Here is a 57671-nt window from a genome sequence, read left to right on the forward strand (position 1 = left end):
ATGCGATCCTGCTCGTCGGGCGCGTCCATGTGCGGCGGCGTCCAGAACACCGTCTCGCGCAGGCCCGGCTCTTCGCCTTCAGGCAACAGCGCGGGCGCCCAGTGCGGCGCATTGCTCGCGACGCGGCCAAACGGCAGCGCGCGGTCTTCCTTGCCCTTCGCAAAGATGCGGCCGTCTTCGAAACAGATGTCCTCGGGCGCACAACCCGATTGCTTCGCGACGATGCGGGCCACCTTGTCGCGCACACGCATCGCTGCCAGATGCACCGTGCCGGCCACCGCACCGGCAAAACGACTCGAATAGTTACCTGCCGCCACTGACCACGCGTCCTTGTGCGTGTCGAACTCGACGTTGACGACGATGTCGCGCGGATTCAAACCAAGCACATCGGCGACAACCTGCGCGCAGACAGTCATATGCCCCTGCCCCGCCGGCGTCGATGCAATCGTCACGACCACGCCGCCGAGCAGATCGACGCTGACTGTCGCGCTCGCGACGGCGCCGCTCTTCGGGCCGGCTTTTTTGCGCGCCTCGGCGGGCATCACGGTCGTGATGTAGCCCATGTTCGACACAGACGGCTCAACGATCGCCGCAAAGCCGATGCCATACACACGTCCTTCGCGGCGCGCCGCATCGCGACGCGCGACGAGTTCGTCGTAGCCGCCTTCAGCGAGCGAGCGGCGCAGCGCTTCCTGATAGTCGCCAGAATCGAGCAGCGCACCCGCTGCGGCGCGATACGGGAACGCATCGGCGGCGACGAAGTTGCGGCGATACACGTCGAGCACATCGAGCTTCAGTTTGATCGCGATGCGTTGCATCAGACGTTCAAGCGCGAAATACACCTGCGGTCCACCGAAACCGCGGACGAGGCCCGTCGGCGTTTTATTCGTGAGCGCCACGCGGTTGCGCACGACGAGATTCGGAATCGCGTAGGCGCCCGTCAGGCAGCCATGCATCCGGTAGAACGTTGCTGGCTCCGGCGCACGCAGATAGCCGCCGCAGTCCTCGATCTGGTCGTATGAGAGCGCGGTAATGCGGCCGTCGCCCTCAACGGCGGCTTCGAGCGTCGTCAGGCGCGCGGTGGCCGACGTGGCCGCGCTCAGATGCTCGAGGCGATCCTCGACCCATTTCACCGGTGCACCGGCCTTGCGCGACGCAAGGCACATCAACACCACATACGGAAACACCGCCTGCTTCACGCCGAAGCTGCCGCCCGAATCGCGCGGCGCCTTGTGCCGCAGACGATTTGCCGGCACGTTCAGCGCCATCGACATCACCGCATGCAGCGAGAAGGGCCCCATGAAATTCGACGTGACGTCATAACCCTCATCGCCGGACAGATACTCGGCGATCACCACGCCGCATTCGATCGGCGCACACGTGTTGCGCGGATAGTGCGCGTCGATTGTCACGCGATGCGGCGCGCGTTCGAATGCTGCTTCGGGCTCGCCATAGCGATAGTGACGATCGCTGATCACGTTCGTGCCGACCTTCGGATGCAGAACTGGTGCATCGTCGGCGATCGCGTTTTCGATCGACGTCACCGGCGGCAGCGTCTGGTACTCGACCTTGATCAGATCGAGCGCGTCTTCAGCGAGCGCACGCGATTCGGCCAGCACCACGGCAACCGGTTCGCCGACATAGCGCACGCGGTCCATCGCGAGCGCCCACTGCTCCATCGGCGACTTCACGCCGACCACGAACGGCCGCGACCAGCCCGGCAGATCATCACGTGTGAGCACGGCACGCACGCCGGCCAGTTTCAGCGCAGCGTCCGTGTCGATGCTGCGCAGTTCCGCATGGGCGTGCGGCGAGCGCAACACCGCGGCGTGCAGCGTGCCGGGTTTCACGGCGATGTCGTCGCCGTAACGTCCGCGGCCGGTCAGGATCGCCGGATCTTCGACGCGTTCCATCGAGCGGCCCACATGGCGCTGGCGCTGGCGTTCAGCCGACGTTTCGGGCTCGCCAGCGGCGCGTGCATCCGCTACCAGTTCGGCAACTGTATCGCGCTGATTCATTTCACTGCTCCCTGTGCGCGCGTGCCGGTTGCATCGGCGTCGTCGCCCTCGTCGTTGTCGCGTCGGTTGAACTCACTGGCAAGACCGCTCCAGCGGCGCGCAATCTCGCGATGCTCGATGCCGAACAGATCCATGATCCGGCCGACCGTGTGATCGACGATGTCGTCGACGGTTTGAGGGTGCGCATAGAACGCGGGCACCGGCGGCATCACGATCGCGCCCATTTCGGTGGCGAGCGTCATGTTGCGCAAGTGGGCGAGATTGAGCGGCGTTTCGCGCGCGACGAGCACGAGGCGACGACGCTCCTTGAGCATCACGTCCGCGGCGCGCGTCAGCAGGTTGTCGGCGAAACCGTTGGCGACGCTCGCCAGCGTTTTCATCGAGCACGGCGCGATCACCATGCCCGCGGTGAGAAACGAGCCGCTCGCCACCGTCGCGCCGATGTCGCGCACGTTGTGCACTACGTCGGCAAGACCATCGAGGTCCGTACGCGTGAGACCGAGCTCCTGCGCAGCGGTAATGGCGCCCGACGGCGACACGATCAGATGCGTCTCGATCGTGCCGAGCCGGCGCAAGGCCGCCAGCAGTCGCACGCCGATGACTGCCCCACTCGCACCCGAAATGCCGACGACGATCCGTTCACGCGTTTGCGTTGACTGCATGGCCGTGCCTCGCTCAGACCGCGTCGCGCAGCTGGCCGCTGTGCAGGTAGGCATCGAACGCCGCGTTGCTCGTGGCGACGAGCCGGTCGAGATCGACGCTGTCCTGCCCCGGAATCTGTACGCGTGTGAATACATGTGCCGGATAGACGACCGGGCGCGTCGCGTCGAGACCCATCTTGGCGCTGACACCCTGCATGTGCGGCGCCGCATCGTCGGGCTGGCCGACGGTCGTCGACGGATCGAGTGGCGAGCCCTGTGCGCCGGCCACAATCACAAGATCCCGATCCGCCTGGAAGCGCGTGGCGATCGCCCATTCGATTTCGGCGGGATCGTGCACGTCCACATCGGTATCGACGACGACCACCTGCTTGATGTCGTAATGCGTGCCGAACGCGCACAAAATCACGTTTTTCGCTTCGCCTTCGCGCTTCTTGTCGAACTGGACCCACAGGTGATACCGGCACACGCCGCCCACCGACAACTCCACGTCCTTCACGCCCGGATGGCTGCGCTGCAGATGCGCCAGCAATGTTGCTTCGCGCGGAATGGCGCCGAGCAGCAGATGCTCCATTTCAGCCGGAACAATCGTGTGATAGATGGGCTGTTCGCGGTGTGTGACCGCCGTCACGTCGATCACCTCACGCGCTTCGCGCGCGCTGTAGTACTTCGGGAATTCGCCGAACGGACCTTCGGGCTCGCGCACCTTGGGCAGAATGCGGCCCTCGATCACTATTTCCGAAAATGCGGGTACGCGCACGTCGTTCGTCACGCATTTGACAACTGGCAGCGGCGCGCCGTGCAAGGCACCGGCGATCTCCAGTTCGTCCTTGTCGATCGGGGAAATGGCCTGCGACGCCAGCATCGTCAACGGATCGACGCCGATCGCGATCGCCACGTCGAGCGCGTCGCCCGCCGCTTCCGCTGCCTGATAGAACGCCAGCAGATGACGCGGCAACATCAGGATCGCCATGCGGTCCGGGGCGTGCACCTGAATGCGGTTGATCGACACGTTCTGGATGCCGGTCCGCGGATTACGCGCAATCACGAGGCCGGCCGTGATGTAGGGACCGTTGTCGTGCTCGCTGTGTGTCGGGATCGGCAGCAATGCGTGCAGATCGATGCCCTGCGTGCGGATGACCTGCTGGCACGCGGCCTCGTCGCGTGGCAGTTCGTGCCAGGCAACAGGATGCCCGGCCGCATCGCGAAAGCGTTCGAGCAGCGCGGCCTCGGGCACGCCCATCGCTTCGGCGATCCACGCGCGCTTCGACATGAAGCCGCTCACTACCGGAATGGCGTGGCCGCCGGGCTTGAGAAAAATGGCGGCTTGTTCTCCGTCGAGCCGTTTGGCGACTGCCGCGAGTTCGTGTTGGAGTGAAACCGGCTGATCGATCGTCGCGACGCGCCCCGTTGCCGACAGGCGTTCAAGCCAGTGGCGCAGCGTCGGCGCGGTGCTCTGCGGCGCCCATGAGGATTGAGGTGTGCCGCTGCCTGCGGCATCGCGTGAGTTCATTTACGTCTCCATCGGTTCTTGCCGTCGGGCGCCGGAACGAGTCTGTCGGGCGGACATGCAGCAAGTTGGAATGAAGCGTAGCGAGAACGGGTTATAACTTCTAATATTGTTTTTTGATGTCTTTCATCATAATTTTTGATATCAGTGTTAGCCCCGATGACGCCCTTCGTACGCTCGGTTATCAATAGGCAACGCTTCCGGTAAGGGTCTTTCTCAGCTATTTAGATAGCCACGCGGTGTGCTGTTTTCGCCGGCTTTCGTGAGTGACCTGATGGACCGCACAGCGGATATTAACTTTCGTGATGCACCCCGTGGCGCCCCATCTGGACGTCAAATGGACCTCTCATGGACCTGAAGCAGATCCAGTATTTCATCGCGCTGTTCGAGGACGGCTCCGTGACGCGCGCCGCCAAGCGCCTGAACATCGTGCAGCCGGCGCTCAGCATGCAGATCGCCAAGCTCGAGGAAGAACTGCATCAACAACTGTTCGACCGTGGCGGGCACGGCATGGCGCCCACCGCCGCCGGACGGCTGATGTACCGCCTCTTTCTGCCGATCATCCGCGATCTCGCGCATGCGCGTCAGCAAATGGTTCAGCGCGACGAGATCGTAACGGGCCACGTGTCGATCGGGCTGATCGCATCGGTGACGGAAAGCGTGCTCGCTGATTCGCTGTCGCGCTTTCACGCGCGCTATCCGCATGTCGAAGTCACCGTCGCCGACGGCTACACCGCGACCTTCATCGACTGGGTGTCGGGCGGCCAGCTCGACGCCGCGCTGATCAACAAGCCGCGCTCGCGCCTGTCGCTCGACTCGCAGCCGCTCCTCGATGAAGAGATGGTGCTCGTCACCAGCGCCGAACACGGCCCCGAACTGCCGCATGCGATCGAGCTCGCGCAACTACCCGAACTCGAACTCGTGCTGCCCACCAAGCGCCACGGCCTGCGCGGCGTGCTCGATACGGCCGCGCAGCATGAGGACGTGCTGCTTGCGCCGCGCTTCGAAATCGATGTGTTGAGCACGATCGTGAAGCTCGTCGAAAGCACCCGCTTTGCGACGATCCTGCCGCGCATCGCGGTTGAGCGCGCAGTGCGTCGAGGGGCGTTGCGCGCCTATCCGATTCTCGCGCCGCGCATCGTACGCCATATCGTGCGCATCAGTCATCCGCGGCGACCGTTGAGCGCTGCTGCCGAAGCGCTGATCACCATCATCGCCGACGAATTACGTGAAGTGTCGAGCGAATCGGCGCCGACCGATGGCGGCACGCACCGGTTACCCCCTGGCTTGTCATCCTCGAAGGAAGCCTCTGCATGAACGCATTTCACTGGATCGCTGGCGAATGGACCGGCACGCCCGCCGTCGACAGCATCGATCCCGCGACCGGCCTTGCGATCGGCCGCTTCACCGCGACGGCATCGCTGAAGCCGACGCCGCCATTGCCGCAGCCCGATACACAGGAAACTGTAACGGTTCTGGTGCAAATAGGTAAGCGGGTTGAGAAGTTTCATATAGATAGGATTCCTTATCGAGAGAACAGGAACGCATTCCATACGGCGGGCTCAGCGGCATCCTTGAGGCCGAGCTTCGCGAGCTCGAACTGACCACTTGCGAATGCGATGCGTCAATTCGATACCTGAAATTGTGGTCGCGGCGCTCCTGAACCGCTTGAATCCAAGCATTACGTACGTTCTGGACCTGATGTGGCGATGGTCCTGTTCGATCACGTTGTTCAGATATTTTGAGGACCGGACCTTCGTGTCTTCAGGCACCAAACCATCGGCCTTCATCTCGCGCACCGCGCGGTGCGAGGCCGCGTAGCCATCGAGCGTGATGGTCTCAGGCGACTGGCCCTGATGCCTGATAGCCTTGCTGAAAAAGGCTTTGGCCGCAACCACGTCGCGCCTCGCCCTGAGCATGAAGTCCACCGTCTGGCCAGCCCGATCCACCGCCCGGTACAGGTAGACCCACCTGCCGCGAATCTTCAGATAGGTCTCGTCGACACGCCACGAGCGACCCGCAGGCGTAGCAAAACGGTTCCAGCGTTTGACGAATTCGGGCGTATAACGCCTCACCCAGCGCAGGATTGTCGTGTGAGCGAGCGACAAACCCCGTTCGGCCATCATCTCGACCAGATCGCGTAGGCTGAGCTTGTAGCGCAGGTGCCACCGAACACACAGAATGATGATCTCCCGATCAAAATGACGTCCATCGAACAACTCCTTCAGGCTCTTCAGTTTGGTCATCACCGGTTATCAGTTCGTTTTGCTCCAACAACTCTAACCGATTCGCCGATCCTATTTGCACCAGAACCGTTGCGAGCCTCCCCAACTTTTGCGCGCTCTCGACTGAGGCGAAGTGACACTTTCATTGCGCTCGGAGTGGAAGCAAAACTGTCACCTCGACTCCACTTGGCCGCATCGCGCTGTGGTGCGGCCAGTGACAGATTTATTGCGCTCTACGCCATGAGGCGATTCAATGATTGGGATAACTACAAGTTCTGGCGATTCTCATATGCAAGGTGGCGAGATCGGGCGCGCAGAAGCGAAGCCGGATTAGCGGCCATCTGATTTCGGTCAATTTATATGAGCATGCGATCCGGGCACGGGCGCACGCCAGTCAACTGGTATGCAGACGCGGGCAACTCACAATGCTCCGGGGTCCGGAAATACAGGCCGGCGCATGCTGCGTCGGATCTACTGGCCAGCCAGTGAAAAAAACTCGGTGAAGCACAGGCACCGGCCATACCGGCAAGCAGGTCGATCAGTAACGGTCCAGCCGGTTTCCGTCAATCCGCACGCGGTCGCCCGGACGGAGATCGCCGGGTGAGGGCACGTCGAAGGAGCGTGACGATCCGTCATTGAGTTGAACAACGATTCGATACGCGCTCGGGGCCGCATTGCTGTACTGCCGGCCAATCTGATTTCCGGCCACCGCGCCGCCGAGCGCACCCACTACGGTCGCCACGTCGCGGCCATGCCCTCCGCCAAACTGGTTGCCGACCACACCACCGACGACCGCGCCGACCACCGTGCCCATTACACTGCCCGGGCTCACCGCATTGGATGTGGCGAGAGGCTGAATTCCCGAAACAACCCCATACTGAAGTCCGTAACCGGAGCTTGCAGGAGGCGCGTTGCCATAGGCGCTTGCGCTATCGACTGGCTGTGGATAGGTTGGCTGCACATACGCCGGCTGGGCATATGCGGGTTGCGCATAGGCAGGCTGCGCCGGACTCGCACCGTACGGCATGTTTGCGCCAGGAACCACGCATCCACTCAGGGGTAAAGCTGCGCACAGCGCGATGTAAAAGATTGGTTTGGCAATTTGAGTGTTGTACATGATGCTCTCGACATCCTGACGCCGCATGTCAGCGGGCAAAGTTGAAGTTCGGCATGGAGTATAAGGAAGCGTTGCCGAATATTTTCACTGCGCCGCGTAACAGTGTGTAAGTTGTTCCGCCGCCAACGCTCAAGTCAAACGCGTCGCCTTGCTGACTTGTGTAGTTTCTCTGCGACGCGTTCCCGGACGCTTCGCTCGACGGGTGAGCGGCGTCGCGGCGTCACTTTGAGTCGACCGCTTGATGTGTGCCGGGCACTAAGCAAACGGGGGTGCCGGAACACAGCCGCTCGAACGCACTTACGTCCTTCCTCGCGGCCGCAGTTCGAAACGCTGATCAGCACTCGCCTGTTTTCGCATGTCCCGGCGGACAGTGATCGGGCCCATGCCCGTGATGGCGATGACGCTCTTCCCATTCGTCGCGATCCCAGTAGCGGCGTCCGTCGTAGTAACGGTCGCCATGCCAACCCGGAGACACGACGACCACCGCTGCTGTTGGCGTTCACAATTGATGGGAGTGGACAAAAACTGGGGGAGCGCGGCGGTTTGCCCTAAGCTACCTTCGACACCCGTTCAGCGAGGTGACGGATGGATATGCACTGGACGATTTACCTGCAGCGAGACGGTGCCGACGAGAATGTGCCGTTGGCGAGGTTTCAGCGTCCGCTCGAAGGAGCGACCCCGGCTGACTTCGGATTGTCGATGTCTGAGGCAAGAAGCCTGCTTTCCAGTCTTCAACAAGTGGTGGCTCAGGACCAGATCCGCGCCTACGATGCTCGACGCCGCCGCTGCAGACATTGCGGGCGATACCGCCGTATAAAAGACTGGCGCCCTCGGGTGTTTGCGACCGCGTTGGGCAGTGTCAAAGTTCGAGTGCCCCGGGTGATATCGTGCTTGTGCACCCCTGAACCGCTCGACGAGAACGATGACTCAGCGGATCTTCGATTCTCCGAGTGCCCGATAGAAAGTTTGCTACCGGGACGACGTACGCCGGAGCTTGCATACCTGTGTGCGAAGCAAGGTGCTGCCGTTTCCTACCGGTCTGCTGCACGCAATGTCGCCGATCTCACCGGGTTGCAAACTCTGTCTCACGCCACTGTTCGCAAAGAGACGCTCAACTGCGGTGAGCAAATTGAAAACGACCAGTTCTACGTTGGGTGGTTCGCGGGAACCCAACACCGTGGTGGAACGAAGCACCTGCGTCTCGCAATTGACGGCACGGTAGTCACGGCGGTGCCGCTGGAAGAGGTGCGCAGGATCGAAGTTATCGCGGGCCGTGTTGAGTGTGAGGGGATAGCGGCTCGACGATTCGCTCGTGCTCTCCAGCGTCCAAGCCTTACACGCGTGCTTATCGCTGCTGCACTCGACCAGTGTGACTGGGTCCATTCTACTTTGGTCGACGTGGTCACAGATGGTGCCCGGGGTATGCGATCGTTAGTGACTTCAGTGGCGCCTTGCGTCGCACCGCGGATTCTTGACTGGTTTCACATCGGCATGAAACTTCACGCTGTGCGGTCAGCGCTCTGCGCATACACATTTCCTCTCTACCAGCGACCGGTGGTGATGCGGCGATGCGAGCGACTAATAAATCGCGTGCGCGACAAGCTGTGGCGCGGGCGGGGCGACGCGGCAACCGAGATCCTACGTACCCTCATCGCCTCCCTGAATCTTGAGATCGGATCTTTGCCACAGTTCTATGGTCTCGGCGCTGGCACAGCGAGTAGCGCAGCCGCTCGATTATTGACTTTCCTTGTGAACAATCGGAGCGATCTTATCGACTATCAACAAGCACGTATGAACGGCCGTCGGGTATCGTCGGCATCGGCCGAATCGGTCATGAATCATTTGATAAACCGACGGCTCACGAAACGTCAACAAATGCGTTGGTCGTTGAAGGGCGCTCACTACCTACTGCAAACCCGAATAGAACTGCTCGACGGGAGGCTGGAGACGTGTTTCGCCAAGCGCTTCCCTCACTTCAGATCGCCGGAGGTCGCTCGACAATGAGCGCCTTTCCCCCACTTTTTGTTCACTCCCATCGACACGGCTAGCGGCAATTGTGAACACCAACAAAACCCGAGACGGTAACGATCGACAAAAGCGGCGCCAATCTGGCTGCGCTGGAGGCCCTCAATGCCGAGCGCGACACGCCGATCAAGGTCCGCCAGAACAAGTATCTGAATAACCTCATTGAACAGGACCACCGGGCGATCAAGCGCCGTACCCGACCGATGCTGGGATTCAAGAATTTTAGTTGTGCCCGCATCATCCTGTCGGGCATCGAAACGATGCATATGATCAGGAAAGGGCAGATGAAAGCTGATGGCGTCACGCGAACTGCCGCAGAGCAGTTCAATTCACCGGTCATGTAAGGAATCCTTAGCATGGCACCGCTTTCTAGCCTTGCCGGCCTTATTGCGACACAACCAACACACGTTCCCAGCAGTTTTTACGCCGTCGCCCCGTCAACGTAACAGCGCCGTTGACTTCAAGCGACGAAGCGCCCTCGATAGCGAGCGCGCTCCTTTTCGTCGTATGCCTTTTTGTGAACCCCGTGTTTTGTGGATTCGGCGGACGTAGTCAAGTAAGCGGCCCATCGGTGTCGCCAGGCTCGATATGCGGCTGTGCCAACCGGTGCGCATGCCCCTTGCCTGCTATCGCATCCAGAATCAGTTCAGCAATGATTCTGCCGGACGAGTGCCCTGTCGGCTGCACGATGGACGTTACCGTGCGGGGTGACGCGACGTCGGACGGCACACCGTCATAGACAATCAGCGAGATGTCCGTGCCGAGCTGCTTGCCGCTGTCTCTGATCGCGCGAAACGCGCCAACGCCGGCAATGTTGTTGTCCACCAGCAACGCGGTTGGTGGTTCGGCAAGTTCAAGCAGTGCACGCGTCGCTTCGTAAGCGTGCACCCGGTCAAACGCGCCCTCGATCATCAGCGAAGCCTCCGACTGAATCTCCGCCTCGCCTAGCGCGCTCAGAAATCCGGCGCGCCGTTGTGCCGCAAAGCTCATCGTAAGCGGCGCACTGATCAAGGCAATCCTTCTATGGCCGAAGGCAATCAGACGTTGTGCCGCAGCCCGGGCTCCGGCTTCGTTGTCGAAGTCGAACCACCCATAAGGCACAGGGCTGTTCGTCCGTCCATAGGCGATGAACGGAAACTGGCGTGCCTGTAGAAACTGGATGCGTGCATCGTCGATCTGGGTCCGCGCCACGATCAGACCATCCACCAGCTTGTTTTCGACCAGGCGGCGGTACGTTTCGAGTTCCGCATTCGGCCGGGCAGAGACGATGATCAGGTCCAGGTCGCTCTCTCCGAGGCGCTCCGTCATGCCGGCCACCACTTCCCCGAGGCGCGGATCGCCAAGATCGTCCGTCCCAAACGGGTAGATCATGCCCACTGCCTCGGCGCGGCCTGTCGCGAGCCGGCGAGCGGTCGGATCCGCGTGATAGCCCAGCGCGTGCGCCGCCTCGATGACCCGCTGGCGCGTTGCTTCATTGACGTCGTCGTATCCGTTTAGCGCACGGCTAACGGTCGTGCGGGAAAGTCCGAGCGAATCGGACAGCGTTTTCAGACTCACCTTCAAAGTTCCACCCTTGGAATTTCCTGTTTTGCACGTGACCGCCCTTGCAGAGCTGGATTTCCCGGCCCCCGGCCAGTCGCCATGTTACCTCAAGCCCACAAACGCGTTTGACAATCCAAACCGGTTTGAACTAAGATCCAAACCGGTTTGGAAAGATACTGGCTTCGAGAAATTGGAGCCGTTCATCCTGACACGGGCGCGCGAGAGACCATCTTTGGCCCGCTAAAAAACAGTCCGGCGGCCCTGTTGCGGCGAACAATTGCTGCATTCGGCTGCCGGAACGCTCCAGCTTCATCCACCTGAAAGCAAGGGCGGGCGGAGCCGACAAGCGTAGTTCATTTCATTGTTTCGCCGCAGTGAGCTTTCTGTTGTCTCCAGTACCCGGTATCTCGAGATACTGAATCAGATATTTCGGATAGCTAATAAGTCAAATGGCAGCTTTTCCGCTGTTCCGGTGGTTTCGGGCAGCCTTCGTTGCGCACTTACCTTAGGATGTGACACCCGATGAACAGACTCCGATCCTCCCAATCCCTGTCGACTCGTGCCCGCCTGCGTTCCACCGTGGTTTGCGGCTCCCTGCTCGTCACCGCGGCGGCACCCGCGCTGGCTCAGTCGTCGGTGCCGGGTTTTCCTGCGCCGACGCCACACACGCAGCAGGCCTATGACCCGGAAAGCAATTTCACCATGCGCTGGACCCGCGCTGACATCCGTCAGATCAAGGCGCAGTCGCATACGGCAAGCGCGGTGGACAAGAACTCGCTGCCTGCGTCGCTGACCATGCCGGACATTCCGCAGGACTTTCCACTCATCAATTCCAACGTGTGGGTATGGGACACGTGGCCGCTGGCCGATCTGAGTGCGAACCAGTTGAGCTTCAAGGGCTGGGAAATCATCTTCTCGCTGACAGCGGATCCGCACGCAGGCTACACGTTCGACGATCGCCACGTGCATGCACGCATCGCCTTCTTCTATCGCCGCGCGGGCATTCCGGCGTCCCAGCGTCCGGCCAACGGCGGCTGGACATGGGGCGGCCACCTGTTCCCGGACGGTGCGAGCGCCAAGGTATTCGGCAACGCACCGATGACCAACAACGCGGAATGGTCCGGCTCCGCGCGCCTGATCCACGGCGACAATGTGAGCCTCTACTACACGGCGCTGTCGTTCAACCGCTCGGCGCCAGGCGGCTCGGACATCACGCCGCCAATCGCGATCATTTCGCGCGCGGACGGACACATTCACGCAGACGACACGCACGTCTGGTTCACGGGCTTCGACGACCACGAGGCCCTGCTTCAGCCCGACGGGGTGATGTATCAGACGGGTCAGCAGAACGACTACTACTCGTTCCGCGATCCGTTCGTCTTCACCGATCCCGCGCATCCGGGCAAGACCTACATGGTGTTCGAAGGCAACACGGGCGGCCCCCGCGGCGCCCGGACGTGTACCGACGCGGACCTCGGCTATGCAGCCAATGATCCGTACAAGGAGGACCTCAATACGGTGATGAACTCGGGCGCGGTGTACCAGAAGGCGAACGTCGGCCTTGCCATCGCGACCAACCCACAGCTCACCCAGTGGAAATTCCTGCCGCCGCTGTTGTCCGCGAACTGCGTGGACGATCAGACGGAACGCCCGCAGATCTACATGAAGGACGGCAAGTACTACCTCTTCACAATCAGCCACCGCGCGACGATGGCCGCTGGTGTAGACGGGCCGGACGGCGTGTACGGCTTTGTGGGCAACGGCATACGCAGCGACTTCCTGCCCTTGAATGGCGGCAGCGGTCTCGCGCTCGGCAACCCGACCGACTTCGACGCGCCAGTCGGCGCGCCTTACGCGGAAGATCCGAACCAGAATCCGCGCGCGTTCCAGTCTTATTCGCACTACGTCATGCCGGGTGGCCTCGTCGAGTCGTTCATCGACGCCATCGGTTCGCGACGCGGCGGCACCCTGGCGCCGACGGTGAAGATCCGGATCGACGGCGCGTCCACGACCGTGGATCGCACCTATGGCAACGGTGGGCTCGGCGGCTACGGCGATATCCCAGCGACCACGGCCGCGCCAGGCAACGGCCAGGGTCGGTGATCACGGCGCCTCCGGCGGTTTGCGCTTCGGCGCCGCAGCCGGCTGCGGAAATTCCGGCGAATAGGCGGCGCTGACACGGCGAGAGCAGGCAGAAGTGGTCTGCTCTCGCCCAGTCGCAACCGCATCCACCGAATAAACGATGCAACGATGAACCGCTGGATTCCCAACCTGTCTGCCCACCGCGGGCCGGCCTATCTAGCCGTGGCCGACGAAATCGAAACGGCGATTCGTGCTGGACACATCAAGGCGGGCAACAGACTACCCTCGCAACGCCTGCTCGCCGATTTCCTCGGCCTTCATGTGAACACGGTGAACCGCGCGATGCGCGAAACTGCGCGCCGCGGCTTGACGGCCGGCAGCAAACGCAGCGGCACGGTCATTCTCGGGCAACCGGCCTGAGCAGATGATGCTTTCAGCTCGCTGCAAGGAGAAAACAACTCATGCATGACTCGCGACGCCCCTTCCGCCACTCGCGCCTTCTGTCGTCGCTGCTGTGCGCCGCGCTGACGGTTTCAATTACAGAGAACGCTGCGTCGTACCCATTGCCGGCCGCAGGCGATTCAGGTACGCCGCAATGGCGCTCCGCGCTTCACTACACGCCCCAGCGCAACTGGATGAACGATCCCAACGGCCTGGTCTACGACAAGGGCGTCTATCACCTGTTCTATCAGTACAACCCGAATGCAAATGTCTGGGGGGACATGTCGTGGGGACATGCCACCAGCCGCGATCTCCTCCACTGGACCGAGCAACCGGTCGCGATGCGCGCGAATCAGACCGAGGAGATTTTTTCCGGCTCAATCGTCGTCGACACGCACAACACCGCCGGATTGGGACCCGCGAATTCATCGCCACTCGTGGCGCTTTATACGAGCGTGTACAAGACTGGATCCGGACATGCGCCGGGTACCCAGGCTCAGTCGCTCGCGTACAGTCTGGATGAAGGCCAGACATGGCAGCAGTACTCTCGCAATCCGGTGCTGACGCTCAACCCGGAATCGAATAACTTTCGCGATCCTAAGGTTTCGTGGTACGAGCCGGGTGGGTACTGGTTGATGACTACCGTCGTCGCCGACGCGCAAGTGGTCAAAATGTACCGGTCGGACAACCTCATTAACTGGACGTTCCTGAGCGACTTCACGCTTCCGGACATTCCTCATCAAGGGTCATTGTGGGAGATGCCCGATCTCTTCCCGCTTCCTCTCGATGGAGACAGTCACAATCAGAAGTGGGTCATGATCGTCAACGTCAACCCATGGTCGATTGCCGGTGGGTCCGGCGCGATGTATTTCGTCGGCAGTTTCGACGGCAGGACGTTCACGCCGGAGCACGTGCCGCCGGCCGGCTCCGATCCTTCACGATATCAATGGCTCGACCACGGCGCGGACTATTACGCGGCGGGAACCTTCGCCGGCGCGCCGGGCGGCAAAGCCATCACAATCGGCTGGATGAGCAACTGGGACTACGCGGCCCGCATACCGACCGCTCCGTGGAAGGGTGCGATGGCGCTTCCCCGCGTGCTGTCGCTGACGACGGTCGACGGCATGCCGCGACTGACGTTCGAGCCGGTGGAGCAATACGCGTCCCTCGTACGCGAAGGTTCCACGACGCGCATAAAGGAGCGCACGGTTTCGTCCAGCACACAGGAACTCGCGCCGTCCACGCGAGGCACCGTGCAAAACATCGACCTGACAATCACGCCGCGTTCCGCACAGCGTGCCGGCCTCATCGTGCGAGGTTCGGCGAATGGCGCTGCTGGCACCCGCATCTTCTACGACACCAGTAGCCAGACGCTGACGCTCGACCGTTCGAGCTCCGGCGAAACCGGTTTCTCGGATGCGTTCAGCAAACAGCACATCGTCAATCTGCCACTGGAGAACGGGAAGTTGCGCCTCACTATTGTGGCCGACAGGAACTCGGTGGAAGTGTTTGCGGGTGGCGGCGAAATCGTCGTGACGGATCTGATCTTCCCTGCACTCGACGACGATCGCCTGTCCCTTTTCGCCGACAACGGCACGGCGACATTCAGCGATATATCCATTACCGACCTTCCCGATCCGCGCAGCACCCTGCATGCGCGCTAGCAGACGTTCTTCTTGCGAGGTTTAGCCGGTTTCGGCCCAAACTCAGCTTGATGCGGAGTGCCAGCGAAGAATTCTGGAGGGAGGATGGCCTCTCCGGTGAAACACCACCGATAGGTCACCCATACGGCAGCGCTCAAGAAAACAGTTTTGGTGACTCAAATGCCGTTTGGCGCCGACGTCGCGAAGGCGTGGATCGGCTGGTTCGTGCGGGAGCTTTCTTGCCAACCGAAGCGAGGCGCTCATTGAGACCCCTTCGAGCAGTGCCTGGCACAAGTCGGACCGTGTCGTTGACGCTCGCCGCGTTACCGGAGATGGCGCAAAGCAGCGTCACGCTGCACGGTATCGTCGGCACCGGCATCGGTTATCAGAGCAGTACGACGACGCTCGGCTCGACCACGGGCGGGCGGCAGTAAGCGTCGTACCGCCAGTTGCTCGCACCGCACAGCCCGACGATCTGGCTTCCGGCAATGCGCCCATGCTGGGCGCACACGAAAAAGGCCTTATGGACATGCATCCATAAGGCCTTGATTTCTTTGGTTGGGGCGAGAGGATTTGAACCTCCTCCCACCTGCACCCCACGAAAGGAATAAATCGTCCCAAGCTGTAGAGCCTGCCCGGAGTCGAGGCGCTCGGCACTATTCGCCACGGAACAGCATTCCGGAGGGCTCGGTAATTTTGCGTATACACATGCGTAAATCTAACGCAGATCTTGAAATTTTTTATTTCACAATCAAGTACTTAAACATAAAATTCGAGTCCTCTCGTGGCACCGACTGACGTCAAAGACATCAGTCCAGAGCAGGCCCTACGGCAGGGGTTCTACAAAGCTTTTCCCCGCAGTGAAATTCACAGTCTTCGCAAGGAACCTGGCTTTCAACTCCGACGGAAGACACTTACGTTGCCCTGCGTTGGTTCTAGCGTAGGCTTCTCCCAACATTCCCACTGAATAAGGCGCAACACAATCGTTTAAGAATTGTTAGATCGGTTGGTTGAAATTAAAAGACTGGCGGATTGGCGGCGAACCTGGCGCTTTTGGGGGTGCGTCGCGCCGCCGTCAGAATCTCCGCGGCAGGCGCGGCCCACACTTTTCACCTGCCGCTTTCAATCTCCGGCATCGGTGCGAATAGCGCGTCGAGGTCGTCGTCGGAGAACTTGGCGGCGCCGGCGGCGTCTTCGGAGAGAATACTGTCGGCGAGTCCCGCCTTCTGCTCCTGCAACTCCACGATCTTTTCTTCGATGCTGCCCGCGGCAATCAGCTTGTAGACGAATACGGGCTTATCCTGCCCCAGCCGATGGGCGCGGTCGGTCGCCTGATTCTCGGCGGCGGGATTCCACCACGGGTCGTAATGAATCACGGTATCCGCAGCGGTCAGGTTCAGACCCACGCCACCCGCCTTCAGGCTGATCAGGAACAACGGCACGTCACCTTGCTGGAAGCGCTCGACCGGCGTGATGCGGTCCGTCGTGTCGCCAGTCAGAATGACGTAGGGAATCGCGGCTTCCTCGAGCGCGTCGGCAATCAGCGCCAGCATGCCCGTGAACTGCGAGAACAGCAGCACGCGGCGTCCTTCCTCGATCAATTCAGGCAGCATCGAGAGGAGCAAATCTAGCTTGGCCGAACGCGTGACACGTGCGCCCTTTTCGACCCTTTCCGCTTTTTCCACTTTGCTGCGCTTCCCGCCCGGTTCGCCTGGTTCGCCTGGCGCCTCGTCAACCCTGATTTTCCGCACGAGACGCGGATCGCAGCAAACCTGGCGCAGCTTCAGCAACGCATCGAGCACGATAATGTGACTGCGCGCGAGGCCCTGCGCGCTGACCGCCGCGCGCACCCGCTCCTGCATTGCCGTACGCACCGTTTCATATAGATCACGCTGCGCGCCTTCGAGATCGACTGAACAGACGATGGTGGTCTTGGCCGGCAACTCCTTCGCGACCTCGTCCTTACGACGGCGCAGCATGAACGGCCGGATGCGGCGCGCCAGCAGCGCGCGGCGCACGCCGTCACCGTTCTTTTCGATCGGATTGCGCCAGCGTTTGGTGAAGTCTTTCTGGCTGCCGAGAAAGCCCGGCAACAGAAAATCGAACTGCGACCACAGTTCGCCGAGGTGATTCTCCAACGGCGTCCCCGTCAAACACAGCCGATGCCGCGCGCGCAATCCGCGAATCGCCTGCGCGGCTTTGGTGCTGGCATTCTTCACGTACTGCGCCTCGTCGAGGATCAGCAGGTGATAGTCATGCTCGGCGAGCACCTTCTGATCGCGCCACAGCAGCGCGTAAGTCGTAAGAATCAGGTCGTGCTCGCCGATCTGCTCGAAACGCTCCTTGCGCTGCGGGCCGTTCAATATCAGCACTTTCAGGTCGGGCGCGAAGCGGCGCGCTTCCTCGCGCCAGTTGTGCACGAGCGTGGTCGGCACGACGATCAGTGCGGGACGGTCGAGCCGTCCGGCTTCCTTCTCCGCCAGGATATGCGCGAGCGTCTGCACGGTCTTGCCGAGACCCATGTCGTCGGCGAGCACGCCGGCCAGATCGTGTTCGCGCAGGAACTGCATCCAGTTCAGGCCCTGCTGCTGATACGCGCGCAGTTCCGCCTTCAAACCACGCGGTACCGGCACCTCGTGCAAGCCCGGGCCGGCCTGCAGACGCTGCGCCAGTTGGCGAATCGAATCGTCGCCCTGGAATTGCCAGCGGCCCGTGCTGTTCAATGCTTCGAGGCGGCCCGCATCGACGGAGGGCACCCGCAGCGGCGCGCCGTCGGCCAACGTGCCGCCCAGTGCGTCGAACAGATCGACCAGCACGCGCACCACCGGCTTCAGCCGGTCGGCGCGCAAACGCAGGCGTTTGTTTTCTTCGGTCTTCAACTCGATCGGTTCGTCGTCGGCGATGGCTTCAAGCGCGCCGCCGAGCCAGCGCCGGTCGCGCCGGAACAGATCGGCGAGCAGCGGCTCGAGCCGCACATTGCGCTCGCCGATGCGGATGCCCATCTCCAGATCGAACCAGCCGTCGCCCGCCTGCTGCGCGGTGCCGTCGATCGCGTCGATCTCGATGATGTTGTAGCGGAACTCCGGCGCCATCGTCACGCGCCAGCCTTTGCTCACGAGGTCCGGCACAGCGTCGTTGACAAAGGCGGACCAGGATTCGGCATCGGGCAGACCGAGCATTGTGTCCGGCAAAAGCCGCGATGCGTACACGCGACTGGTCGGCACTTTCTGCAGCCCGGTCTTGCGCAGTTCGAGCAAGCGCTTCTTTTCGGCTTCGTAGCGTCGGCGGATATGGATGACGTCGCCGCCCGGCATGGGCACGAGGGTGACGCTGCTATCGACATTGATGCTGACGCCGTCGTAATCGAAGCTGACACCGGCCAGTTCAACGGCCTCTGACTTGCGCTGCCCCGCCTTGGCCGTTGATGGCAGCGCGTGGCTGTTGAGCGTGAGCACCGGCACGGGATCGACGTCGATCACGCGGATCGCGGAGGCGTCGTGCGTGGGCGGCAGCGGCAAATCGGGCGCGATCTCACGCAACACCGAGGCGACGAGCGGCGCTTCGGCGAGCGAGATCGGCGGCATGGCGAGGTAATCGGGCAACTGCTGGAACGGCAGCGACGATTCGACAATGCCCGCTTCATTGGCGACGCCGTCCACGTACCAGATCGGCTCGGTGGGCAGCACCATGGTGGCGTGCGGTTCGGTGCACAGGACAGGCCGCAGGCGTTCGTCCGCCAGCGGCTCCCATTCGATCCGCCCGGGCCGGTCGGCGCCGCGCGACAGCGGCGTCGGCCCCTCGTGACCCGGCGCCGGTTTGAGCTCGAAGAACAGGCGCCCCGTGGCGATCAGCTTTTGCAGCATCTCCGCGCCGCTGGTGCCGCGCAGAATGAACTGGCCGAAATCCTCGCGCGAGCGGCCCAGCCAAAGCCCGCGCAGGATCGACAGGTCTTCGTCGGAGACAAACCTGGGTTGCTTGAGTAAGGCGGCTTCCACATTGCCCCAAGGCTCGTCGACTTCGACAATCGTGCCGTCCGGATTGCAGTGCGCCCGGTACAACACGACTTCGTGGCGCATGTGGAACTTGGACCAGTTCAGCAGGTAGGCCAGCGTTTGGGTACGTGCGGCGGCCGCCTTCTGGGCAACCGCATCGGCGGCTTCGGCTCGCGCGCGAAAACGCTCGAGCCAACTGACCAGTTCGGGGCGCACGCCAGATGGCGGCTGCATCGCTGTTCCGGACGACGCCTGCGGATAACCGGCGGACGAGCGCTCATCGGCGTCGATGTCACTGTCGACGTTGGTGATGTGGTCCATCTCGTCGTGATACTCGAGCTCGGCGAGCAGCAGCGCGGCGACATGCTTGCAATTGCGGCCGACCGGGCAACTGCATTCGCTCTGCGCCCAAGGTCTGCCGCCATCGGTACGAAACCGCACCCGCGTGTGATAGGGCAGCACTCGTGAGCCCTGCACGTAGCCGCTGAGCTTGGCGCCGTCCCATTTCACGTTCGTGACGGCGCCGACTGAGCGCGCCTTGGCGACGGTGTGGTCACCCAGCCATTCCGTAATCCGTTCCCGATCGAAGAAAACTGACGACATCAGGGTCCATTCCTTTTCAAGCCGGCGGGGGCAACTGTGCGCGGACGCAGAAGTGGCGCGGCGGCGATGAATGGCGACTGCCCGCACAGTTTCAGCCCGGCATAGATTGCCCGTGGTAACCGGCCATTTTACGCGTTGCACGCATTTAGCTGTGGAGACGGCTTGGAAGGCGGACTAAGGCGCCGAAAGCGTGGCCCGGGCTAGCACGTAGGCGCAGCGGGCGCGCCGATCAGCGGCCCAGCTTCGGAGGGTCGACGCGATTACCGTTTTCAGCATCCGGCTCGGCGCTGCGTTGTGCAGATGCCCCGACGCTCACTTCCAGCCCCGTTGCCGCGAACACCTGAGCGAGCGCCGGCACCGGGGTTTCGTCGGTGACCAGCAGATCGGCCGCGTCCGGGCCGAAAGCATGTACCAGCGCGCTATGGCCGAATTTCGCATGATCCGCCGCGACCACGCGCCGCTCGGCCTGCGCAAAGGCGGCGAGCGAAAACGCGACGTCGGCGGGCAGTGCGTCCATGAAACGGCCCTGCATGTCAATCGCGGTGACCGAGACGATTGCGTAGCGCACATGGAATTGGCGCAGGAAGGCAAGCACGCTGTCACCGAAGGCGGCGGAGTCGTCGGCGCGCAGTTCGCCACCTGCAATGAACACCCGGTTGCCGTTGCGCGGCGCCAGCACGCGAGCGACTTCGATGGAATTGGTCACTACCGTGAGGCGCGAGCGCGCGGTGAGCGCTTGAGCAATATGAAGGCAGGTCGTGCCGCCCTCGAGGATCAGCGAATCGCCGTCCCGCACGAGTTCGCTGATGCGCGCGCCGATCGCCTGCTTGCCCTCACGACTTGCCACCATGCGCCGCTGGAACGGCGGCTCGTCGAGCCGCTCGGGCAGCATGATGCCGCCATGGACCTTGATAAGCAGGCCGTCGGCGATCAGCGGTTTGATATTGCGGCGGATGGTCTCGTCGGAAACCTCGAAGCGGCCGGCAAGATCGGTGATCGTGCAGGTACGTTCGTCGCGGACGAGTCGCAGGATTTCGGCTTGGCGTTGGGTGGAGAACATAAGGTTCAGGCGATGACTGACGGACGGAGTCTAGCAAAAACGCACACTTAAACGAAGTGAATGTCCACACATTACCAATGAAAACCACATCGAGACTGGCTGTGATCCGTTCTCGTTAATGCAGTTACGCAATGGAAACGACCTTTTAACGCGCGCTACGTAGCGTTTGACCATGACCGTTTTGTGACACAAGTGCTATCCCAGCGAATCCTGGGAATCGTTGCATTCTGTGTTTTTTTGCGGCAAGCTGTGCACAATCACCAAACCAATTCCCACATATGTCCACATCAATCCCCGCCCACGCCCGTGTCGTCATCATCGGAGGCGGCATCATTGGCTGCTCGGTCGCCTATCACCTGACCAAACTGGGCTGGACCGACGTGGTTCTGCTCGAACAGGGTCAGTTGTCGTGTGGCACGACCTGGCACGCGGCCGGCCTCGTCGGCCAACTGCGCGCGCAGGAAAGCATGACCAAACTGATCCGTTACTCGACCGCGCTCTACGCCGAACTCGAAGCCGATACCGGCCTCGCGACCGGCTGGAAGCAATGTGGCTCGCTCTCGGTGGCCCGCACCGCCGAGCGGATGACGCAGCTCAAGCGCACCGCCGCCGTCGCGCGCGCCTACGGCGTGGCGTGCGACGTGATCAGCCCGCAGGAAGCCGGTGAACTCTGGCCGGTGATGCGCACCGACGACCTGCTCGGCGCCGTCTGGTTGCCCGGCGACGGCAAAGCAAATCCCACCGATCTGACCCAGGCCCTCGCCCGCGGCGCCCGCACGCGCGGTGCGCGCATTGTCGAGAACACCCGGATCACGGCGATTCACACGCGCACCGCGCTCGAAGACAAGGCAAACGCCACGACAGGCGCACGCGAAGTCAGCGGCCTCGCGTGGCGCAACAAGGACGGCGAGGAAGGCACGATCGGCGCGGACATCGTCGTGAATTGCGCGGGCCAATGGGCCAAGGCGGTGGGCCGCTTGTGCGACGTGACCGTGCCGCTGCACTCGGCCGAGCACTACTACATCGTTACCGAACGCATTGCCGGCGTGCATCCGGACCTGCCGGTGATGCGCGACCCAGACGGCTTCATCTACTTCAAGGAGGAAGTGGGTGGTCTCGTAATGGGCGGCTTCGAACCGAACGCGAAACCGTGGGGCATGAACGGCATCCCGGATAATTTCGAATTCCAGTTGCTGCCCGACGACTGGGATCAGTTCGAAATCCTGATGGAAAATGCGCTGCAGCGTGTGCCCGCACTCGAAACAGCGCAGGTGAAGCAGTTCTACAACGGCCCGGAATCGTTCACGCCGGACAACAACTTCATGCTCGGCGAAGCACCGGAATTGCGGCGCTTTTTCATCGGCGCGGGTTTCAATTCGATGGGGATCGCATCGGCGGGCGGTGCGGGCATGGCGCTCGCCGAATGGATCGTCGCAGGCGAACCGACGATGGACCTGTGGCCGGTCGACATCCGCCGCTTTGCGCGTTTTAACGGCAACGACACCTGGCTGCATGATCGCGTGAAGGAAACGCTCGGCCTGCACTACGCGATGCCGTGGCCAAATCGCGAACTCGACAGCGCGCGGCCGTTCCGCCGCTCGCCGCTGTATTCGCTGCTGCGCGATGACGGCGCCTGCTTCGGCAGCAAAATGAGCTGGGAGCGCGCCAACTTTTTCGCGCCGACGCCCGCCGAAGCACAGATCGATTACGCGTTCGGCCAGCAAAACTGGCTGCCGTGGAGCGGCGCCGAACATCGCGCGTGTCGCGAAAGCGTCGCGCTATTCGACATGACGTCGTTCTCCAAATTTCTCGTCAAAGGACGCGATGCGGAAAGCGTGCTGCAAGGCATCGTCGCCAATGATGTCGCGGTACCGCCCGGCACCACGGTCTACACCGGCATGCTCAACGAGCGCGGCACTTACGAATCGGATTTCACGCTCACGCGCCTCGCCGACGATCAATACCTGCTGGTCACCGGCACCGCGCAAACCACACGCGATTTCGACACCATCGAAAAAGCGATTCCGCGCGACAAACACTGCACGCTGGTCGACGTCACCGGCCAATACGCCGTGCTTGCCGTAATGGGCCCACGTTCACGCGAGTTGCTGCAAAGCGTGTCGAAGGCGGACTGGAGCAATGAGGCGTTTGCGTTCGGCCAGAGCCGCGAGGTCGATCTCGGTTACGCGACGCTGCGCGCCACCCGCCTCACCTACGTCGGCGAACTGGGTTGGGAACTGTACGTGCCGGTCGAGTTCGCGGTCAGCGTGTACGAAACCTTGCAACAGGCAGGCAAGGCACTCGGCCTCGTCAACGCGGGCTACTACGCGATCGACTCTTTGCGCATCGAGAAAGGCTACCGCGCCTGGGGTCGCGAACTGACGCCGGATACGAATCCGTTCGAGGCGGGTCTGTCATTTGCCTGCAAGCTCGATAAGGACATCCCGTTCCGCGGCCGCGACGCGTTGTTGAAATTGCGCGCCGAGCCGCTGCGCCGCCGCATGGTGGTGCTCACCGCCGACGGCGCCGCCGATCGCATGCTGTGGGGCGGCGAAGCCATTCTGCGTGACGGCAAGCCGGTCGGCTTCGTCAGTTCGGCGGCGTTCGGGCACACGCTCGGCTGTCCGGTGGCGATGGGCTATATCAACAATCCGGACGGCGTCGCCGATGCTGCGTATCTGAACAGCGGTCAATACATGATCGACGTCGCCGGCGATCTGCTGCCGGCGACCGTGCATCCGAAGGCGCCTTATGATCCGCGCTCGGAACGAGTGAAGGGTTAACGCCCGCCGCGCGCCATACTCGAAAACACCCCGTCGCGGCGGATCAAACCATGAAACAACGCCGCCGCGAGATGCAACAGCACCGTGGCGAACAGCGCGAATGCGAGCCATGTATGCAATGCACGCAGTAGCGCGAACAACTCCGTGTTATGCGGCGCGATCGGCGGTAAATGCAGGGGGCCGTATAGCGTGATCGGATATCCCGCCGCGGATAGCATCGCCCAACCGATCAACGGCATCGCCGCCATCAGCGCGTAGAGGATCAGATGCGACAGCCTCGCGACGGTACGCTGCGGCGCGGGCATGTCCGCCGGCAACGGCGGACTGCCGCGCCGGATACGCACGCTCACGCGCAGTATCACCAACAGCAGCAGCGCTATCCCAAGCGGCTTGTGAATCGCGATCAGCGTGGTATGCGCCCGCGACACCGTCGCGACCATTCCCACGCCGATAAACAGCATCGCGATGATCAACGGCGCCATCGTCCAATGCAGGAGTCGCGCGAGCGGACTGAAATGGGTACGCGTCGGTGTCATGAACGCTCTCCGTTCGACTTCGTTTGATGAACCTCGGGACGCAGCGATTCTTCGCGCGTGCGGCGCTTATACGACAGCGCGTACGCAGCCGAGCGCGCGGCGAGCAACGGATCGTTGGAAGGCCGGATACCGGCCGGCAAGATGGTCGGATCAAAATTGACATCGCGACAGGCACCGTCCTCCTGCGACGTCGTGTGATCGATCACCAGCGTGCCGGCATCGATATGCTGACGATCGTCGGGCCATTGCATCGTCGCGTCGTCGATGGGATCGCCGGGCTGCGCGACCGTCAGGATCAGATGCCAGCGCAACGGTCCATTTTGCAGACGCTGATCGAGGTCGGCTTCGAGGAAATTCTTCTCTTCCTTTTGTGCATCGGTGATCGGCGCATACGGCGTTTCAGGCACCATCGCCCAACGCACGGCGCGAGTATTGCCCGCGCTGTCGGTAAACCGGAAAGCGTTGATGCTGTAGTACGCGGCATTCGCCAGACTCGATGATGGCGGATGGGCTTTCACCCATGCCTGAAACGGTTTGGTCTCAGGATTCGCGGCATAAAACGCCTTCAGCTTTGCAGGGTCCGGTTTGCCGGTCGCGGCATCGGGTTTCGCCGCGACCAGTTGCTGATAGAACTGCTCGGGCGTATGAACCGCGAATACAGGTGTCGAGTTCATTCCGGTGCGCCACTGCTCACCGTTCTGCAACTGGAACAGCAAGGCCATGCTGCGTACCGGTGAACTCGTATCGGGCGCGGACGGATTGCCGCCGGGAACCGCGAAACGGCCGATGACCGGCGTGCGGCCCGGCGCGAATACTGCGGCATGTGAAAGAATCGAACCGGCGCCGCTACTGTCGAAATACCCCGCCACACACAAGCCCTTTGCATGGTTGCGGCGATAGCCGGGATGGGCCTGGCCGGCTACCACTTCGAAGGTATTGATGAAACGTGGCGCGGTGAGCCGCGCAGGCGTCAGCCAGCCTGCCGTATAGGCGAAGCCTCCGGCAAGAACCGCGACGACCGCGCCGATCGCGGCGAGCCGGCATGGCACGCATCGAGGCGCAGCGTTGGGAACGGATGGTTTTGTCACGACGACTCCTTGACTCTCGGATAGATGCACTCATCGGCAAACACCGAGTTCGGCGATCTATTCCATTCGACATCCGGCGCGTCCGTTCCGTGTGCGCGCCGGCTATCGATACCATCAATTGACGCTGCCTGCCGGCACGGTGCTGCTCGCTGCATGGCTCGCGGCGGCTGCCTTGGCGGCAAGTGCTTCCTTGTTGTGCGCGACCTGCTGTGCGAAGATGGGGTTCACATCCGGATACGACGTATCAGTGACGTAGTCAAGGCCGTTCTGCTGGGCTTCGATCAATTCCTGGTACACCTGAGCACGTGTCTTGCCTTCTGCAAAAACGCTCGACGAAGCGGCGAGAACGGCAAGGGACAATGCGGCAAAAGCAATCTTCTTCATGATGAACTCCAGAGAGTTTTGTGCGGGTTTGCATGAGGGATAACCACGAGTTCGCGGCTTTTATTCCTGCCTTGGCGCTTCGTAAAAAACAAACTTCGAACGTGGAATAAACCCCCACCTGTGTGTGTTCGCCACTCGATAGCTGAAATCCGACGAATGCCGAAACCATGACCTCAACCGCCCCTCCCTCCGATTCGCCGCTTTCCGAAGCCGACATTCAGGCCTACGCCGATGGCACGCTGACGCCGGAACGCGCTGCGTTTCTGCAGGACTATCTGGGCAAAGATCCGGCGGAAGCACACCGCGTGGCGTTCTACGGCAGGCTCAACGCGCAGATGCAGCAGGCCTTCCAAACAACTGACGAACCCGTTTCGACCCGCGCCGAAGGATGGCGCGGCGTACTCGACCGGTTGAAGGCCGCAAAGCGCCCGGGCAAAGTGTTGAACGCTCTCGGGGCGCTCGCTCTGACACTGGTCGCCGCGAGCGGCTGGCTGGCCGCCACCCAGGTGTCCCGGCAGGCGCTCAACAATGCCGCCGTGATGGCGTTGGCGGAAACCGCCGCCGCACAGTATTCCGCTGCCTCGCCGACGCGAACCGACGTGGCCGCCCCCAACCTCGCGGCGATCGGATTGCGACTGGTGGATCAAAGGGTCCTATCGCTCAGCCCCTTCCAACGCGCCAGCGAATTCATCTATCTGAACGGCGACAACCGCCCCGTCGTGCTGATTTCCACGCTGGCACTGCTGGCGCCGGCCCAGCCGCAGTGGGCCGCCCTGCGTATCGGCGAGATCAGGCTGCTGACCTGGACGGCGCAGCGCCAGCGCTTTGTGGTCGCCGGCGACGCCCGCACCCACGGTCTGATGCGCGCCGCCGACGTGATGACCGTGCGATAGACCCTCTCCAGGTTTTTGCAACGCTGCAAAAACAACGGAATAAAATGCACCCACGCGTGTTTGCAGTTCGAATGCGCGTGGTGGTTCAATCGACGGCCGCCCACCCGGCGCCCCACGAGAAGCCCACGATTGGGATTGAAAATGGATGTCCGTGACGAGCTGATTGAGCATGTGCCGCGCTTGCGGCGCTATGCGCGAGCGCTGATCAACAATCGCGATCTCGCCGACGACCTGGTGCAGGACACGCTCGAACGCGCGCTCGGCCGGACCGGCATGTTCCAGCCCGGCACCGACCTGCGTGCGTGGCTGTTCACGATCATGCATAACGTGTTCGCCAATCAGGCGCGCAAGGCGTCGGCGCGTGCAGTCCACGTGGCGGTCGACGACGACAGCGTCCACGAAAGCGAATTTGCCGTGCCGTCCGATCAGACCCGTTCGCTGGAAATGCGCGACCTCGACTACGCATTGCAGCGCCTGCCCATGGAGCAGCGCGAAGTGGTGCTGCTGGTCGGTCTCGAGGAAATGAGCTATGCCGATGTGGCCCTCGCGCTGAACATTCCGATCGGCACGGTCATGTCGCGCCTTTCACGCGGACGCGAGCGGCTTCGGGCATTGATGGCGGGCACGCAGCCCGGTGCAAAATTACAGGTGGTGCGATGAGCGACCAACACACTCCGATCGGCGAACAAGAGCTGCACGCCTATGTGGACGGCACGCTGTCCGACGAACGACGCATCGAGGTGGAGCGCGCGCTCGAACAGAACCCCGAGTTGGCCACACGCGTCAGCGATTATTTCTCGCTGAACAACATGTTTCATGAACGCTATGACCGCGTGCTGAGCGAGCCCGTGCCCAAACGTCTGCAAACGCCTCTGGCCAGTAGGCGCCGCTGGCGCATAGCCGCCAACTGGCCGCAGTTCGCCGGGATGGCGGCAGCGCTGGTGCTGGGCGTAGGCATCGGCGTCGGCACGCATATGGGACAGGACGTCGTGGCGCCGGTCACCGACCACTCCGACACGCGCCCGGTCAGTGCGGACAGTTCGGAAATGTTTGCGCGGCAAGCCGCGGTGGCGCATGTGGTCTATATGCCCGCCGTCGACCGTCCAGCCGAAATGACGGCGGATCACGAACAGGATTTCGTGCAGTGGCTGTCCAACCGGCTCGGCACCAATGTGCATCCGCCGATGCTTTCGAAGAGCGGTTTCAATCTTTCGGGCGGGCGTCTGTTGCCAGGCGCCGATGGGCCGACCGCGCAGTTCATGTATCGCGGGCCGAACGGCGAACGCGTGACACTGTGCATTTCGCATCGTCAGGTGAACTCGAATACCACCGCGTTCAAGCTGTATCAGGACGGGCCGGTGAACGTGTTCTACTGGGTCGACGGCGACTTTGGCTATGCCGTGTCAGGCGGGATCGATCGCAAGGTGCTGTTGCAACTGTCGCATGACGTGTACTCGCAATTGACGGGCGCCGCGCCGGGTTGAGATGCCGTGTCAGGTCGCGATAGCGGGTTCAGTTTGTCGCACTGCTGCCGCGATCGAGCGACGCCGCGCGCATCGCGTCGCTCGGATTGGTGAAGAACTGCTGGCGCAACTGCGCAATCTGCGCGTCGCGTTGCTGAGGTGGCAAACCCTGTTTGTCGATCTGCGCGCGCTGGCTTGAATAGTCCGCATAGCGGGCTTGCCAGGCGTCGTCAGCCTGCTGCATCTGCACGACGCGTTGCGCCGCTTCAGGTCCAAGTGTCTGCGTAATCCGTGCGCGCATCGTATCGAGCGAGCCGCCCTGCTTCTGCGCCTGACTGATCGCGTCGAGTGCGGCCTGCTGCGGGCGTGCCCGTTCGTGGGCCGCGCGTGTTTCCGGCGGCAGTGCCGCGTCTAGTGCGGCGAGACGCGCCGCTTTTTCCGCGGCGCTCATCGCGCCATCTGACGCGATGCGCAGACGCGCCACATCCGTATGTTGCTGCTGCGATTCGGCGCCGAAGAACGGCTCGCTCCATTCGCCCATCAAGCGGGTGCCTAAGGCATCGCGCTGGTCGAGCGAGAGCTGCAGCGCGTCGAGGTCCAGCTTTGCGCCGCTCTGGCTTTGGATTGGCGAGGTTTGTGGCAACTGGTCGAGCGCCGTGCGATAAGCGTTGTAGCGCTGCCAGACAGTCACCGCTTCTTCGGCGGCCGGCGTGCCGTCGAGTTGCGCGGCGATCTGCCGACGCACCAATGCATCGAGCGTCGCGGGAGAGATTTCGTTTTGCGCCGTCAGGAAGTAGTCGAAGAAATCGCGGACCGCACGCGTGTGCGCGAGGTGGCCGCGGCCATCGGTTGGCAGATGAGGTGGCGACGAACCGTCGAGCGAAGCGGGCAATGCGCCGGCCGCCGACGTGCCGGCGGCCATGTCCTTGCCCGAAGCGAGCGCGGGTTTCGCAGAACTCGCCGCATTCACCGCATGCAGCGCGGATGCATGATGCGCGGACGGCGGGCGGTTCAGCCACAAGGCCGCACCCGCCGACACCGCACCCACCGCCACGAAAACCAGCCACTGACTCCGCGCGCTGCCCCGCTGCCTCTCCAATCGCCGCATCCGTTCACACGCCTTGCGTCTTCAGGCGGTTCGCCTGCATGCGAATCACTGCCACCGGATCCGCCGCATTCGCGCCGCGCACGCCGAGCAACTGGTTGATCTCGTCGAGATGGTTCCACTTGTAGCTCGTGCCAAGCACCTTGCCGTAGAGCGCGCTGCACACCGAGACGAGTCCGTCGTTCTGCCCCGACTGGCGGCTCAGCATGATCGCGCCGGTGCCGTACAAAACGAGTGTCGACGGATCAAGGAGGTTGGCGGAATCGATTGGGGCGGCGCTGGTGTCGGTGGCGCCAGGGATGCCCAGCACGGAGGTCGGCTGAATCGCAGTGCCCGCCCACGAGTACAGCAGATGCGTGTTGCCGTTGACGGTCTCAGTCGCGGCGCCCGTTTGGCACGAGCCGGGTGCACCGAGGCCAGCGCTCGGATAGCGCAAGTTGTAGGCCGCGGCGTTAGCCGTGGTCAGCGTTTGCAGCGCGGCTACCGCATTCTGATTCGTGTTGTTATTACTACTCGTCAGGATGCCGAATATATTCGCAAACGCGCCGATGATCGATGTCGAAAGACCGGTCGGATCTTTTTGCAACGCGTCCTGCACGAAATCGGCGAACTCCGAGCCGCGATGCGGCGTCCCAATCGTGGTGACCGAAGCGACGAGTTCCGGCGCTACCGCAGCGACATAGCGCGAGGTCAAGCCACCCTGGCTGTGGCCGATCAGATTCACCTTCTGTGCGCCGGTCGCGGCCAGGACCTGTTTCACGTAGGCGAGTAATTGTTCGCCGCGCCCGTTCGGACCGTCATCGGTCTGAAAGCCCGACAGGTTCGCCACATACACGCTTGCGCCGTGCTGCTGGAGGTCGGACTGAATGCCGTACCAGTAGTCGAGTACGCCGAGATATTTGTCGGTCCCGGTGAGGCCATGGACGAGGATGATCGGATAGCGGGTTGCCGCATAATCGTCGGCGCTGGTGGTCGACGTCGCGGCGATTGCGCGATCGATGGCAACCGGTGTGGCGATTGTGAGAAGCACAGCGAGCGGCGCATTGGCGACAGCGGCCGCAATCGCCCAGGCGACGATGCGAGAACCCTTCGATTTCGACATGTGACGGCCTCCGGTTGCGAAGTCCGCGTATTTAGCTATACAAATCGATCGAGGGCAATAGAGCGGGAACTCCAAACTGCTTATGCTGCAGTGCGTTTCTAAGGTCTATCGCAGTGTGGCGATGCGACGGGCATTGACGGCATCGAGGTCGACAATGCTGCCTGGATTCGCGCTTGACTTGACCAACTCCCGCGGCGTCACCCCTAACAACCGCCCCATCCAATGCGCCATATGACTCTGATGCGCAAAGCCCGTCTCCAGCGCGATCTGACTCGCGCTCAACCTGCCTTGAAGCAATAGCGCCCTCGCCCGCTCCACTCGCCGTTGCACCACATACTGATGCACCGGCATACCGAGCGTTTCGCGAAACAGCACCTTGAAATGCGGGACACTCAATTCAGCATGCACCGCCAGTTCGCCAAGCGTGAGGCGTTGATCGAGGTGCGCTTCGATAAACTCGATCACGCGAGCGGCAGTCTTCGGCGCAAGCGTGCGACGTTTGTTCTCGAGTTTGTCGAGCACCGGCGCGCTGCCGATCAGCCGTACCACCATCGCGGTACACAGGCTTTCGGCGAAGAGCGGATCGGACGCATCGTCCGCTTCGAGTTCCGCGCGTAGCGCCCAGGCCAGATGCTGAAAACGTGGGTCGCGCATCTGGAACTGCGGACGAAGCCGCGCTTCGCTCGTCTTCAATTCCAGTTGCTCGACGGTCCTCTGTGCGAAGTCTTCGCCGATCCACACACTGAAAATCGTGCAGGCGGCTTCATCGGTCCACTGTCCGTCGACGCCAGCGGGAATCACATCCGCATCGCCATGCGCCTGAATCCGCGAAAAGCGGCGCTCATTGCACATGCAACGCGCCTTGACCGGCGCGCCGACATGCACACCCACGCGATGATGCTTGAGCGCCGGAATCCGGTGCAGCCCGGCCGACACGTTGACCAGTTCCGCGCCGAAGCCCTGCCAGCCGAGCGTCTTGCTCGAGAGCAGCGCTATGCGGGAGCCACTGTGCGGCTGCGGTATCGGTGTCACGGCGTTCATTGCTTTTCCTCGTGGATGGCGGCAAACGTGTGTGCATTGTGCTGCGTTTTTCGCTCCTTCGCTTGGCTCGCACCGCCTCAACACACGTGCTGCGCCGCCACAAAGAAAAACAATCATCCGAATCTGCGCACGACGATCCGTGCCCGCGCGTTTCTCCGTCCCCGTATCCCTAAGATGGCCGCATACCGACCCAGGAAGGAGCTCAACGTGTTCGTGATCTTTGGAGCAGCAGGCAATGTTGGCAGAGTGAGCGCGGCGGCGTTGCGCCGGGCGGGCCGCGAAGTGCGCGCGGTCGTGCGCCAAGCCGAGCAAGGCGACGTGTTAGCGGAAATCGGCTGTGAAATCGCCATCGCCGATCTGCTCGACCCAGCTTCGGTAGCACGCGCTATCGAGGGAGCGTACGCGGTGCAGATACTGTGCCCAGTGCCACACGCAGACGCCGATCCCGCAACCACGATGCGGCGCATGATCGACGTGAGCGCGGGCGCATTACGCGCCAACCCGCCGCAACGCGTGCTCGCGCTGTCCGACTACGGCGCGGAACACGCGAGCGGCACCGGCATCACGACGCTGTTTCACACCCTCGAAACGCAACTCGCGCCCGTTGCCTCACAGTTGACGTTTCTGCGTGCAGCGGAACACATGCACAACTGGGGTCGCGTGCTGCCAATCGCGCTCGCGAGAGGCGTGCTGCCGAGTCTGCATCATCCATTGAGCAAGCTGTATCCGACGGTCGCCGCACAGGATGTCGGGCTGCTGGCCGCCGAACTATTGCTCGACGACAGACCGGCGAAGGTGTCACCACGGGTGGTGAGCATCGAAGGTGAAGCGCGTGTCAGCGCGTTAGACGTCGCGCGTACGCTCGGTGCATTGGCGCACCGCCAGATCACGGCCTACGAAGTGCCACGCGGCGAATGGGCCGCCATGCTCCATGGCGCGGGACTCGGTGAGAACCACGCGCGTCTCATCACGGATCTATACGACGCGCACAACGCGGGCCGCATCGACGTCGAAACGGAGATCAGCGAGCGGCGCTTCGGCGCGACTGCGCTAGCGGATGTGTTTGCGTCGATCCTGGCGCGTGTCGCTGCAACTTCAACTGCAACTGCGACGGCTCGCTAAACCGCACTCGCGATAGGAGAAACGACATGCATACTTGCCCTTTGCTGCGCGCATCGATGGAAGCTCGGAAAAGCGCGACGCATCACATCCCGCAACCACGCGGAACGACGAACACCCGCTACTGGACGGCCATCTCAGCAGGTCTTGCGGGACTCATCGGTTGGCGAGCGCTTCGGGACATGCTCAACGCGATTCCCGATAGCAACGACGACTTTGGTTTGTTCTGATTCGACGCGGCTCGAATCGAATCGAATCGAATCAATTCGGCTCCACTCGCGGTTCGATAAGCCGTAGACACGCCGCAGATGGGTCATCACCATGTCAAAGTCCGCACTAAATTGACAAAACCGACGCCACGACACCGGCCGCCGTTTGCAAACGGTGGCCGGTGCGCACGCGTCAATTATTCGTTCTCGTCGAAGTAGTGCCCAAACTTCAACTGTTTGGTGCGGATATAGCGCTCGTTTTCCTCGCGCATCGGAATCGCCAGCGCGACGCGCTCGCACACCGGAATGCCATGCTTTGACAGCGTGTCGAATTTTTCCGGATTGTTGCTCATCAGGCGAACCGAGGTGACCTTGAGCGTGCGCAGAATGCCTGCCGCGGAGTCGTATTCGCGCGAGTCATCGGGTAAGCCGAGATCGAGATTGGCCTCGACGGTGTCGCGGCCCTGCTCCTGCAACGCATACGCGCGAATCTTGTTCGACAGGCCAATGCCGCGCCCCTCGTGGCCGCGCAGATACAGCAGCACGCCGCAGCCTTCAGCCGCGATATAGCGCAGCGCCAGATCGAGTTGTTCGCCGCAATCGCAGCGGTACGAGCCGAGCACGTCGCCCGTCAGGCACTCGGAGTGCAGGCGCGTCAACACGGACGACTGGTTTGCGACGTCGCCCATCACGAGCGCGAGATGTTCGGCGCCGCTTTCGGCCACGCGAAACACGTAGGAGGTAAACGTGCCGTAGCGCGTGGGGAGCGTGGCGGTAGCGTCGAGGACGACGCACTCGCCGCTGGGTGCGCCGTCTGTTGCTTGCGACGGATCGTGAGACGTGAGCATGGCGTTGGACAATGGTGCTGACATGAACCCGCAATATTGGGATGCGGTATGGACCGGCAGTTTACCGCTAATCGGCACACCGCGCCCGGATGCCCGCGTGCCGCGTACGAAACCGACGCGCATCACATGGCTACCTGAGTTGAACGCACCGCGCGCCACAGGTATTCCCGAGGTCCGTCCGCCGCACACCGCGCCTATACTGGAATGGCCTGTCCCTCACGCCAGCGCGCCGCATCGGCGTGCTGCACTGCGAAACGGAGTCGCTCCATGACAAGCGTTGCACAGCTTCTTAAAACCAAACCGAACAACACCACCGTCTTCACGGTCGGGGCCGACGATTCTGTCTACGAGGCGATCAAGCTGATGGCTGAAAAAGGCATCGGCGCACTGGTCGTAACGGACGGCGACAGCATCGCCGGGATCGTTACGGAGCGGGACTATGCGCGGAAGGTCGTCCTGCTGGACCGTTCATCGAAGGCTACGCCGGTGCGCGACATCATGAGCAAAGCCGTGCGCTTCGTCCGCCCCGACCAGACCACCGACGACTGCATGGCCCTGATGACCGAACGGCGCATGCGTCACTTGCCGGTCATCGAAAACGACCGCCTGGTAGGCATGGTATCGATCGGCGACCTGGTGAAGAACATCATCGCCGAGCAGCAATTCACGATTCAGCAACTCGAGTTCTATATCCACGGCGAACGCCCCTGAGGTTCGCGGCCTATCGCAGGTCGCGCCGCACGCCGGGCGTCGCACGCTGCCGAAACGGGGCGCAAAAAAAGCCCAATCCTTGAAAAAGGTTGGGCGAAGCTACCTTGCGGCAGCGGAGGTTCCTGAATTGTGGACTGCGAGAATGCACGCCGCATAAAGCGCGCATGTGCCTCGCCATATCACACTGCTGATTGCTTGCAGAACGCGAAACGTGCGTTGAGCTGGTTCACGCACGCCCCGCTTCGATCAGATCAACTGCCGGCCGGACCAGCCGGGCGCCAAACCTAGTTACCGAAATAAACCGACTTCGGGCCGGACGTCGGTTGCAAGACGCCACCCGCTTGTGACGAGCCGCTCGCCCGGCCACCGTAGCCACTGGTATCCGCGACGGGTTCCTGCGTCTGCGCGACAGCCGGGTTTTGCGCCTGCACACGGCTTTCGGCGGCTTGAACGTCGCGCGGATAGTTCGTGTCGTTGCTGGCGGCCGGGTTGTAACCCGCTTGTTCAAGCTGGATCAATTGGCTGCGGACTTCCGCGCGGGTCGCGGGCTGGTCGCTCGATTGAGCGAACGAAGCAACTGGGGCGGCGAGAACGGCTGCAATGGCGATTGCCTTGATGAGCGATTTCATGACTTACCTCCAGACCTGTTTTTTGCTTCGCTTGCCACACCATGTGAGAAGCGAGTGATTTCAGTCTAGTCACCCAATCATCGCGGGAAAACCCTTAATTGCGAGATAGATAATTGTTCAAAACGCAAGAGTGTGACGAAACTTACCGCCAAACTTGATTGAAGGCTTCGTTTTACCGTAATAATTGTCGGAATCGTAACCTTTGCGTCTGACGTTTCGAGAAAGCACCCCCGCTGAGCGTGTTTTGCCGCATTGCCCGCCGCGGATAGTCAGATTTGCGCACTGGTCAATGCGTCGGCGTGCGGCGGCAGCAGCAATTTTCGCGGTCCGCTGACGAACGCGCTGCCGGGTTCGAAAAACCGTAACGGCCGATGCATCTCGCGCGACAAGCCGATGCGCGTCGTCACGCCGATCTGCACATCACCCGTCTCGATCACGCCGATCCACAGGCCATGTCCGCTGCAAAGATCGCGGCCGTCAAACGACTGGTCGATGCCCAAGGCCATGGTGAGCCGGCCGGGACCGCGCGCGAGATCGCGCAACGGCACGCCGGGCCGCCGCGCTTCCATCAACTGCAAGCCCTCCAGCGGTTCGATCGCGCGGAGCAGAATGCCTGCGCCGACCTCTTCCGCTTCCGCAGACATGTTCAGCATGTACGAAAGCCCGTACGTAAGCCGGATATAAGCGTGGCCGGGGGCGAGAAACATCGACCCGTTATACGGGCGGCGGCCTGCAAACGCGTGGCTGGTCGAATCGCCGAGCGGGTACGCCTCGGTTTCGACAATGCGGCCGCTGATACGGCCTTCGGGGAGGTCGTGCACCAGATATTTGCCGATCATGAAACGTGCCAGCGCGACGGTATCGAGCGGCAAATCGTCACGAAGCAATGGGAGGATAGATAGAGGCTGATTCGGCATGCAATTCGGACGAGTCGTTAAGCGCCAGGCGCAGGGTTCGATAGATGCGCGACCTGCCAGTGCAGCAGACACGCCAACGGGCGTGCCACCCGCGCCGCACCAAGCGGTGGAGCGCCATCGGCCTGCCTTCATCGGCCCATTCGTTGTACCAAAACCTCATTTCCAGGCACTGACGCATTCACCATGGCACTAATTGGAGTATCGTGTGTTTCCGGCTTGCAGGACAGCCTTTGCCGGCATGCGTGTGCTTAGGCGCGCCTGATCAGCTTACAGATTGCAAGAAGTCGCTCGATCGCAGCAACGTTCCATTCAGATTTGATCCCGAAGTACCCGCTGGTGCAGTACACCGGCCCATCCCGGGGCCGTCGTATTCATGACAATAGGAGAGAGTTGAATGAAAGCATTCCAGGCAATCAAGATGGTCGGCGGCGCGCTGATCGTTCTGGCATCCGTCAATGCGTACGCGCAAAGCAGCGACGCTGCTGCTCCGGCGGCCCCCATGGCTGCTTCTTCGGCGCCGAGCGCCAAGGCGGCCAAGGCGGCCAACCGTGCGTTGGGACGCAAGGTGCGCACCGCCCTGTCGAAAACCAAGGGCCTGAGCGTGACCAACATCACCGTGCGCGCACGTGGCGGCGCAGTGACGCTGGCCGGCACGGTGCCTGAGCAACCGCAAGTCGACCTGGCAACCCAGGCCGCGCAAGCCGTGCCGGGCGTGACGTCGGTCAAGAACGCACTGTCGATCCGTCCGGTCGGACAGTAAACCGCTTTAGTCAGTCGTTGCGCTACATCCGGACGCAACGCTTCATCACGAGGCGGCGCGTCCGGACCTAAACATTCGGATTCTTTCCCTGAAACTGCCAACCTGGCAGTGGTGGTCTGATGGAGTTTCACCCATCGAACCCGCGTCGCATTTTCCGCGCAATCCTGCGCGACTCAATCCTTCAGATGCCGATGAGCCGCAGGTTGCCTTGCCGCCTTCGCCACTGCGTCGGCACAATCCGTCGCACGGACTGACAAAACCTCGTCCGCTATGAACTATCCTTTATAATTTAATGCGTTAGGGCGCGTTGTTGACAGGATGGTTTAGGATTTGCGCCCGCGCCCGTGTCTCATTGGCGCCCGTCCGCGCTTGCTGCGCCAGTCCAATACAAGCAACAAGAACACGCAACGAAAGGAAGCCCTGAATGACCATGCCCGCGACCGTTTTGCCCCGCTGGACCATTGCCGCGCCCTTCGTTGCCTGGATCGTGCTGGGCATCGCGTATGCCTTGCCGGGCAACGGGTTGCTGCTCGCGCTGATCGGGGTCGCACTGTGCGCTGCGGTGTTCACAGCGGTGCACCACGCGGAAGTGGTCGCGCATCGCGTCGGCGAGCCGTTCGGCACACTGGTGCTGGCGGTGGCCGTCACGGTGATCGAAGTCGCGCTGATCGTTTCGGTGATGTTGACGTCCGGGCCGGAAAAAGCCGGGCTTGCGCGCGACACCGTATTCGCCGCGGTGATGATCGTGTGCAATGGGATCGTGGGCATCTGCCTGCTGGTGGGCGGTATCCGGCATCGCGAGCAGGATTTTCAAAGTCGCGGCGCTGCGGCGTCGTTGGCAGTGCTCGCGTCATTGTCCGTGTTGACTCTGGTCATGCCGAACTACACGACGACGAGTGCCGGCCCGGTTTTGTCGTCGTCGCAACTGGCGTTCGCGGGGGTGTCTTCGCTGGTGCTGTATGGGGTGTTCGTGTTCGTCCAGACCGTGCGGCATCGCGATTACTTTCTTGCCGGCGTCCCCGACGAGGACGTCCATGCCGCCCCGCCGAGTGCCGGTGTCGCGCTGGCAGCCGGCGGCTTGCTGGTGGTGTGCCTCGTCGCCGTCGTGTTGCTCGCGAAAGTGCTCTCGCCAGTGGTCGAAACGGCAGTGAAGAACGCGGGCGCGCCGCCGGCGGTGGTCGGCATTATCATTGCCGCGCTAGTGCTGTTGCCGGAAGGGCTCGCCGCCGTGCGCGCGGCGCGCGCCGATCGCTTGCAGAACAGCCTGAATCTCGCGCTCGGCTCGGCGCTGGCCAGCATCGGGCTGACCATCCCAACGGTCGCCGTGGTGTTCTTGTGGATCGCTCAGCCGCTCATCCTCGGTATCGACGGCAAGGAAACTGTGCTGCTGGTGCTCACGTTGATCGTCGGCACCCTGACGCTCAGTTCCGGACGCACGACGATCCTGCAAGGCGCCGTCCATCTGTCGTTGTTCGCGGCGTATCTGTTTCTGTCCTTCGCGCCCTGACGATAGGCTTGACGATCCGCGCTCTACCCAAACGACGGGCTGCTCTCCTACTCTTCCCAATGCTCCGCAATCCAGTCGCGGAACAGATTCAGCTTCTGCTGATGCGCGACTGAATCCGGATACACGAAGTAATACCGCCAGCCGGTCTTGAGCACCGTATCGAATGGCCGCACGAGCCGCTTGGCCGCGACGTCTTCGTCTATCAAGGCAAGATCGCTGATGGCAACACCGAAGCCCTGCAAAGCAGCGTTGGTCGCCATGTCGAGCGTGTCGAAGCTCGGGCCGTGCTCAGCATCGATCGCAGGCGCATTCGCGGCATCCACCTCGGTCACCTTGGCGAGCCACATCTTCCAGTCGCGATGGTCGCGCGTTGGATGCAGCAGCGTGTGGCGCGCCAGATCCGCCAACTCGTCCAGCGGTTTGTCTTTCAACAGATCGGGCGCGCACACCGGCGTCAGACGCTCCTCGAATAACGGCACCGCCTGCACGTCCACACCCGGTGACGAGCCATAGATGATCGCCGCGTCGAACGGCTCGAGCTGGAAGTCGACGTCATGTTGCCAGGTGGTGGTGATCTGAACGTGCAGCTCGGGATACTCGGCCTGGAAACGCATGATCTTCGGCAACATCCAGCGCATGACGCAGGTCGGCACTTTCAGCGCGAGATCGGTGCGTTGACGCGTGAGGCGCAGCGATATCTCTTCGATACGCGCGAAGCTCTCCTTGACGGCCGGCAGCAACAGTTCGCCTTCGGCGGTCAGCGTCAGGCCCTTTGCATGGCGCTTGAAGAGCGGAAACTTGTAGTAGTCCTCGAGCGCGATGATTTGCCGGCTGACCGCGCCTTGTGTCAGGCATAGGTGGTCAGCGGCGCGTGTGAAGCTGCGATGCCGCGCGACGGTTTCGAAAATCTGCAGCGCATTGAGCGGCGGGAGACGTCGCATCTGGATAAGTCCGGTCAGGGATCAGGAAAAGTCATTGCGCGGGCGGGCGGCCTTGCGTGCCATCACGCCCATCGAGCCCACAGGATACGCGATCAGAATGTTTCGCACGTGTTGTGCGCGGGCAAATATGCATGCATTTCGCTCATGGCCCGGTTATTAATCCGAGTCTGAGCGCCACCGCTTGCACCGACTCAGGGCGCATCCCGCCGGATACCGCACCAGAACCGAGCTTTCCTCATACCTCCCTCCAGCCCGCCTGCGCAAAAAAATCATGGACGTTAACCCCGATACGCCACTGGATTGGCGTTCCCACGGACCACAGCAAAGCCGCCGCTAGCGTCGCGCGACAGCCTACCCATGAGATTCCGTCATGCGTTCCATGCGCATATTTCGTTTGTTGAGGGATTTTGGCAAACCTAGAGTGCATCAACACGCAACGCACCCGGTATCGCGTGAGGTTGGGAACGACGGGCAACGCAAATGGGCGATGCAGCAGCAGCGGTCAGAGCGAATATCACCAGGCAACAGGCGTTCAACACAGGAGACCGCCATGCAAGAGATCAAACGGGGTAGAAGGCAGGCCATCAAGGCAATCGGCGCAGCACTCGCGGCGTCCACATTGCCGATGCCGTTCATCAACGTGCGGGCACAGGAGCACAACTTCTCCGGCAAGACACTGCGCTTGCTGACCTGGTCGGACGACACCGGCGCCGCCGCCTTGCGCAACATCGCCGCCACGTTCACGGCGAAGACCGGCGCCAAGGTCATCGCCGACCGCGCCGACGGCACCTCCGGCATGGTCGCCAAGGTGAAGGCCGCGGGCGATCGCCCCACTTACGACGTCATCACCCTGGCCGGTGTCGGCGCGGCGGGTCTAGGCGACGCGGGCCTGCTGATGAAGCCCGATCTCGACAAGCTGCCGAATCTGAAAGAGGTCGCGCCGCAATACCGCACGGGCGCGAACGGCTTCGGCGTGGGTTATCTGCTGTGGTCGGATGGGTTGATCTACAACACGTCGACGGTCAAGACGGCGCCGTCTTCGTACGAAGCGCTGTGGGACCCGAAGTACGCCGGACGCCTGTTCCTGCCGCCGCCTGAATGGGCCGAAGCGGTGGACCTCGCGATCATCGCAGCGAAAATGAACGGCGGCTCGCAACAGAACATCGAGCCGGGCTTCAAGAAGCTGATGCAGCTGAAAGATCGCGTGATGACGCTTGGCGAGAATCCGAACCAGGTGGCCGATCTGTTCCGCACCGGCTCGCTCGATATCGGCGGCATCTATTCGCCGGCCTTTTTCCCGGACCAGATCCGCAAACCCGAGTACAAGATGGGCGTGACCTACGGGATGAAGGAAGGCTTCGCCACACAACTGATGTTCACGGTGATCCCGAAGTCGCATCCCGCCGACAGCGATCTGATCCACGCCTTTATCAACCATTCGCTCGATGCCGGTGTGCAAGGGCGCATGGCTGCCGACGTGCTGAACGGACCGGTCAATTCGAAGGCGGTGATTCCGGCCGAGAGCCGCGCGTTCGTGCCGAGCCCGCAGCAGATCGCCGAGAAAGCAATCCTGCATGACGACAAAGCGCTCGCCGTCGTGCAGCCTGCGTGGATCAAGCGCTACACCGAAATTTTCTCGGCATGACCGCGATGCTCGCGCGTTTCTCGCGGCGTGCCTCGTCGGCGTCGGACGCTGCGTCCGGTGACGCGTCGGGCGCGGCTTCCGGCTCGCCCGGCGCCGCTTCCCGCGCACCGGACGAGCAGGCGTCCACGGCGCTCGCGAAAGCGCGCCCCTGGATTCTGCTCGCGCCGATCCTGCTGTTTCTGGCCATTCTCGGCGCGGCAGCACTCGTCGTGCTGCGCATGAGCTTCGGCACGCAAGGTAACGAATGGCACGGCTTCACGCTGCAGAACTACGCCGATCTCATCGACGGCTATTTCATGAAGTCGCTGTGGCTCACGTTGAGGCTCGCATTTCAAAGCATGATCTGCGCCGTGCTGCTGGCGATTCCCGTTGCTCTCGCGATGGCGCGCACCAAGTCGCGGCTGGCGCGGCGACTGTTGCTCGCAGGCGTGCTGCTGCCCTTGCTCGTCAATCTGCTGCTGCAAGGTTATGGCTGGCTGATCATTCTCGGCCCGGCCGGTCTCCTCAATCACGCGCTGCTCGGCAGCGGCCTCGTCGAGCGCCCGGTGATGTGGCTGTATCGCGAACATGGCGTGTTGCTCGGTCTGATTCAGACGGCGTTTCCTCTGGCCGTGCTGCCGTTGTCGAGCGCGATGCGCGCGGTTTCGAGCTCGTATGAAGAAGCCGCGGCCACGCTTGGCGCGACGCGTTGGCAAACGCTGCGTCATGTATTGCTGCCGCTCGCCATGCCGGGGCTCGTGTCCGGCGCCCTGCTCGTGTTTGCGTATAACGCCAGCGCCTTCGCCGTGCCCCTGCTGCTCGGCGGACGCCGCGTGCCGATGCTCGCCGTGCTGGTCCACGACCAGGTCGCGCCCTTGCTTAACTGGCCCGCCGCATCCGCATCGGGCGTCGTATTGATGGTCGCGACGCTCACCGTGATGGCACTGTCGCAGCGCCTCGTGCGCCGTACACAACGTCTCGCCGAGGAGCCTCACGCATGAGCACGCCGATCCAGACTCCCCTGGCACGCCCACCGCGCCTGCCGCGTTTGCCGCGTTTGCCGACCACCATGCCCGGCCAGCTCGGCAAAGCCACCGCGCTGCTCGCCGCCATCGTGCTGTTTCTCGCCGCGCTGCCGATCCTGACGATGATCACGATGTCGTTCAGCGCGGCCGACACGCTCGAATTCCCGCCACATGCCTACGGCCTGCACTGGTATCGCGCGGCGTGGCACAGCTTCGTCTCGCCGGATGCGAGCGACTCCCTCTCGATGGGCGCCGCGCTCAGCACGAGCCTGATCGTCGCGCTCTCGACGATGGTCATCGCCACGCTCGTCTCGGTGCCCGCCGCCTACGCGCTGAGCCGCTACCGTTTTCGCGGCAAGCCCGCGGTCGAACAACTGGTGGCGTTGCCGCTCGTCTATCCGCTGGTGATGCTCGGCTTGTCGCTGTTGCTGGTGTTCAACGTGCTGCCGGTCGAACTCGGCGTATTCCGCCTGATCATCGCGCACGTGATTCTGGCGCTGCCGTTCACCGTGAAAAATTGCGCGGCGTCAGTGGCCTCGATCGGCCCGGAGTTCGAGGAAGCCGCCTGCGTGATGGGCGCGAGCCCGAGCCGCGCGCTGATCGACGTGATCCTGCCGCTCATGCGCCCCGGTATTCTCGCCGGCATGCTGTTCGCGTTCATCGTCTCGTTCAACGAATTCACGGTGACCTTCTTCCTGTACGGCATCGACACGATGACGCTGCCGGTGTGGCTCTATAGCCGCACGGTGTCGTCGCTCGATCCGACCGTGTTCTGTTTCGCCGTATTCATCGTCGCAATCGACTTCGCGCTGATCTGGCTGCTCGAAAAGCTGATCGGCGACGAAGGGGTGGCGCTTTGACCATCCTTCCGATTCGCGCTGTGCTGATGTCTTTTTGCTGGAGCATTCGATGACCCATCTGACCTTGCAGGCCGTGACCAAGCGCTTCAACGCGGCCTATGCCGTCGACAGCGTCGATCTGAGCGTGCCCGACGGCAAGCTGGTGTGCTTTCTCGGGCCGTCCGGCTGCGGCAAGACCACGCTCTTGCGGATGATCGCCGGGCTGGAAACGCCGAGCTCGGGCAGCATCAATTTTGCCGGCCGCGACATCACGCATCTGCCTGCGAACCAGCGCGACTTCGGCATGGTGTTCCAGTCGCTCGCACTGTTTCCGCATATGACGGTGGCGCAGAACGTCGCGTATCCGCTCAAGCTGCGCAAGACCGCAAAAGATGCGCAAGCGCGCCGCGTCGCCGAATTGCTGGAACTGATCCAGTTGCCGCACATGGCGAACCGGCCGGTCACGCAACTCTCCGGCGGCCAGCGGCAACGCGTGGCAATTGCCCGTGCGATCGCCTCGCAACCGAAACTGCTGCTGCTCGACGAACCGCTCTCCGCGCTCGACGCCAAGCTGCGCGAAGCGATGCAGGTCGAGATCCGCCTGCTGCAACAGCGTCTCGGCATCACGACGATCATGGTCACGCACGACCAGCGCGAAGCGATGACGATGGCCGACGAAATCGTGGTGATGGAGAAAGGCCGGATCGCCCAGGTCGGCAAGCCGCTCGATATTTATCGCGATCCGGTCAGCGAATTCGTCGCTGACTTCATCGGGCTCGGCAACATCCTGCCGGTCAGCTACGACGGCGCGGGCGGCGTCAGTCTGCCGGGCGGAAGGCGCATTGCGGTCGCGCAACCGGCGCGGATGCCGGAGTCCAGCAGCGATATCCGTCTGCTGATCCGGCCGGAAGACGTGTGCGTCAAAACAGCGTCCGGCGATGCCGGGCAGAACCGGCTCGCGGGCACGGTGACTTTTATCCGTGACGTGGGGGCGTCTCTGGAAGCCACGATCGATTGCGCAGGATTCACCCTGACTGCCGCGACCACACCGCGCGAAACGCCGGGGCTGACGCTCGGCATGCCGGTGTTCGCGGAATTGCCACCGCACGCGTGCAAACTGATCGCCGCCCGCGCGGCGCATTGAAACGTATCGCTGAGGCAAGGCACCGAAACGCGTCGCCGAAGCGTTCACTGAAACCCATTCCAATACCGAGTTTTCGACAGAGGAAAGACCATGAATCAACCCCAAGTTGCCCAATCAAACGCACGCCGAGTCTTCGCCACCCTCGCCGCGACGCTCGCCTTCACCGGCCTCGGCGCACTGTGCGCCTTTTCGTCGGCCGCGCATGCGGACGCGCTCGACAACATCGCCAAGTCCGGCACGGTACGGATCGGCGTATTCGAGGACTACCCACCCTTCGGCTCGATCGGCGCGGACATGAAGCCGATGGGTTACGACATCGACGTCGCCAATCTGATCGGCAAGGCGCTCAACGCGAAGGTCGAACTCGTGCAGGTGACCGGCGACAACCGCATGGCCTACCTCGCCGACCACAAGGCTGACATGCTGCTTTCAGTCGGCCAGACCCCGGAACGCGAAAAGGTGATCGACTTCTCGCAGCCCTACGCGCCCTACTATCTCGCCGTCTTCGGCCCGAAAACGCTGCCCGTGAAGAACGCCGCCGACCTCGCCGGCAAATCGATTTCGGTCGCGCGCGGCACGCTGGAAGACCTGAGCGTCAGCAAGATCGCGCCCCCCAGCGCGACCATCAAAAGATTCGACGATCCTAACGGCGCAATTTCGGCGTTTCTTTCTGGTCAGGTACAGTTGATGGTAGTCGGCAACGACGTCGGCGCAACGATTCTCGCGCGTCATCCGGCGAACGATCCGGAGCAGAAATTCTCGCTGTTCAGCTCGCCGGATCACGTCGGTTTGAACAAGAACGAGCCGCGTCTGAAGCAGAAAGTCGACGAAACGATTGCCAAGGCCCGCAAGGACGGCACCATGAACGCGATTTCGCAGAAGTGGCTGCGTGCGCCGCTGCCGGCCGACCTCTGAACCTTTATTGCGCGGACCGGCCAGGCCGGCCCGCGCCGGAGTTTGACCACACGATGAGCGCCACGCTATGACCTATGCGTTCGATTTCAGCGGCTTCGGCCTGTATGCGGGGCTGCTTGCGCGCGGCGTCGCCGTCACGCTGGGGCTGACCGCCGTGTCCACCCTGCTCGGCGGTCTCGTCGGTATTGGTGGCGCGAGCATTGCGGTGGCCGGACCGAAGTGGGCGCGCTGGGTGGTCGCGACTTACGTCGAGTTGATCCGCAATACGCCCTTCATCGTGCAGTTGTTCTTCATCTTTTTTGGTTTGCCGAGCCTCGGTATTCATATCGACGAGGTGCAGGCCGCGATTCTGGCGATGACCGTCAATCTCGGCGCGTACGCGATCGAAATCGTGCGCGCCGGTATCGACTCGATCCCGCGCGGTCAGGTGCAGGCGGCGCAAGCGCTCGGCCTGCATGGACGGCAGGTGTTTCGCTACGTCGTGCTGCCGCAGGCGATCGCCAACGTGTTTCCCGCGCTGCTGAGCCAGGTGCTGATCGTGATGCTCGGTTCGGCGGTGGTCTCGCAGATTTCGGTGCCCGATCTGACCTATGCGGCCAACTTCATCCAGTCGCGCAATTTCCGCTCGTTCGAGAGCTACGTGATCATCACCGCGACGTATCTGGTGTTGTCGATCGTACTGCGGCAACTCATGAACCGGCTTGGCCGTGGCCTCTTCGCGGGCCGCGTGGCTCGCGGCGGCAGCAGCGACAGCGCGCCGCGTAACTGGCGCACCCGCCTGATGTGGCGCGCCGCCCGCACTCTGCCGACGGACCGTTGATCATGGTCGAATTCACGCTGTGGGACATCGCCCGCAATCTGTTGCTCGCCGCCCGCTGGACGGTGTTGTTGTCGCTGATCGCGTTTGTCGGCGGTGGCGTCGTCGGGCTGATCCTGCTCGCCATGCGCGTGTCGCCGTTGCCGTGGTTGCGGCGGATCGTGGTGGTGTATGTGGAAGTGTTTCAGGGCACGCCGTTGCTGATGCAGCTTTTTCTGGCGTTCTTCGGCCTGCCGTTGCTGGGTGTCGATGTGTCGCCTTGGGTTGCGGCAGCCGTCACGCTGACGCTTTATACCAGCGCGTATCTGGTCGATATCTGGCGCGGCTGTGTGGAAGCCGTGCCGCGTGGTCAATGGGCTGCGGGCGCTAGTCTGGGCATGACGTTCAGCCAGCAACTGCGCTACATCATCTGGCCGCAGGCGCTGAAGATCGCTGTGGCGCCGACAGTCGGCTTCCTCGTGCAGGTGGTGAAAAGCACGGCGCTCGCGTCGATCATCGGCTTCACGGAATTGACCAAGACCGGCACGATGATCACCAACGCCGCATTCCGCCCGTTCCCGATCTACGGCATGGTCGCGATGATTTACTTCGCGATGTGTTTCCCGTTGACGTGGTATGCGCGCGTCCTGGAGAAGCGGCAAAAGGTGGGGCAGCACCGATAACGCTTTCCGCGGGTCCATAAAAAAGCGGCAACCGTTTTGCACGGTTGCCGCTTTTTTCGTTGTCAGCCCGGTGCGTCTATCGAGCCGCCTGGGTCGACTTCCGCAACTTCGCCACCTCGCCCGCCGTGACAGCCGAACCACCGTTATTCCACCCGGCCCGCACGAAGGTCAGCACGTCGGCGATCTGCTGGTCGTTGAGCACCGGCGCGTACTTCGGCATCGGATACGGCGCGGGAATACCGCCGATCACCAGGTCCTCCGTGCCGTTCAGCGTCACGTTGATCAGCGAGGACGGATCCTTCTCCAGCACGTTCGGATTGCCGGCCAACGGCGCGAGCATCGGCGCAAAGCCGCGTCCATCGACACCATGGCAGTGCATGCAATACGCCGTATAAACACGCGCACCGGCATCGTTCGCGGGACGGTTCAGCGATACTTTCGTCGCTTGTGGATCGTACGTATAAGGCGGTGCGCCACTGCCGCCCGCCGGCGGTAGCGACTTCAGGTACGTCGACATCGCGGCTATGTCGGTGTCGTTCATGCCCTGCGTGCTGTTGTTGATCACACTGGTCATCGAGCCGAATGCCGACGCATGGCGATTGGCGCCGGTCTTCAGGAACGCCTGCAGATCCTGATCGTTCCAGCGACCCAGGCCGACGTTGTGCTCGCCCGTCAGGTTCGCGGCGAACCAGCCGTCGAGCACGCCGCCCGTCAGGAACGCGTTGCCGCTTTCATCCAGCGCCTTTTCCTGGAACGCGACGCCGCGCGGCGTATGACACGAGCCGCAATGCCCCAGCCCCTGAATCAGATACGCGCCACGATTCCACGCGACATCCTTGCCCGGCTTGTCCTGATAGGCGCCCTTCTCCAGGAAGACCATGTTCCAGAACTTCAACGGCCAACGCATGTTCAAGGGCCATTTGATGTCCGGCTCGCGATTCGCCTGCAGCACCGGCGCGACGCCGCTCATGAAGTACGCGTACAGCGCTTTCATGTCGTCGTCGTTGACCTTTGCATACGACGGATACGGCATCGCCGGATACAGGTTGTGCCCGTCTTTCGCGACGCCTTCGCGCATCGCCTTCGCAAAGTCCTCTTCCGTGTAATTGCCGATGCCGGTTTGCTGATCCGGCGTGATGTTGGTGGTGTAGATCTGGCCCATCGGCGTGGTCATCGGCAGGCCACCCGCGAACGGTTTGCCTTTCGGCGCCGTATGGCAAGCGACACAATCGCCAACCTTCGCCAGATAGGCGCCGCGCTGCACCAGCGCCTGATCCGCGGCTTGCGCCGGAGTTTGCGTGAGGAACGGTAACGCCATACACAGCGCAGCACCGAAACCCTTCAGTGTGTTTTTCATGTTGGGCTCCAGTCAGGCGGTTTGTAGTTGACTACCGACGGGCAATTGCCGCAGCCGCTTGCCGGTGGCCGCAAAAATCGCATTCGTCAGAGCCGGCGCGAGCGCCGCCGTCCCCGGCTCGCCGATGCCGCCAGGCGCCTCGCTGCTCTTCACGATATGCACCTCGATCGGCGGTGCCTGATCGATGCGCAGCATCCGGTAGTCGGTGAAGTTGTTCTGCTCCACTCGGCCGTCCTTGATCGTGATTTCGCTGTAGAGCGCCGCCGTGATACCGAAGATGATCCCGCCTTGCACCTGTGCTTCGATCGTGTTCGGGTTCACCACCATCCCGCAATCGACCGCGCACACCACGCGCTTGACGGCCACCTCGCCCTGATCCACCGCGACGTCGACCACCATCGAAAAGAAGCTGCCGAACGCGTGCATCACCGACACGCCGCGCCCCTGGCCCTTGGGCACCGCACTGCCCCAGTTCGCCGCCTGCGTGGCGGTATTGAGCACGTTCAGCGCGCGCGGCGTTTTGCCCAGCAGATCCTGGCGGTATTTGACCGGATCGATTTTCGCCTGCGTGGCGAGTTCGTCGATGAAACTCTCGACCACGAAGGTGCCGCGTGTCGGTCCCACGCCGCGCCAGAATGCAGTCGGCACTGCGTGCGGTTCCTGCCGCACATAGTCGATCAGCTGATTCGGCAAGTCGTACGGCAGGTCCGAGGCGACTTCCACCGCATCCGGATCGATACCGTTCTTGAACGCCGGCGGCGCGAAACGCGCCAGGATCGACGAGCCGACAATCCGATGCTGCCACGCGATCGGCCTGCCGTTCGCGTCGAGCCCGGCGGAGATCTTGTCGTAGTAGTACGGCCGGTACATGTCGTGCTGGATGTCTTCTTCGCGCGTCCACACTACCTTCACCGGCGTCGACACCTGTTTGCCGATCTTGACCGCCTGCGTGACCATGTCGAACTCGAGCCGCCGGCCAAAGCCGCCGCCGATCAGATGGTTGTGCACGACAATCTTGTCCGCGGGCAAGCCGGTGACGGCAACCGCGGCGTCCACCACCCGCGTCGGCACCTGCGAGCCGAGCCAGATATCACAACCGTCGGGCCGCACGTGTACCGTGCAGTTGATCGGCTCCATCGTGGCGTGCGCGAGGAACGGCTGCTGATACACGGCGTCGACGCGCGTTTTCGCGTTTGAAAACGCGTTGTTCACGTCGCCGTCTTTACGCGCCACCGCACCGTTTCGCTGCGCGGCATTGGCGAGATCGTCGACGATCTGCTTCATCCCGATCTGCGCGCCCGCGCCTTCGTTCCATTTGATATCCAGCGCCTGCAAACCGCGTTTGGCGGCCCACGTGTGATCGCCGATCACGGCGACCGCGTTATCCACTTTGACGACCTGGCGCACGCCGGGAATCTTCTTCGCGTTGGTATCGTCGACGCTCGCGAGCGTGCCACCGAACACCGGGCAGTTCGCGATGGCCGCGTAGACCATGTCCGGCACGCGCACGTCCAGTCCGAACATGGCGGTGCCGTCGACCTTCTCGGGCGAATCGAGACGCTTCACCGCGGTGCCGATCAGCTTGAAGTCTTTCGGGTCTTTCAACTTGACGTTCTGCGGCGCAGGCAGTTTGGCAGCCGCTGTCACCAACTGGCCGTAGCCAATGCTGCGATTGCTCGCCGCATGAATCACCTGACCGGCTTCTGCATGACAGCTTGCCGGATCGACTTGCCATTGCTGCGCGGCGGCGCTGATCAGCACTGTGCGCGCGGTCGCGCCAGCCCGGCGCATCGGCTCCCATGCATAGCGGATCGACGTCGAGCCGCCGGTGAGCTGGCCGCCGAGCAGCGGATCCATGAAGAGCTTTTCGTTCGGCGGTGCATGGTCGAGCGTGACCGAGTCGAGCGGCACTTCGAGCTCTTCGGCGATCAGCATCGGGATCGACGTGTAGACGCCTTGCCCCATTTCGACCTTCGGAATCACCAGCGTAACTTTGCCCGCCGTGTCGATCTGGATGAAGGCGTTCGGCGCGAACACGCCGTTCTGCGGCGCTTCATCCCCATCGCCGCCGATGACCGATTTGCCCGTCTTCTGATCCTGACTGGCGGCCGGCATGCTGAAGCCGAGCAGCAAGCCGCCGCCGGTTGCCGCACCAACCGTGATGCCGAATTTGAGGAAGGTGCGGCGCGAGATGCCGCCCTTCGACGGCTGCGCGCCGTTTTGTGAATCGAGCAATCCCTGGGACATGTCAGGCTCCCTTCGCGGCTTGCTTGATCGCCGCGCGGATGCGGTTGTATGTCCCACAGCGGCAGATGTTGCCGGCCATGGCGGCGTCGATATCCGCATCGGTTGGATTGGGGTTGCTCGCGATCAGCGAGGCCGCCGACATCACCTGCCCCGACTGACAGTAGCCGCATTGCACGACGTCAAGCTGACGCCATGCCTGCTGCACCTTCTGCCCGGCCGGCGTGCTGCCGACCGCTTCGATGGTGGTGATTTTCTTGTCGCCCACAGCCGCCGCCGGCAGCACACACGAGCGCACCGCGACGCCATCGAGGTGCACGGTGCATGCGCCGCATTGCGCGATGCCGCAACCGAACTTGGTGCCGGTCAAGCCGACGAGATCGCGCAACACCCACAAGAGGGGCATGTCAGGCGGTGCGTCGACGGTATGAGTCTGGCCGTTGATGTTGAACGTTGTCATGGGCGGCTCCGGGTGGGGTTTATTGTTTGTCAGGCGGATGTTTAGACAGAGACGTCGAACCAAAACGCAAAGACTTGCCGGGTTTATTCGACACGCCGTGCTAATACGCGATGCGGCTGCGGTTCAATGCGTACAGGAGATGATGCGCAGCGCGAGTGCACTGGAAGAGACCTGGAAATTGTAGCCGTGGATAAAGAAGTTCGCAGACAGGGTGCACATGTCCGCAGCGTGTCCACGCATTGAGAAAGACGCAGCCGCGGCCCCTGCCGCAAGTGAAACGAGATTTAAATCAATGCGTTACCATTGCGACACCGGCTTGATCTGATGCGCTTCGCGTGCGCGCATCAATCTTATTTATTGATGCATCTTCGAGCGATTTTGTTAGCATGGATCTGGCTTGACCCGATCGCCCGGCTTGATCCGGCATGACTATCCGAAGGAGCGGCAAGATGAACGACCAGCAATGCATTCAATTCCTCTCGGAAATTCGCAAACCGCTACTGGCGCTGCATAAGTCGATTCTCGATCACGAGCGCGCGTCGTACGAAAAGGAATTCGGCCCCGTGACCCCGGCGGCCTTCCTGCAGGTGCTCATCAACGGCTCTGCGTTCCGCTGGCTCACGCCGCTCTCCACAGTGATCGCCAACGTCGACGAAATTCTCGACGACAAGGAGGCGGACGCCGCCGATCGGCTCGCCGCAGCCGAAGCCGTCTCTGGCCTCTTTTCACCCGACCAGCCCAACAACGCATTCCTGCCGCGCTACTTGCCGCTCCTGCAAGCCGACCCGGCGATCCTGCATCACCACGGCCAGGTTTCGCAATTGCTGCGCGGCGCTGAAGCGAAGTAGCCGGTGGCGCGTCACTTCGCTTGGCGCTTCGTCGGCGTTAGCCGGAGGTGGTCGCTGTGGTGGAGTGCGGCAGCGCGGCATCCGGTATTGATTGAGCCTTCGGCTCCCGAATTAGCTCACCATTGCCATGCGCACATTTTGGTCGGTCACGCGTCGTTTCGTTGAATACCGAATCGGCGCGTCCTCGACGACTACCAGGCTTCCCGAATCCAGCCAACACAAAAATACTTTGTTTCAAGGTGATTTATGCTCGTTTCGTAACAGTGCGCTGTGTCAGCACCACTCACCGATCGATCCGGCGACGCCGTGAGTCAAAGTCTTTTGAATTTGCCTGGCTTTGCTGACTAAAACAAAGGTGAGCTTTTGCGGGAGGTACCCGGAGGATGCTGCGAAAAGCCGGTCAGCGCGCTTCGGAGCACCCTGCTAAGGTAAGCAGACTTTCTCGTGACGCTCATCACCATGCAAAACTGGCTGCTTCCCGAAAGCTATACGTTCCGTGATCAAACCGTGCGTTTTCGCGTGACCGGCAACGGCCCGCCGCTGGTGCTGGTTCATGGCACACCGTTTTCTTCGTATGTGTGGCATCGCATCGCCCCGCATCTCGCGCAAGTTCGCACCGTGTATTACTACGATCTGCTTGGCTACGGCCAATCCGAGCAACGCGACGCTCAGGATGTCTCGCTCGGCGTGCAGAACGTGCTGCTGGCGGAATTGCTCGCGCATTGGCAACTGACGAATCCGGACATCATCGCGCACGATTTCGGCGGCGCGACTTCCTTGCGCGCGCATCTCATTGACGGGTGCGACTATCGCAGCCTGACGCTGATCGATCCGGTCGCCGTCGCACCATGGGGGTCGCCGTTCGTGCAGCACGTGCGCGAACACGGCGCAGCCTTCGCCGGGCTGCCGCCGTATATCCACGAAGCGGTCGTGAAGGCATACGTGCGTGGCGCCATCGCTCGCGATATTCCGGACGAGGAACTCGCGCCTTATGTAACACCGTGGCTCGGCGCAACGGGACAAGCCGCGTTCTACCGCCAGATCGCCCAAATGGATCAGCGCTATACCGACGCGGTCGAAACACGTTATCCGCAGATGCGTTGCCCGACGCAAATCCTGTGGGGCGAAGACGACCAGTGGATTCCACTCGAACGCGGCCGGCAACTGGCGGCGGTCATACCCGAGGCGCGCTTTCAGGCAGTGCCCAAGGCCGGTCATCTGGTGCAGGAAGATGCACCCGAAGCGATCGTCGCAGCGGCGCTGCGCTGGTTCGATTGAAGGAAGGCGCGTTACCGGTAGCCGATCTGATCTGCCCTGTAGTCGACCCGGATGCGAGGATGTGACAAAGCAGCGATACCGGCAAATGACTAACCGGGATCGCTGCTTGTTTGGTATTGGCGAAAAATCGTCGGCTAATTCCTAGGCTCGCCTAGCCGCGGCCTTGCGGCAAATACGGCATCGGATCGATCGGCTTGCCGTCGCGGCGCAACTCGAAGCCGACCGAGACGCGCGAGTTGTTCTCGTCGCCCATCTCGGCAATCTGCTGGCCTTGCCGCACGATGTCGCCGATTTTGACCAGTAGCTTGCGGTTATGCGAGTACGCGGTCAAAAAGTCCTTGTTGTGCTGGACGATGATCAGACTGCCGTAGCTGTTCAAACCGGTGCCGGCGTACATTACCTTGCCGTCGGCCGCGGCCCGCACCGGATCGCCGGCCTTTCCGCCGATTTCGATGCCGCGTGTTTCGCCCGGCTGGAATGCTTCGACTACACGGCCACCTGCAGGCCATGCCAGCGATACGCCGTTTGCATGCCGGGAGGTTTGCTGCGCGACTTCGCGTGCCTCGGCGGCGCTGGGCGCGGGTGATGGCGTGGCGGACTGCGCCGTTGCCTGCGACGTGGTTGCCGCCGGCGCCTGCTGCGCGGCAAGCGGAACAGCCGGCGCGGACGCCGCCGCAGCCTTCGCAGCGGCGGCTGCCGCGTTTGCTGCCGCATTGGCCGAATTAACCGCCCGTACCGTTTCCGGCGAAGCGACGTGCAGCACCTGCCCGAGCTTCAACCGCGAGGAGGGCTTGAGGCCATTCCACGCCTGCAACTGCCTGACACTGCAATGATGATGCTGCGCGATGCGCGCCAACGTGTCGCCACGCTTGACGCGATACAGCAACGGCGGCGATTTTTTAAGCGGCGTGCCGTCGTCGGCGGCTGGCTTGACCGACGAACCTGCGAGCGCATCAGAAGCCGGCACTGCAGCCGCTGCCGGCACACCGGACGCAGCCGATGCGCCCGATGCCGCGCCAGCTTGCGCGTCCTGCTGCCCCACATTCGCACAACCGCTGACCGCCAGCGCAACCCACACGCCAGCCAGACTGGCCATCATTGTTCTGTCGAAACGCTTTCCCAACATGTTCGACTCCTGCTTTTTATTGGCGAGCCGGATGCTGCCCTGTCGCGTGCGATGCGCGCGTTCTGACGAAGCGCTGCTTTCTGTCGCGACACAGCGAGGCCGCCTCGTGCGGCGCCCATCCGTGCCCTGCCGTCCAACCCAATCCCTTTCGCTTCACCGGACGCCGGATGCCCGGACGCCCGGATGCTCAAAAACAGCCGATCTTCCGCGAAAAGGGCCAGATTGCCGATTAAAATTCACGCGGAATTGTAAAGTGCATTTTGCAAAAAACGTCCCGGCTCACACAAACAGATACAAACCTTACTCACGGTGTTGCAGACACGGTTGCATCCGCAACCAGTCCGGCGCCGCATGTCCTGGAGCCTCCGCTGCTCGGTGCTGGTCCAGTGGCCGCCGCCCAGGCGGCATCAGCCGGCACATCAGGTCCGTCCGCGCCGCACGCGCGGTGTCTGCCTGGTGTCTCTACGCGCATGATCGCGAAGACCCGCAAACGGCTGCGTCGCCCGACGACCAGACGATAACGTTTGCTTATCGGCAGAACACTGCGAAAACTTGAATTGCCGGTACGCGAGACGAGGAGCCAAGGGGAAATGCGCAGGCGAGCGGACGGACAGGCGTGCGCCCGCCCGGCTCGCAGCGACTGGCCTGGCCTAGCTGTAGGTATGACCTTGATACAGCACGTAGCCGACCGGATGATGCGTGAAGTGCAGCACCGGCAGAACAGGGTTGTTGTTGTCGGCGGTGGGATAGGCGCTGGCTTCGGCGATGTATTCGCCTTGCGCCTCGATTGGCTGCCCGGCCTGCAGACCGGGGATTGCCTGCGCGAGCCCTTCGCTGTCGCCGTAGCGCACGGCAACGAATACTTCGGTACCGACCAGGTTCTGCGTGCCGCCTTCGAACTTCACGACCTTGTCGATCCTGATGACGAATTGCTGGTGATCGGCGGCGTGGTGGAATTCCGGGCTGAGGAACACCTTGCTGATCGTACCCTGTACGCAAGCCAGCGGTGCACCCACCGAATGAGGGTCACTATGATGAGGAAGAATCTGCGTGGCGAGATGACTCATGAAGTCTCCGTGAAGGACATCGGACCGGTCTACGGCGAAACGTACGGCGCGCCGCCGGACGGCAACGGCGCGATACCGTTTGAGCAGACCATTACGCGTGAGTTCATTGCGCGCCGTTCACGCTTCAACGCAACGCCTTCACCGCATCGGCCGTCACGTCGGCGGGTTGGCCGCCGTACGTCGCGCGCAGATAATTCGCGAGCTGCGCGAGTTCCGCGTCGCTGAGTTGCGTGGCGAAGCCCGGCATCTCCTGCATCCGCTCGAGGCCCGGGAAATCCTGCGCGCCGATGCCGTCGAGCATCGCCACGATCAGGTTGTGCGCATCGCCTTGACGCACTGTCGAGTTGCCGTGCATCGGCACCGCAACGTGCGGCTTGCCCTCGCCGCTCAGCCCGTGACAGCCCGCACACACCGCGAGATACACATTGCGCCCGGCCTCGAGTTGCGCGGCATCGGCGGAGACCGATTGCGATGGTTGCGGCGCCAGCGCCTGGTCACCAAGCAGATAGGTCGACATCGCGCGCAGATCGTCATGCGTCATGTACTGACTGCTCAGATGCACGACCGGATACATCTCGCCGAACGCCGAGCCTTGCGGCGCGATGCCCGTCGCGAAGAACGTCTGCAGGTCCGCGGCCGTCCAGCCGCGTGCTGCCAAACCATGCGGTGTGATGTCCGGTGCGGCGATCCTGCCGAGCGCCGCGCCCGTCAGCGGCCTGGCACCGTCGAGCTGACCGAACTTGCCGCGCGGCGTATGACATTCGGCGCAATGGCCGAGCGCGCTCGCCAGATAGCGCCCGCGATTCCAGTCTGCAGATTGCCCTTTAGATGCGTCCGGCAACGTGTCCTTCAGGAACACCCAGTTCCAGAAACGCACACCAAAACGCATGTTGAACGGGAACGACAACTCGGGCTCGTGGTTCGCCACGACCGCCGGCTTCTGCGCCATTAGATACGCGTAGATCGCATCGCTATCCGCGCGCGACAGTTGGCGGTAGGACGTGTACGGCATGGCCGGATACAACTGCTTGGTCGGCGTGACGCCATCGTGCAGCGCCTTGTAGAGATCGTCCGCACTCCAGTTGCCGATGCCGTGGTCCTTGTCCGGCGTGATGTTGGTGCCGTAAAAGGTGCCGAACGGCGAAGCCAGCTTTACGCCACCGGCAAACGGCGCGCCATCCGACGTGGTGTGGCAGGCGGCGCAATCGGCGGCTTTCACGAGGTAGCGGCCGCGCGCGAGCGGATCGGCCGCGGTGGACTGCGGGCCCATTGCGGCGGCAGCCCGCATCGCTGCGGCGGAGTCGTCCTGTTGGCCACAAGCGCTTAGCAACGCGGCCGTGCCGAGCAACAGCAACGCGCGGCGCACATTCTTCGAGGGAGTCATCATGCCGCGTCCTTTACAAGGCCTGGCGTGGTCATCACAACCTCCTTCACGGCTTCGTAATAGCGCACGTAGCCCGTGCAACGGCAGATATGGTCGTTCAGCGCCTCGGTGATGGTTTGCTCGACCTTGTCTTTAGCAATCGGCTGACGCTTCAGACGTTCGATCAGCACGGTCGCCGCATTGACGAAACCGGGCGTACAGTAGCCGCACTGAAAACTGAAGTGTTCGAGAAACTTCTGCTGGATCGGCGACAGTTCGACGACCTCGCCTGCTTCGTTGCGCTTCGCGTGGCCTTCGATCGTGCGGATGGTTTTGCCGTGGAAAAAATTCGCGCCCGTGATGCAGGTGCGCACTTCTTCGCTGGTGCCGTCCGGCTTGTCGACGATCACGACGCACGCGTGGCAGATGCCCTGGCCGCAGCCGAGGCGCGAGCCGGTCAGGTGCAGATACTCGTGCAGGAAGTCGATCATCATCAGACCGGCGGGCACGTCGGTCGGGCCGACGATCTCGCCGTTCACCTTGACCGACACCGGCAGCGTGCGGAAATGCGTCAACGGACGTTCGACCACCGTTGCGGCCGGCGCGCCGGCGGCAACGCCCGAGGCACCTGAAGCACCGGAAGCAGTGCGCGCGGCAGCAGCGGCCGCGGGACTGGAGGCCGCAGTAGCTGCGGTGGAAGCGGAAGCCGAAGCGCCAGAAACGGTGCCCGAGGAAGTGGCGGCGCTTGCAGCAATAGCGGAAGTTTGAGTGGGGGCCGTCATGCGAGCACCTCCTGAATACGTTGCGGGGTGACCGGCAGGTCGGTAAAGCGATGGCCGATCGCGTGCGCGATACCGTTCACGATGGCGCCGACCACCGGAATCATCACCACTTCGGCGATGCCCTTCGGCGGATCGGTCTCGGTGAGCGGCGGCAGCACTTCGCCGGTCTGGGTCCAGACGGCGACGTCGGTCGCGCGCGGCAAGTGGTAACGATTGAAATTCCACGTGCCGTTGCCAGGACCGTCTTCATAGAGCGGCAGATACTCGTGCAATGCATGGCCGATGCCCATCGCGAGGCCGCCTTGCAACTGGCCCGACACGAGTTGCGGCGAGAGCTGATTGCCGCACTCCATGATCGAGTGATGGGCGAGCAGGTCCACTTTGCCGCTCGCTTCATGCACCGACAACTCGACCAGCGTGCCGACCGCGCTGTAATACGTCACGGCCGCGTTGTTACGCTGAACCGGCGGAATGAACACGCGCTGACGATCAAGCACGCGATAGTGGTTCGGCGTGGTTTGCAGTTTCTTTTTATCGGCCGAAGCGTTGTCGCCATATCGAAGCGCAAGCCCATCGAGCGGCAGACGCTCGACAGTGCCGTCGATCTCGAAGTCCGACTCGGTCCATTGCCAGCGATTGAACACGTGCACGGTCGCACCGGTGACCAGACCCAATTCGTGTGCCTTCTTCGCGAGCTGTTCGAACGGCAGTGCTTCGAGCCCCGCCGCCGAAAGCTTGCCGTCGACCCAACGCGCGTCCTCGATGCGCACCACCAGCGGCGCGGCTTGACCACCGCCGCCGCCCTGGCTCCAGATCGCCATGGCCGCCGGCCACAAGCCGTGCGCGAAGACGACGCGTGCCGCTTCGCGCGTGCTGTGCGTGAAATAGAACGCCGAATTCGTCGCACTCGACGGCGACGCATAACCCGGCGACCAACGGGGATTCGCGGCCAGCTTGTCCTGGTCCGCTTGCGACATCATGTACGGGTCGCCGCTCGTGACGACCGGCAGATCGGGCCAATCGGTGATCGCGACATGCACGTCGGTGGCCGGCTTGCCGAGCCACTTTGCGACCGCGATCGCCTGCGAGGTCGACATGCCGGTACCGATTTCGGCCGCCGTGTGTTGCAAGCCGATCTTGCCGTCGGCGCTGAACTCGACCTTGGCG

The 57671-nt window shown here is 62.4% G+C and carries 50 protein-coding genes and 2 pseudogenes (2 of these 52 cut by a window edge); 26 read left to right on the top strand and 26 right to left on the bottom strand.

From position 1 onward, the window contains the following. The 3 genes in view from P3T25_RS31535 to P3T25_RS31545 are tightly spaced (at most 13 nt apart) and all read right to left on the bottom strand, a layout consistent with a single transcriptional unit that may run on beyond the window. Positions 1 to 2018 carry the 5' portion of a xanthine dehydrogenase family protein molybdopterin-binding subunit gene (locus P3T25_RS31535; protein WP_429360813.1) on the bottom strand. Its footprint begins 1051 nt before the window's first position, so only the first 2018 of its 3069 coding nucleotides appear in the window; the start codon lies at positions 2016 to 2018; its stop codon lies off the left edge, out of view. Then, positions 2015 to 2680: a UbiX family flavin prenyltransferase gene (locus P3T25_RS31540; protein WP_154567855.1), complete on the bottom strand. Its 666-nt coding sequence runs from the start codon at positions 2678 to 2680 to the stop codon at positions 2015 to 2017. The genes P3T25_RS31535 and P3T25_RS31540 overlap by 4 nt, the downstream gene beginning before the upstream one ends. Before the next feature lie 13 nt (positions 2681 to 2693). Next, positions 2694 to 4190 (bottom strand): UbiD family decarboxylase, encoded by a 1497-nt coding sequence (locus tag P3T25_RS31545; protein WP_429360815.1) that lies wholly within the window; start codon positions 4188 to 4190, stop codon positions 2694 to 2696. A 345-nt stretch (positions 4191 to 4535) separates the two neighbouring features. On the opposite strand from P3T25_RS31545, the gene P3T25_RS31550 reads away from it, so the two are divergent. Together P3T25_RS31550 and P3T25_RS31555 are read left to right on the top strand one after the other, a co-directional pair. Beyond that, on the top strand, positions 4536 to 5504 hold the full coding sequence (locus P3T25_RS31550) for a LysR family transcriptional regulator (RefSeq protein WP_154567859.1): 969 nt from the start codon (positions 4536 to 4538) through the stop codon (positions 5502 to 5504). Continuing rightward, positions 5501 to 5791: a hypothetical protein gene (locus P3T25_RS31555; RefSeq protein ID WP_429360851.1), complete on the top strand. Its 291-nt coding sequence runs from the start codon at positions 5501 to 5503 to the stop codon at positions 5789 to 5791. Before P3T25_RS31550 ends, P3T25_RS31555 begins: the two co-directional genes overlap by 4 nt. On the opposite strand, the pseudogene P3T25_RS31560 reads toward P3T25_RS31555, so the two are convergent. Then, a pseudogene (locus P3T25_RS31560) lies at positions 5713 to 6433 on the bottom strand (IS6 family transposase). The gene P3T25_RS31555 and the pseudogene P3T25_RS31560 overlap by 79 nt on opposite strands. Positions 6434 to 6950: 517 nt before the next feature. Beyond that, the gene (locus tag P3T25_RS31565) at positions 6951 to 7529 is read right to left on the bottom strand and encodes a glycine zipper 2TM domain-containing protein (protein ID WP_171926968.1); all 579 of its coding nucleotides are present in this window, start codon (positions 7527 to 7529) and stop codon (positions 6951 to 6953) included. A gap of 585 nt (positions 7530 to 8114) precedes the next feature. Here P3T25_RS31565 and P3T25_RS31570 point away from each other — a divergent pair. Both P3T25_RS31570 and P3T25_RS31575 read left to right on the top strand, forming a co-directional pair. Continuing rightward, complete coding sequence (locus tag P3T25_RS31570; RefSeq protein ID WP_429360818.1) at positions 8115 to 9533, top strand: ISKra4 family transposase; 1419 nt, start codon at positions 8115 to 8117, stop codon at positions 9531 to 9533. Between the two features lie 65 nt (positions 9534 to 9598). After that, positions 9599 to 9898, top strand: a pseudogene (locus P3T25_RS31575) (DDE-type integrase/transposase/recombinase); the annotation flags it as partial. Positions 9899 to 10106: 208 nt separating this feature from the next. Here P3T25_RS31575 and P3T25_RS31580 read toward each other — a convergent pair. Further along, positions 10107 to 11117, bottom strand: a complete 1011-nt coding sequence (locus tag P3T25_RS31580) for a substrate-binding domain-containing protein (RefSeq protein ID WP_154565325.1) — start codon at positions 11115 to 11117, stop codon at positions 10107 to 10109. Between the two features lie 501 nt (positions 11118 to 11618). Between P3T25_RS31580 and P3T25_RS31585 the strand changes: the two genes are divergently transcribed. The 4 genes from P3T25_RS31585 (at position 11619) to P3T25_RS31600 (ending at position 15696) form a co-directional block, all read left to right on the top strand. Further along, positions 11619 to 13199: a glycoside hydrolase family 68 protein gene (locus tag P3T25_RS31585; protein WP_429360820.1), complete on the top strand. Its 1581-nt coding sequence runs from the start codon at positions 11619 to 11621 to the stop codon at positions 13197 to 13199. A 147-nt stretch (positions 13200 to 13346) separates the two neighbouring features. Next, complete coding sequence (locus tag P3T25_RS31590; protein WP_154565323.1) at positions 13347 to 13598, top strand: GntR family transcriptional regulator; 252 nt, start codon at positions 13347 to 13349, stop codon at positions 13596 to 13598. 41 nt (positions 13599 to 13639) lie between these two features. Continuing rightward, entirely contained in the window at positions 13640 to 15283 is a 1644-nt protein-coding gene (locus P3T25_RS31595) for a glycoside hydrolase family 32 protein (protein ID WP_429360823.1), read from the top strand. A gap of 281 nt (positions 15284 to 15564) precedes the next feature. Then, positions 15565 to 15696 carry a porin gene (locus tag P3T25_RS31600; protein WP_233465025.1) on the top strand — a complete coding sequence of 44 codons (132 nt, stop codon included), beginning with the start codon at positions 15565 to 15567 and terminating at the stop codon, positions 15694 to 15696. 675 nt (positions 15697 to 16371) lie between these two features. On the opposite strand, the gene P3T25_RS31605 is transcribed toward P3T25_RS31600, so the two are convergent. Together P3T25_RS31605 and P3T25_RS31610 are read right to left on the bottom strand one after the other, a co-directional pair. Beyond that, positions 16372 to 19857: a DEAD/DEAH box helicase gene (locus P3T25_RS31605; protein ID WP_154565320.1), complete on the bottom strand. Its 3486-nt coding sequence runs from the start codon at positions 19855 to 19857 to the stop codon at positions 16372 to 16374. Positions 19858 to 20086: 229 nt separating this feature from the next. After that, positions 20087 to 20917 carry a DeoR/GlpR family DNA-binding transcription regulator gene (locus tag P3T25_RS31610; RefSeq protein ID WP_429360825.1) on the bottom strand — a complete coding sequence of 277 codons (831 nt, stop codon included), beginning with the start codon at positions 20915 to 20917 and terminating at the stop codon, positions 20087 to 20089. 278 nt (positions 20918 to 21195) lie between these two features. Between P3T25_RS31610 and P3T25_RS31615 the strand changes: the two genes are divergently transcribed. Beyond that, a complete protein-coding gene (locus P3T25_RS31615; protein ID WP_429360827.1) occupies positions 21196 to 23700 on the top strand; it encodes a GcvT family protein in 2505 nt (834 codons plus the stop codon). Here P3T25_RS31615 and P3T25_RS31620 read toward each other — a convergent pair. The 3 genes from P3T25_RS31620 to P3T25_RS31630 form a co-directional block, all read right to left on the bottom strand. Further along, complete coding sequence (locus tag P3T25_RS31620) at positions 23697 to 24236, bottom strand: cytochrome b (protein ID WP_266258822.1); 540 nt, start codon at positions 24234 to 24236, stop codon at positions 23697 to 23699. The genes P3T25_RS31615 and P3T25_RS31620 overlap by 4 nt on opposite strands. Next, the gene (locus P3T25_RS31625; protein WP_429360830.1) at positions 24233 to 25324 is read right to left on the bottom strand and encodes a catalase family peroxidase; all 1092 of its coding nucleotides are present in this window, start codon (positions 25322 to 25324) and stop codon (positions 24233 to 24235) included. The genes P3T25_RS31620 and P3T25_RS31625 overlap by 4 nt, the downstream gene beginning before the upstream one ends. Before the next feature lie 114 nt (positions 25325 to 25438). Continuing rightward, positions 25439 to 25708, bottom strand: coding sequence for a DUF4148 domain-containing protein (locus tag P3T25_RS31630; RefSeq protein ID WP_429360832.1), 270 nt, complete (start codon positions 25706 to 25708; stop codon positions 25439 to 25441). A gap of 167 nt (positions 25709 to 25875) precedes the next feature. On the opposite strand from P3T25_RS31630, the gene P3T25_RS31635 reads away from it, so the two are divergent. The 3 genes from P3T25_RS31635 (at position 25876) to P3T25_RS31645 (ending at position 28085) form a co-directional block, all read left to right on the top strand. After that, positions 25876 to 26601: an anti-sigma factor family protein gene (locus tag P3T25_RS31635; protein ID WP_429360833.1), complete on the top strand. Its 726-nt coding sequence runs from the start codon at positions 25876 to 25878 to the stop codon at positions 26599 to 26601. A gap of 141 nt (positions 26602 to 26742) precedes the next feature. After that, a complete protein-coding gene (locus P3T25_RS31640) occupies positions 26743 to 27261 on the top strand; it encodes a sigma-70 family RNA polymerase sigma factor (protein ID WP_154565313.1) in 519 nt (172 codons plus the stop codon). Further along, the gene (locus P3T25_RS31645) at positions 27258 to 28085 is read left to right on the top strand and encodes an anti-sigma factor family protein (protein WP_266239184.1); all 828 of its coding nucleotides are present in this window, start codon (positions 27258 to 27260) and stop codon (positions 28083 to 28085) included. The genes P3T25_RS31640 and P3T25_RS31645 overlap by 4 nt, the downstream gene beginning before the upstream one ends. A gap of 28 nt (positions 28086 to 28113) precedes the next feature. Here the strand turns inward: P3T25_RS31645 and P3T25_RS31650 are convergent, their stop codons facing one another. The 3 genes from P3T25_RS31650 to P3T25_RS31660 all read right to left on the bottom strand — a co-directional run bounded on the left by P3T25_RS31650 (position 28114) and on the right by P3T25_RS31660 (position 31312). After that, positions 28114 to 29172, bottom strand: coding sequence for a lipase secretion chaperone (locus P3T25_RS31650; RefSeq protein ID WP_154565311.1), 1059 nt, complete (start codon positions 29170 to 29172; stop codon positions 28114 to 28116). A gap of 4 nt (positions 29173 to 29176) precedes the next feature. Next, on the bottom strand, positions 29177 to 30271 hold the full coding sequence (locus P3T25_RS31655; protein ID WP_154565310.1) for a triacylglycerol lipase: 1095 nt from the start codon (positions 30269 to 30271) through the stop codon (positions 29177 to 29179). A gap of 105 nt (positions 30272 to 30376) precedes the next feature. After that, complete coding sequence (locus P3T25_RS31660) at positions 30377 to 31312, bottom strand: AraC family transcriptional regulator (protein ID WP_266239182.1); 936 nt, start codon at positions 31310 to 31312, stop codon at positions 30377 to 30379. A gap of 207 nt (positions 31313 to 31519) precedes the next feature. Between P3T25_RS31660 and P3T25_RS31665 the strand changes: the two genes are divergently transcribed. Together P3T25_RS31665 and P3T25_RS31670 are read left to right on the top strand one after the other, a co-directional pair. Further along, positions 31520 to 32434, top strand: a complete 915-nt coding sequence (locus P3T25_RS31665; protein WP_168435897.1) for an NAD(P)H-binding protein — start codon at positions 31520 to 31522, stop codon at positions 32432 to 32434. A gap of 26 nt (positions 32435 to 32460) precedes the next feature. Continuing rightward, positions 32461 to 32661, top strand: a complete 201-nt coding sequence (locus P3T25_RS31670; RefSeq protein ID WP_154565307.1) for a hypothetical protein — start codon at positions 32461 to 32463, stop codon at positions 32659 to 32661. 176 nt (positions 32662 to 32837) lie between these two features. Here the strand turns inward: P3T25_RS31670 and ribA are convergent, their stop codons facing one another. Then, the gene (gene ribA / locus P3T25_RS31675) at positions 32838 to 33488 is read right to left on the bottom strand and encodes a GTP cyclohydrolase II (protein ID WP_154565331.1); all 651 of its coding nucleotides are present in this window, start codon (positions 33486 to 33488) and stop codon (positions 32838 to 32840) included. A gap of 267 nt (positions 33489 to 33755) precedes the next feature. On the opposite strand from ribA, the gene P3T25_RS31680 reads away from it, so the two are divergent. Continuing rightward, entirely contained in the window at positions 33756 to 34199 is a 444-nt protein-coding gene (locus P3T25_RS31680; protein ID WP_154565306.1) for a CBS domain-containing protein, read from the top strand. Positions 34200 to 34483: 284 nt separating this feature from the next. Here P3T25_RS31680 and P3T25_RS31685 read toward each other — a convergent pair whose 3' ends face one another. After that, positions 34484 to 34828: a DUF4148 domain-containing protein gene (locus P3T25_RS31685; protein WP_154565305.1), complete on the bottom strand. Its 345-nt coding sequence runs from the start codon at positions 34826 to 34828 to the stop codon at positions 34484 to 34486. Between the two features lie 269 nt (positions 34829 to 35097). Next, positions 35098 to 35745 (bottom strand): DNA-3-methyladenine glycosylase, encoded by a 648-nt coding sequence (locus P3T25_RS31690; protein ID WP_154565304.1) that lies wholly within the window; start codon positions 35743 to 35745, stop codon positions 35098 to 35100. Between the two features lie 394 nt (positions 35746 to 36139). Here P3T25_RS31690 and P3T25_RS31695 point away from each other — a divergent pair, with 394 nt between their 5' ends. Together P3T25_RS31695 and P3T25_RS31700 are read left to right on the top strand one after the other, a co-directional pair. Beyond that, complete coding sequence (locus P3T25_RS31695; RefSeq protein WP_171926985.1) at positions 36140 to 36505, top strand: BON domain-containing protein; 366 nt, start codon at positions 36140 to 36142, stop codon at positions 36503 to 36505. 424 nt (positions 36506 to 36929) lie between these two features. Then, positions 36930 to 38012, top strand: coding sequence for a calcium:proton antiporter (locus P3T25_RS31700; protein ID WP_429360839.1), 1083 nt, complete (start codon positions 36930 to 36932; stop codon positions 38010 to 38012). A 47-nt stretch (positions 38013 to 38059) separates the two neighbouring features. On the opposite strand, the gene P3T25_RS31705 is transcribed toward P3T25_RS31700, so the two are convergent. Further along, complete coding sequence (locus P3T25_RS31705) at positions 38060 to 38953, bottom strand: LysR substrate-binding domain-containing protein (protein WP_171926987.1); 894 nt, start codon at positions 38951 to 38953, stop codon at positions 38060 to 38062. Between the two features lie 550 nt (positions 38954 to 39503). On the opposite strand from P3T25_RS31705, the gene P3T25_RS31710 reads away from it, so the two are divergent. The 7 genes from P3T25_RS31710 (at position 39504) to P3T25_RS31740 (ending at position 45979) form a co-directional block, all read left to right on the top strand. After that, positions 39504 to 40598: an ABC transporter substrate-binding protein gene (locus P3T25_RS31710; RefSeq protein WP_154565300.1), complete on the top strand. Its 1095-nt coding sequence runs from the start codon at positions 39504 to 39506 to the stop codon at positions 40596 to 40598. Next, entirely contained in the window at positions 40595 to 41578 is a 984-nt protein-coding gene (locus P3T25_RS31715) for an ABC transporter permease (protein ID WP_154565330.1), read from the top strand. The genes P3T25_RS31710 and P3T25_RS31715 overlap by 4 nt, the downstream gene beginning before the upstream one ends. Next, positions 41575 to 42462: an ABC transporter permease gene (locus P3T25_RS31720; protein WP_154565299.1), complete on the top strand. Its 888-nt coding sequence runs from the start codon at positions 41575 to 41577 to the stop codon at positions 42460 to 42462. Before P3T25_RS31715 ends, P3T25_RS31720 begins: the two co-directional genes overlap by 4 nt. Positions 42463 to 42511: 49 nt before the next feature. Next, positions 42512 to 43585 (top strand): ABC transporter ATP-binding protein, encoded by a 1074-nt coding sequence (locus tag P3T25_RS31725; RefSeq protein ID WP_171926990.1) that lies wholly within the window; start codon positions 42512 to 42514, stop codon positions 43583 to 43585. 90 nt (positions 43586 to 43675) lie between these two features. Beyond that, positions 43676 to 44500: a transporter substrate-binding domain-containing protein gene (locus P3T25_RS31730; protein WP_154565297.1), complete on the top strand. Its 825-nt coding sequence runs from the start codon at positions 43676 to 43678 to the stop codon at positions 44498 to 44500. A 67-nt stretch (positions 44501 to 44567) separates the two neighbouring features. Continuing rightward, positions 44568 to 45320, top strand: coding sequence for an amino acid ABC transporter permease (locus P3T25_RS31735; protein WP_429360843.1), 753 nt, complete (start codon positions 44568 to 44570; stop codon positions 45318 to 45320). 2 nt (positions 45321 to 45322) lie between these two features. Next, complete coding sequence (locus P3T25_RS31740) at positions 45323 to 45979, top strand: amino acid ABC transporter permease (protein ID WP_171926992.1); 657 nt, start codon at positions 45323 to 45325, stop codon at positions 45977 to 45979. A gap of 76 nt (positions 45980 to 46055) precedes the next feature. Here P3T25_RS31740 and P3T25_RS31745 read toward each other — a convergent pair whose 3' ends face one another. Genes P3T25_RS31745 through P3T25_RS31755 form a run of 3 tightly spaced genes read right to left on the bottom strand, consistent with a single transcriptional unit; the run spans position 46056 to position 50040 of the window. After that, on the bottom strand, positions 46056 to 47336 hold the full coding sequence (locus P3T25_RS31745; RefSeq protein WP_429360845.1) for a c-type cytochrome: 1281 nt from the start codon (positions 47334 to 47336) through the stop codon (positions 46056 to 46058). Between the two features lie 12 nt (positions 47337 to 47348). Continuing rightward, on the bottom strand, positions 47349 to 49583 hold the full coding sequence (locus tag P3T25_RS31750; protein WP_266239177.1) for a xanthine dehydrogenase family protein molybdopterin-binding subunit: 2235 nt from the start codon (positions 49581 to 49583) through the stop codon (positions 47349 to 47351). A 1-nt stretch (position 49584) separates the two neighbouring features. Beyond that, a complete protein-coding gene (locus P3T25_RS31755; RefSeq protein ID WP_054036421.1) occupies positions 49585 to 50040 on the bottom strand; it encodes a (2Fe-2S)-binding protein in 456 nt (151 codons plus the stop codon). A 449-nt stretch (positions 50041 to 50489) separates the two neighbouring features. On the opposite strand from P3T25_RS31755, the gene P3T25_RS31760 reads away from it, so the two are divergent. Both P3T25_RS31760 and P3T25_RS31765 read left to right on the top strand, forming a co-directional pair. Beyond that, positions 50490 to 50888, top strand: a complete 399-nt coding sequence (locus P3T25_RS31760) for a hypothetical protein (protein ID WP_154565293.1) — start codon at positions 50490 to 50492, stop codon at positions 50886 to 50888. 459 nt (positions 50889 to 51347) lie between these two features. Then, complete coding sequence (locus P3T25_RS31765; RefSeq protein ID WP_266239209.1) at positions 51348 to 52166, top strand: alpha/beta fold hydrolase; 819 nt, start codon at positions 51348 to 51350, stop codon at positions 52164 to 52166. Positions 52167 to 52317: 151 nt separating this feature from the next. Here the strand turns inward: P3T25_RS31765 and P3T25_RS31770 are convergent, their stop codons facing one another. From P3T25_RS31770 to P3T25_RS31790, 5 genes are all read right to left on the bottom strand, one after another. After that, a complete protein-coding gene (locus tag P3T25_RS31770; protein ID WP_266239176.1) occupies positions 52318 to 53292 on the bottom strand; it encodes a peptidoglycan DD-metalloendopeptidase family protein in 975 nt (324 codons plus the stop codon). A gap of 650 nt (positions 53293 to 53942) precedes the next feature. Further along, complete coding sequence (locus tag P3T25_RS31775; RefSeq protein WP_266239175.1) at positions 53943 to 54359, bottom strand: hypothetical protein; 417 nt, start codon at positions 54357 to 54359, stop codon at positions 53943 to 53945. A gap of 124 nt (positions 54360 to 54483) precedes the next feature. Beyond that, positions 54484 to 55746 (bottom strand): c-type cytochrome, encoded by a 1263-nt coding sequence (locus tag P3T25_RS31780; protein ID WP_414693484.1) that lies wholly within the window; start codon positions 55744 to 55746, stop codon positions 54484 to 54486. Continuing rightward, positions 55743 to 56504, bottom strand: coding sequence for a (2Fe-2S)-binding protein (locus P3T25_RS31785; RefSeq protein ID WP_171926997.1), 762 nt, complete (start codon positions 56502 to 56504; stop codon positions 55743 to 55745). The genes P3T25_RS31780 and P3T25_RS31785 overlap by 4 nt, the downstream gene beginning before the upstream one ends. Beyond that, positions 56501 to 57671: the 3' end of a xanthine dehydrogenase family protein molybdopterin-binding subunit gene (locus P3T25_RS31790; RefSeq protein WP_266239173.1), read on the bottom strand. Its footprint extends 1658 nt past the window's final position; 1171 of the gene's 2829 nt are visible here — the last part of the coding sequence; its start codon lies off the right edge, out of view — the gene reads right to left on this strand; the stop codon is at positions 56501 to 56503. The genes P3T25_RS31785 and P3T25_RS31790 overlap by 4 nt, the downstream gene beginning before the upstream one ends.

It is taken from the genome of Paraburkholderia sp. GAS32, assembly GCF_050434225.1.
In the GTDB taxonomy this organism is placed as follows: Bacteria; Pseudomonadota; Gammaproteobacteria; order Burkholderiales; family Burkholderiaceae; genus Paraburkholderia; species Paraburkholderia madseniana.

Bases quoted from the DNA above. Each gene is read 5' to 3' on its own strand.
- P3T25_RS31540 (WP_154567855.1), bottom strand. From the start codon at position 2,680: ATGCAGTCAACGCAAACGCGTGAACGGATCGTCGTCGGCATTTCGGGT.
- P3T25_RS31725 (WP_171926990.1), top strand. From the start codon at position 42,512: ATGACCCATCTGACCTTGCAGGCCGTGACCAAGCGCTTCAACGCGGCC.
- P3T25_RS31735 (WP_429360843.1), top strand. From the start codon at position 44,568: ATGACCTATGCGTTCGATTTCAGCGGCTTCGGCCTGTATGCGGGGCTG.
- P3T25_RS31570 (WP_429360818.1), top strand. From the start codon at position 8,115: ATGGATATGCACTGGACGATTTACCTGCAGCGAGACGGTGCCGACGAG.
- P3T25_RS31630 (WP_429360832.1), bottom strand. From the start codon at position 25,708: ATGAAGAAGATTGCTTTTGCCGCATTGTCCCTTGCCGTTCTCGCCGCT.
- P3T25_RS31755 (WP_054036421.1), bottom strand. From the start codon at position 50,040: ATGACAACGTTCAACATCAACGGCCAGACTCATACCGTCGACGCACCG.
- P3T25_RS31670 (WP_154565307.1), top strand. From the start codon at position 32,461: ATGCATACTTGCCCTTTGCTGCGCGCATCGATGGAAGCTCGGAAAAGC.
- P3T25_RS31690 (WP_154565304.1), bottom strand. From the start codon at position 35,745: ATGCCGAATCAGCCTCTATCTATCCTCCCATTGCTTCGTGACGATTTG.
- P3T25_RS31780 (WP_414693484.1), bottom strand. From the start codon at position 55,746: ATGATGACTCCCTCGAAGAATGTGCGCCGCGCGTTGCTGTTGCTCGGC.
- P3T25_RS31730 (WP_154565297.1), top strand. From the start codon at position 43,676: ATGAATCAACCCCAAGTTGCCCAATCAAACGCACGCCGAGTCTTCGCC.
- P3T25_RS31775 (WP_266239175.1), bottom strand. From the start codon at position 54,359: ATGAGTCATCTCGCCACGCAGATTCTTCCTCATCATAGTGACCCTCAT.
- P3T25_RS31700 (WP_429360839.1), top strand. From the start codon at position 36,930: ATGACCATGCCCGCGACCGTTTTGCCCCGCTGGACCATTGCCGCGCCC.
- P3T25_RS31615 (WP_429360827.1), top strand. From the start codon at position 21,196: ATGTCCACATCAATCCCCGCCCACGCCCGTGTCGTCATCATCGGAGGC.
- P3T25_RS31705 (WP_171926987.1), bottom strand. From the start codon at position 38,953: ATGCGACGTCTCCCGCCGCTCAATGCGCTGCAGATTTTCGAAACCGTC.
- P3T25_RS31685 (WP_154565305.1), bottom strand. From the start codon at position 34,828: ATGAAATCGCTCATCAAGGCAATCGCCATTGCAGCCGTTCTCGCCGCC.
- P3T25_RS31610 (WP_429360825.1), bottom strand. From the start codon at position 20,917: ATGTTCTCCACCCAACGCCAAGCCGAAATCCTGCGACTCGTCCGCGAC.
- P3T25_RS31770 (WP_266239176.1), bottom strand. From the start codon at position 53,292: ATGTTGGGAAAGCGTTTCGACAGAACAATGATGGCCAGTCTGGCTGGC.
- P3T25_RS31550 (WP_154567859.1), top strand. From the start codon at position 4,536: ATGGACCTGAAGCAGATCCAGTATTTCATCGCGCTGTTCGAGGACGGC.
- P3T25_RS31585 (WP_429360820.1), top strand. From the start codon at position 11,619: ATGAACAGACTCCGATCCTCCCAATCCCTGTCGACTCGTGCCCGCCTG.
- P3T25_RS31720 (WP_154565299.1), top strand. From the start codon at position 41,575: ATGAGCACGCCGATCCAGACTCCCCTGGCACGCCCACCGCGCCTGCCG.
- ribA (WP_154565331.1), bottom strand. From the start codon at position 33,488: ATGCTCACGTCTCACGATCCGTCGCAAGCAACAGACGGCGCACCCAGC.
- P3T25_RS31635 (WP_429360833.1), top strand. From the start codon at position 25,876: ATGACCTCAACCGCCCCTCCCTCCGATTCGCCGCTTTCCGAAGCCGAC.
- P3T25_RS31715 (WP_154565330.1), top strand. From the start codon at position 40,595: ATGACCGCGATGCTCGCGCGTTTCTCGCGGCGTGCCTCGTCGGCGTCG.
- P3T25_RS31545 (WP_429360815.1), bottom strand. From the start codon at position 4,190: ATGAACTCACGCGATGCCGCAGGCAGCGGCACACCTCAATCCTCATGG.
- P3T25_RS31695 (WP_171926985.1), top strand. From the start codon at position 36,140: ATGAAAGCATTCCAGGCAATCAAGATGGTCGGCGGCGCGCTGATCGTT.
- P3T25_RS31595 (WP_429360823.1), top strand. From the start codon at position 13,640: ATGCATGACTCGCGACGCCCCTTCCGCCACTCGCGCCTTCTGTCGTCG.
- P3T25_RS31785 (WP_171926997.1), bottom strand. From the start codon at position 56,504: ATGACGGCCCCCACTCAAACTTCCGCTATTGCTGCAAGCGCCGCCACT.
- P3T25_RS31760 (WP_154565293.1), top strand. From the start codon at position 50,490: ATGAACGACCAGCAATGCATTCAATTCCTCTCGGAAATTCGCAAACCG.
- P3T25_RS31680 (WP_154565306.1), top strand. From the start codon at position 33,756: ATGACAAGCGTTGCACAGCTTCTTAAAACCAAACCGAACAACACCACC.
- P3T25_RS31555 (WP_429360851.1), top strand. From the start codon at position 5,501: ATGAACGCATTTCACTGGATCGCTGGCGAATGGACCGGCACGCCCGCC.
- P3T25_RS31565 (WP_171926968.1), bottom strand. From the start codon at position 7,529: ATGTACAACACTCAAATTGCCAAACCAATCTTTTACATCGCGCTGTGC.
- P3T25_RS31590 (WP_154565323.1), top strand. From the start codon at position 13,347: ATGAACCGCTGGATTCCCAACCTGTCTGCCCACCGCGGGCCGGCCTAT.
- P3T25_RS31620 (WP_266258822.1), bottom strand. From the start codon at position 24,236: ATGACACCGACGCGTACCCATTTCAGTCCGCTCGCGCGACTCCTGCAT.
- P3T25_RS31660 (WP_266239182.1), bottom strand. From the start codon at position 31,312: ATGAACGCCGTGACACCGATACCGCAGCCGCACAGTGGCTCCCGCATA.
- P3T25_RS31745 (WP_429360845.1), bottom strand. From the start codon at position 47,336: ATGAAAAACACACTGAAGGGTTTCGGTGCTGCGCTGTGTATGGCGTTA.
- P3T25_RS31750 (WP_266239177.1), bottom strand. From the start codon at position 49,583: ATGTCCCAGGGATTGCTCGATTCACAAAACGGCGCGCAGCCGTCGAAG.
- P3T25_RS31650 (WP_154565311.1), bottom strand. From the start codon at position 29,172: ATGCGGCGATTGGAGAGGCAGCGGGGCAGCGCGCGGAGTCAGTGGCTG.
- P3T25_RS31605 (WP_154565320.1), bottom strand. From the start codon at position 19,857: ATGTCGTCAGTTTTCTTCGATCGGGAACGGATTACGGAATGGCTGGGT.
- P3T25_RS31740 (WP_171926992.1), top strand. From the start codon at position 45,323: ATGGTCGAATTCACGCTGTGGGACATCGCCCGCAATCTGTTGCTCGCC.
- P3T25_RS31710 (WP_154565300.1), top strand. From the start codon at position 39,504: ATGCAAGAGATCAAACGGGGTAGAAGGCAGGCCATCAAGGCAATCGGC.
- P3T25_RS31645 (WP_266239184.1), top strand. From the start codon at position 27,258: ATGAGCGACCAACACACTCCGATCGGCGAACAAGAGCTGCACGCCTAT.
- P3T25_RS31640 (WP_154565313.1), top strand. From the start codon at position 26,743: ATGGATGTCCGTGACGAGCTGATTGAGCATGTGCCGCGCTTGCGGCGC.
- P3T25_RS31765 (WP_266239209.1), top strand. From the start codon at position 51,348: ATGCAAAACTGGCTGCTTCCCGAAAGCTATACGTTCCGTGATCAAACC.
- P3T25_RS31655 (WP_154565310.1), bottom strand. From the start codon at position 30,271: ATGTCGAAATCGAAGGGTTCTCGCATCGTCGCCTGGGCGATTGCGGCC.